46 protein-coding genes, 3 pseudogenes and 1 riboswitch (1 of these 50 running past the window's edge) are annotated in these 57671 nt (G+C 44.3%); of the genes and pseudogenes, 11 read left to right on the plus strand and 38 right to left on the minus strand.

Going from position 1 to position 57671, the window contains the following annotated elements; all coding sequences use genetic code 11:
- The 5 genes and pseudogenes from AC1DVJ_RS08655 to AC1DVJ_RS08675 form a co-directional block, all read right to left on the minus strand.
- Positions 1–644 (minus strand): annotated as a pseudogene (locus AC1DVJ_RS08655) (hypothetical protein); the annotation flags it as partial.
- 124 nt (positions 645–768) lie between these two features.
- Positions 769–1017 (minus strand): annotated as a pseudogene (locus tag AC1DVJ_RS08660) (GrpB family protein); the annotation flags it as partial.
- A gap of 600 nt (positions 1018–1617) precedes the next feature.
- Positions 1618–3159 (minus strand): AMP-binding protein, encoded by a 1542-nt coding sequence (locus AC1DVJ_RS08665; RefSeq protein WP_477589934.1) that lies wholly within the window; start codon positions 3157–3159, stop codon positions 1618–1620.
- A complete protein-coding gene (locus tag AC1DVJ_RS08670; RefSeq protein WP_477589935.1) occupies positions 3146–4009 on the minus strand; it encodes an SDR family NAD(P)-dependent oxidoreductase in 864 nt (287 codons plus the stop codon). Before AC1DVJ_RS08670 ends, AC1DVJ_RS08665 begins: the two co-directional genes overlap by 14 nt.
- Positions 4010–4021: 12 nt before the next feature.
- Positions 4022–4882 (minus strand): metallophosphoesterase, encoded by an 861-nt coding sequence (locus AC1DVJ_RS08675; protein ID WP_477589937.1) that lies wholly within the window; start codon positions 4880–4882, stop codon positions 4022–4024.
- A 175-nt stretch (positions 4883–5057) separates the two neighbouring features.
- On the opposite strand from AC1DVJ_RS08675, the gene AC1DVJ_RS08680 reads away from it, so the two are divergent.
- On the plus strand, positions 5058–7505 hold the full coding sequence (locus tag AC1DVJ_RS08680) for a beta-propeller domain-containing protein (protein WP_477589939.1): 2448 nt from the start codon (positions 5058–5060) through the stop codon (positions 7503–7505).
- 64 nt (positions 7506–7569) lie between these two features.
- Here AC1DVJ_RS08680 and AC1DVJ_RS08685 read toward each other — a convergent pair whose 3' ends face one another.
- From AC1DVJ_RS08685 to AC1DVJ_RS08695, 3 genes are all read right to left on the minus strand, one after another.
- Positions 7570–8226, minus strand: coding sequence for a hypothetical protein (locus AC1DVJ_RS08685; RefSeq protein ID WP_477589941.1), 657 nt, complete (start codon positions 8224–8226; stop codon positions 7570–7572).
- Positions 8226–9503 carry an FAD-binding protein gene (locus AC1DVJ_RS08690; RefSeq protein WP_477589942.1) on the minus strand — a complete coding sequence of 426 codons (1278 nt, stop codon included), beginning with the start codon at positions 9501–9503 and terminating at the stop codon, positions 8226–8228. The genes AC1DVJ_RS08685 and AC1DVJ_RS08690 overlap by 1 nt, the downstream gene beginning before the upstream one ends.
- A gap of 102 nt (positions 9504–9605) precedes the next feature.
- On the minus strand, positions 9606–10415 hold the full coding sequence (locus AC1DVJ_RS08695) for a substrate-binding periplasmic protein (RefSeq protein WP_477589944.1): 810 nt from the start codon (positions 10413–10415) through the stop codon (positions 9606–9608).
- Positions 10416–10582: 167 nt separating this feature from the next.
- Here AC1DVJ_RS08695 and AC1DVJ_RS08700 point away from each other — a divergent pair, with 167 nt between their 5' ends.
- The 5 genes and pseudogenes from AC1DVJ_RS08700 (at position 10583) to AC1DVJ_RS08720 (ending at position 14249) form a co-directional block, all read left to right on the plus strand.
- Positions 10583–10903, plus strand: a complete 321-nt coding sequence (locus AC1DVJ_RS08700; RefSeq protein ID WP_477589946.1) for an ArsR/SmtB family transcription factor — start codon at positions 10583–10585, stop codon at positions 10901–10903.
- A 12-nt stretch (positions 10904–10915) separates the two neighbouring features.
- Positions 10916–12208, plus strand: coding sequence for an arsenic transporter (locus tag AC1DVJ_RS08705; protein WP_477589948.1), 1293 nt, complete (start codon positions 10916–10918; stop codon positions 12206–12208).
- Positions 12209–12232: 24 nt separating this feature from the next.
- Positions 12233–12646, plus strand: a pseudogene (gene arsC / locus AC1DVJ_RS08710) (arsenate reductase (thioredoxin)); the annotation flags it as partial.
- Positions 12638–13105 carry a protein-tyrosine phosphatase family protein gene (locus AC1DVJ_RS08715; protein WP_477590106.1) on the plus strand — a complete coding sequence of 156 codons (468 nt, stop codon included), beginning with the start codon at positions 12638–12640 and terminating at the stop codon, positions 13103–13105. The pseudogene arsC and the gene AC1DVJ_RS08715, both read left to right, overlap by 9 nt.
- A gap of 283 nt (positions 13106–13388) precedes the next feature.
- Positions 13389–14249: an EcsC family protein gene (locus AC1DVJ_RS08720; protein WP_477589949.1), complete on the plus strand. Its 861-nt coding sequence runs from the start codon at positions 13389–13391 to the stop codon at positions 14247–14249.
- Between the two features lie 283 nt (positions 14250–14532).
- On the opposite strand, the gene AC1DVJ_RS08725 is transcribed toward AC1DVJ_RS08720, so the two are convergent.
- Together AC1DVJ_RS08725 and AC1DVJ_RS08730 are read right to left on the minus strand one after the other, a co-directional pair.
- Entirely contained in the window at positions 14533–15339 is an 807-nt protein-coding gene (locus tag AC1DVJ_RS08725; RefSeq protein ID WP_477589950.1) for a serine/threonine protein kinase, read from the minus strand.
- A 39-nt stretch (positions 15340–15378) separates the two neighbouring features.
- The gene (locus AC1DVJ_RS08730; RefSeq protein ID WP_477589952.1) at positions 15379–16632 is read right to left on the minus strand and encodes an MFS transporter; all 1254 of its coding nucleotides are present in this window, start codon (positions 16630–16632) and stop codon (positions 15379–15381) included.
- 220 nt (positions 16633–16852) lie between these two features.
- Between AC1DVJ_RS08730 and AC1DVJ_RS08735 the strand changes: the two genes are divergently transcribed.
- Positions 16853–17860 carry a right-handed parallel beta-helix repeat-containing protein gene (locus tag AC1DVJ_RS08735; RefSeq protein ID WP_477589954.1) on the plus strand — a complete coding sequence of 336 codons (1008 nt, stop codon included), beginning with the start codon at positions 16853–16855 and terminating at the stop codon, positions 17858–17860.
- Between the two features lie 155 nt (positions 17861–18015).
- Here the strand turns inward: AC1DVJ_RS08735 and AC1DVJ_RS08740 are convergent, their stop codons facing one another.
- Together AC1DVJ_RS08740 and AC1DVJ_RS08745 are read right to left on the minus strand one after the other, a co-directional pair.
- The gene (locus tag AC1DVJ_RS08740; RefSeq protein WP_477589956.1) at positions 18016–20565 is read right to left on the minus strand and encodes an ABC transporter substrate-binding protein; all 2550 of its coding nucleotides are present in this window, start codon (positions 20563–20565) and stop codon (positions 18016–18018) included.
- A 197-nt stretch (positions 20566–20762) separates the two neighbouring features.
- On the minus strand, positions 20763–21599 hold the full coding sequence (locus AC1DVJ_RS08745; RefSeq protein WP_477589957.1) for a helix-turn-helix domain-containing protein: 837 nt from the start codon (positions 21597–21599) through the stop codon (positions 20763–20765).
- A 148-nt stretch (positions 21600–21747) separates the two neighbouring features.
- On the opposite strand from AC1DVJ_RS08745, the gene AC1DVJ_RS08750 reads away from it, so the two are divergent.
- The gene (locus AC1DVJ_RS08750; protein WP_477589959.1) at positions 21748–22869 is read left to right on the plus strand and encodes a glycoside hydrolase family 88/105 protein; all 1122 of its coding nucleotides are present in this window, start codon (positions 21748–21750) and stop codon (positions 22867–22869) included.
- A 421-nt stretch (positions 22870–23290) separates the two neighbouring features.
- Here the strand turns inward: AC1DVJ_RS08750 and AC1DVJ_RS08755 are convergent, their stop codons facing one another.
- From AC1DVJ_RS08755 to AC1DVJ_RS08775, 5 genes are all read right to left on the minus strand, one after another.
- On the minus strand, positions 23291–23647 hold the full coding sequence (locus tag AC1DVJ_RS08755; RefSeq protein WP_477589961.1) for a VOC family protein: 357 nt from the start codon (positions 23645–23647) through the stop codon (positions 23291–23293).
- A 14-nt stretch (positions 23648–23661) separates the two neighbouring features.
- Positions 23662–24450 (minus strand): ABC transporter permease subunit, encoded by a 789-nt coding sequence (locus AC1DVJ_RS08760; RefSeq protein WP_477589963.1) that lies wholly within the window; start codon positions 24448–24450, stop codon positions 23662–23664.
- A gap of 25 nt (positions 24451–24475) precedes the next feature.
- Entirely contained in the window at positions 24476–25273 is a 798-nt protein-coding gene (locus AC1DVJ_RS08765) for an ABC transporter permease subunit (protein ID WP_477589965.1), read from the minus strand.
- A gap of 5 nt (positions 25274–25278) precedes the next feature.
- Entirely contained in the window at positions 25279–26163 is an 885-nt protein-coding gene (locus AC1DVJ_RS08770; protein ID WP_477589967.1) for an ABC transporter ATP-binding protein, read from the minus strand.
- Between the two features lie 115 nt (positions 26164–26278).
- Positions 26279–26443: riboswitch (cyclic di-AMP (ydaO/yuaA leader) on the minus strand.
- A gap of 145 nt (positions 26444–26588) precedes the next feature.
- On the minus strand, positions 26589–27434 hold the full coding sequence (locus AC1DVJ_RS08775; protein WP_477589968.1) for a helix-turn-helix domain-containing protein: 846 nt from the start codon (positions 27432–27434) through the stop codon (positions 26589–26591).
- A 141-nt stretch (positions 27435–27575) separates the two neighbouring features.
- On the opposite strand from AC1DVJ_RS08775, the gene AC1DVJ_RS08780 reads away from it, so the two are divergent.
- Both AC1DVJ_RS08780 and AC1DVJ_RS08785 read left to right on the plus strand, forming a co-directional pair.
- Positions 27576–29639 (plus strand): beta-galactosidase, encoded by a 2064-nt coding sequence (locus tag AC1DVJ_RS08780; RefSeq protein ID WP_477589970.1) that lies wholly within the window; start codon positions 27576–27578, stop codon positions 29637–29639.
- Between the two features lie 40 nt (positions 29640–29679).
- Positions 29680–29817, plus strand: a complete 138-nt coding sequence (locus AC1DVJ_RS08785; protein ID WP_477589971.1) for a hypothetical protein — start codon at positions 29680–29682, stop codon at positions 29815–29817.
- A 177-nt stretch (positions 29818–29994) separates the two neighbouring features.
- Here the strand turns inward: AC1DVJ_RS08785 and AC1DVJ_RS08790 are convergent, their stop codons facing one another.
- The 13 genes from AC1DVJ_RS08790 to AC1DVJ_RS08850 all read right to left on the minus strand — a co-directional run bounded on the left by AC1DVJ_RS08790 (position 29995) and on the right by AC1DVJ_RS08850 (position 50057).
- Positions 29995–31266 (minus strand): methyl-accepting chemotaxis protein, encoded by a 1272-nt coding sequence (locus AC1DVJ_RS08790; protein ID WP_477589972.1) that lies wholly within the window; start codon positions 31264–31266, stop codon positions 29995–29997.
- Positions 31263–31463 carry a hypothetical protein gene (locus AC1DVJ_RS08795; RefSeq protein ID WP_477589974.1) on the minus strand — a complete coding sequence of 67 codons (201 nt, stop codon included), beginning with the start codon at positions 31461–31463 and terminating at the stop codon, positions 31263–31265. The genes AC1DVJ_RS08790 and AC1DVJ_RS08795 overlap by 4 nt, the downstream gene beginning before the upstream one ends.
- Positions 31464–31740: 277 nt before the next feature.
- Entirely contained in the window at positions 31741–34107 is a 2367-nt protein-coding gene (gene galA, locus AC1DVJ_RS08800) for a beta-galactosidase GalA (protein WP_477589975.1), read from the minus strand.
- 11 nt (positions 34108–34118) lie between these two features.
- Complete coding sequence (locus tag AC1DVJ_RS08805) at positions 34119–35396, minus strand: Gfo/Idh/MocA family protein (protein WP_477589976.1); 1278 nt, start codon at positions 35394–35396, stop codon at positions 34119–34121.
- Positions 35397–35420: 24 nt separating this feature from the next.
- Positions 35421–37511, minus strand: a complete 2091-nt coding sequence (locus tag AC1DVJ_RS08810; protein ID WP_477589977.1) for a DUF5054 domain-containing protein — start codon at positions 37509–37511, stop codon at positions 35421–35423.
- Positions 37512–37600: 89 nt separating this feature from the next.
- Positions 37601–41464 carry a discoidin domain-containing protein gene (locus tag AC1DVJ_RS08815; protein WP_477589979.1) on the minus strand — a complete coding sequence of 1288 codons (3864 nt, stop codon included), beginning with the start codon at positions 41462–41464 and terminating at the stop codon, positions 37601–37603.
- Between the two features lie 116 nt (positions 41465–41580).
- Positions 41581–43122: an ABC transporter substrate-binding protein gene (locus AC1DVJ_RS08820; RefSeq protein ID WP_477589980.1), complete on the minus strand. Its 1542-nt coding sequence runs from the start codon at positions 43120–43122 to the stop codon at positions 41581–41583.
- Between the two features lie 66 nt (positions 43123–43188).
- Positions 43189–44064, minus strand: a complete 876-nt coding sequence (locus tag AC1DVJ_RS08825) for a carbohydrate ABC transporter permease (RefSeq protein ID WP_477589982.1) — start codon at positions 44062–44064, stop codon at positions 43189–43191.
- 14 nt (positions 44065–44078) lie between these two features.
- Positions 44079–44987 carry an ABC transporter permease gene (locus AC1DVJ_RS08830; RefSeq protein WP_477589983.1) on the minus strand — a complete coding sequence of 303 codons (909 nt, stop codon included), beginning with the start codon at positions 44985–44987 and terminating at the stop codon, positions 44079–44081.
- A 216-nt stretch (positions 44988–45203) separates the two neighbouring features.
- The gene (locus tag AC1DVJ_RS08835) at positions 45204–47546 is read right to left on the minus strand and encodes a helix-turn-helix domain-containing protein (protein WP_477590108.1); all 2343 of its coding nucleotides are present in this window, start codon (positions 47544–47546) and stop codon (positions 45204–45206) included.
- Between the two features lie 220 nt (positions 47547–47766).
- Positions 47767–48879: a PAS domain-containing sensor histidine kinase gene (locus tag AC1DVJ_RS08840; protein ID WP_477589984.1), complete on the minus strand. Its 1113-nt coding sequence runs from the start codon at positions 48877–48879 to the stop codon at positions 47767–47769.
- The gene (locus AC1DVJ_RS08845) at positions 48872–49525 is read right to left on the minus strand and encodes a response regulator (RefSeq protein WP_477589986.1); all 654 of its coding nucleotides are present in this window, start codon (positions 49523–49525) and stop codon (positions 48872–48874) included. The genes AC1DVJ_RS08840 and AC1DVJ_RS08845 overlap by 8 nt, the downstream gene beginning before the upstream one ends.
- Before the next feature lie 85 nt (positions 49526–49610).
- On the minus strand, positions 49611–50057 hold the full coding sequence (locus AC1DVJ_RS08850; RefSeq protein WP_477589987.1) for a GAF domain-containing protein: 447 nt from the start codon (positions 50055–50057) through the stop codon (positions 49611–49613).
- Between the two features lie 322 nt (positions 50058–50379).
- On the opposite strand from AC1DVJ_RS08850, the gene AC1DVJ_RS08855 reads away from it, so the two are divergent.
- Positions 50380–51102, plus strand: a complete 723-nt coding sequence (locus AC1DVJ_RS08855; protein WP_477590110.1) for a Crp/Fnr family transcriptional regulator — start codon at positions 50380–50382, stop codon at positions 51100–51102.
- Positions 51103–51116: 14 nt separating this feature from the next.
- Here the strand turns inward: AC1DVJ_RS08855 and AC1DVJ_RS08860 are convergent, their stop codons facing one another.
- The 8 genes in view from AC1DVJ_RS08860 to AC1DVJ_RS08895 are tightly spaced (at most 25 nt apart) and all read right to left on the minus strand, a layout consistent with a single transcriptional unit that may run on beyond the window.
- Positions 51117–51407 carry a hypothetical protein gene (locus AC1DVJ_RS08860; protein WP_477589988.1) on the minus strand — a complete coding sequence of 97 codons (291 nt, stop codon included), beginning with the start codon at positions 51405–51407 and terminating at the stop codon, positions 51117–51119.
- Positions 51404–51745, minus strand: coding sequence for a hypothetical protein (locus AC1DVJ_RS08865; RefSeq protein ID WP_477589990.1), 342 nt, complete (start codon positions 51743–51745; stop codon positions 51404–51406). Before AC1DVJ_RS08865 ends, AC1DVJ_RS08860 begins: the two co-directional genes overlap by 4 nt.
- A gap of 15 nt (positions 51746–51760) precedes the next feature.
- Positions 51761–53266, minus strand: a complete 1506-nt coding sequence (locus AC1DVJ_RS08870) for an MFS transporter (protein WP_477589991.1) — start codon at positions 53264–53266, stop codon at positions 51761–51763.
- Positions 53263–53451: a hypothetical protein gene (locus AC1DVJ_RS08875; protein WP_477589992.1), complete on the minus strand. Its 189-nt coding sequence runs from the start codon at positions 53449–53451 to the stop codon at positions 53263–53265. Before AC1DVJ_RS08875 ends, AC1DVJ_RS08870 begins: the two co-directional genes overlap by 4 nt.
- Complete coding sequence (locus AC1DVJ_RS08880; protein ID WP_477589994.1) at positions 53441–53965, minus strand: Rieske 2Fe-2S domain-containing protein; 525 nt, start codon at positions 53963–53965, stop codon at positions 53441–53443. Before AC1DVJ_RS08880 ends, AC1DVJ_RS08875 begins: the two co-directional genes overlap by 11 nt.
- Before the next feature lie 25 nt (positions 53966–53990).
- A complete protein-coding gene (locus tag AC1DVJ_RS08885; protein ID WP_477589996.1) occupies positions 53991–54554 on the minus strand; it encodes a 4Fe-4S dicluster domain-containing protein in 564 nt (187 codons plus the stop codon).
- Positions 54551–56722, minus strand: a complete 2172-nt coding sequence (locus AC1DVJ_RS08890) for a molybdopterin oxidoreductase family protein (RefSeq protein ID WP_477589998.1) — start codon at positions 56720–56722, stop codon at positions 54551–54553. Before AC1DVJ_RS08890 ends, AC1DVJ_RS08885 begins: the two co-directional genes overlap by 4 nt.
- A protein-coding gene (locus tag AC1DVJ_RS08895) for a hypothetical protein (protein WP_477589999.1) crosses the window boundary here: on the minus strand, positions 56709–57671 show its 3' portion. The gene runs 78 nt beyond the window's last position; only the last 963 of its 1041 coding nucleotides appear in the window; the start codon falls outside the window, past its right edge — the gene reads right to left on this strand; it ends in the stop codon at positions 56709–56711. The genes AC1DVJ_RS08890 and AC1DVJ_RS08895 overlap by 14 nt, the downstream gene beginning before the upstream one ends.

A 57671-nucleotide genomic window follows, 5' to 3' on the forward strand; every position in this document is an offset into this window, starting at 1 on the left:
TTGCCTGTATCTAATTCTTCTTGTAGTTCCGCAGCATCCATTTGCAACAATTCAAATAGTTTAGCGTTATTCAACATAGCAGAACCTGTTCCTTTGAGGATACCCTCCGCTTTCACATAGACCTTTTTTTCTTGGTTAGAAATTTCATTGACTTGTTCACTTTTTTGTACGCTTGGTGCAGTAACTTGTTGAACCTTTTTAGATATTTGCTYAGCTAGTTCATCTTTTGGAGGAGCTGTAATGCCTGGTTCCTTATTTTCYACTGCTCTTAGTTGTTTTTCAACTTCAGCTTGTAAAATTACAGCGTTCACTTCTTTTTCTGATACATTCTTCGAAGCTGCAACTTCAATAACTGTCTTGCCTGTATCTAATTCTTYTTGTAGTTCCGCWGCATCCATTTGCAACAATTCAAATAGTTTAGCGTTATTCAACATAGCAGAACCTGTTCCTTTGAGGATACCCTCCGCTTTCACATAGACCTTTTTTTCTTGGTTAGAAATTTCATTGACTTGTTCACTTTTTTGTACGCTTTGAATCGGTTTTACATTTTCTTTTTCAGCAGCTAGGGAGTATGAGCTACCTACTCCTAAAAGTACAGCGGCAGCAATTCCATATGTAGCTACTTTTGTTTTCAAATTCTCCATTTTTTTCACCAGTCCTTTAACTTTGAATGACTTGCAAGGTAAATGTACCAACGCCATATAAAGTTAAAATGAAGATGATATAAAGATGAAAAAAACATCCTAGAAGAATATCATTTTGTTGACCTCACAAATTATCTGACATGCCTGGTTTCCATCCTACTTCTTGCGACCATATATGGGCTTTCTGTATAATGTCCCAAACAATCGGTCCTTTTCCCTCAACATATTTAGGGCGTTCATCCTTAAAAAGTGCCATCAATCGGTGTTTTTCTTGAGCGTATCTCAAACAATCAGCAAGATGTACTCTTAAATAATCCCTGAAAAGTAAATTCATTTGCTCTGAAAAACTACCTGCTTGTCTAACATGAATATGAGTTCTTCTAGTCCCTGGTTTTAGCCAACAACACTAATAAATAGAATAGCTGCAAATAAAACAGATGTCGCGAATATGAGAACGTCACTTTTATCTTTATTAATAAAGGCTCGAATCGTACTTAAGAATAGCAACATAAAGAAAAAGGATAATAAAGCTAATGCCATTTCCACTTATTTCATGCCTCTTTTCTAAACATTATTTTTAGTTGATTATAGCACACACTTGTTCTATTGGACGGACATATACTAGATTAATAAAGCTAGAAAGGAGGTATCATTTTGATGCGATCAGATTCCTATTTGATTTGTAAAAAGTACCTCAATCGAGAAGTCATGATACAAACGACACATGGCACTTACAAAGGAACCATTGTGAAAGTGGACGGCAATAAGGTCTATTTAAAACAATCCCGAAATGGAAAGAAAGCGCATATCTCATTCCTGCCATTCATTCTCCCTTTAGTTCTGTTTGATCTATTAGCTATAGTTCTCCTGGATTCCAGACAATTCTCTCMTTTCAGATTCTTCTAATAAATCGTAGACTAAAAAAATGACCGCCACATTCCAAAAATGTGATGGTCATTTTCGATTCCAGCAGTTACAAGCCTTTAAGCAGTTTTTTATCCAATTTCCCTAAAGGGGTATAGGGCAACCGATCGACGAAGCCGATCTCTTTGGGCATCTGGAATCGTGCTAGTCTGGCGCGCAGCCATGCCATAAGTTCCTCTTGGGTAATTTCCGCTTGAGGAGCCAATAGAACAAAAGCTTTCAACCGTTGCCCAAAATACTCGTCGGAAATCCCGATGACGGCTGCGTCCTCTACTAGAGGATGTGTGAGCATGATTTGTTCCACTTCAAAAGGATAGACATTTTCCCCCGCCGAGACAATCATACTGTCCGCTCTCCCGCACAGAAAGTAATAACCTTGGTCATCTCGATAACCCAAATCACCGGTTTCGATCCATGCATCGGTCTTGTTTCTCATGGACCATCTGTTTTTCATACACAATTGACCTACGCTGCCGACTTCCACTTCTTTTTTATGATCATCCATGACTTTTAAAAGGACACCATCAATCTTTCTGCCGATCGTCTGTGCCGAGTACCTCAAATCCTGCGGATCTGCGATGATATTCAAGCCCGCTTCCGAAGTACCGTACAGATTGTATAACACATCGCCCAATTGACTCAAAGTCTCATTAACCAGTTTGGGATTGAGCTCGGCACCACCTGAAGCTATGCAGGAAAGAGATTTCAAATCGTTCGCATTGCTCTTTAACATTTTTTGCAACATTAAGGGGACAACGGTTACGATATCAACCTGATGCTCCCGGATCAATCGGCAGGCTTTCTCTGCATTGAATCCACGATGAATCACTACTTTTTTTCCCAAAGCGCAGAATAGGAGCAGCACGGCTACGCCATAACCGTGATAAATAGGCGTCGCAATATAGGCCGTATGCTTATCCAAAATTTCCAATCGCGTAAGGAATGCCGAAAATGGATCCAAATAATTGAATAGCGAGGGTTTATGCGCCGCTTCTTTGGCTTTCCCTGTGGTCCCGCCTGTTAGCAGCACTAGTTTTCCAGAGGAAGCTCGGTATAACTTTTGTTTTTCATACGTGGTTGTAACAGATAGATTATTTATCGCCACAAATGTATCATGATAACTCAACAATTTGGCATTCGTGTACGTAGTTTGTTCAAGTAAGGAGCTTAGTTCATCGTCATAGACCAGGAGGTGGAAATCTTGGCTCTCCAGAATGGCATTCAACTGCCCCTTACTCATTTCCGCATTCAGCAGATACATATCCGAACCCGTTAATGAAACCGCGAAAATGGCTTTCACCAAAGAAGCATGGTTCTTGCACATGAAGCCCACTTTCTTGCCGCCCGTAAGTTGGTATCCCATCTTCAATACGGCCGCAAGCTCTTCGGATTGGGCCAACAATTGGTTGTAGGTTAGGGTTTCCTGCTCATCTACGAAAGCGATTTTGTCCCCGTAGGTGCTAGCTGCAAATTTCAACAGAGCCATCAGATTGATGCCTGAGGTATAGATCGCACAAGCTAACCGAAACATCGCTGCCACAGAGAGCAGTCCACTTGTATATAAAACATAGATCAGTTTAAACATCCTCATGGCCGTTACCCTTTTTCCTTAGCATTCTTGGCAGGGCGACTTCCCAATATCTTCTGAAAATGACGGAAGCCAGCTGTCCGAAGATCAACCACCACGGTTTGAATGTTCGTCTTTGAGTATAGATTGCCTTACCGATCATCTTGGCAACCTGTTGCGGGGACATGGCGGGCAATTCACGATACACTGCGGTTGGCAGAATCATGGGTGTTCGAACTAGCGGAAGATAGATCGAGCTCGTGGCGATCCCCATCCTGTTCAGCTCGGGGGCCGCAGACCGAAACCAGGTATCAAAGGCAGTCTTCGATGCCTGATACGCTGCCCAATGAGGCAATGGAAGCAACATCGTATTAACCGTAGATACATTGATGATGTGCCCGCGCTTTTTTTCAAGTAATGGAAGGATGGACAGAAGCAGTTGAACTGGGGCGAAATAATTAATCGCCATCGTGCGAGTAAAATCGTGATAGCGGCTCAGAGACTGCCTAATTGAACGCTTGATCGAATGCCCTGCATTGCTGATGACGATATCGAGCCCATCTTGTAGCTGATGTAGATAGCTCAGGAGTCTCTCCATGTCCTCCGGATCTCGAAGATCCGCGGGGAACACACTTACTAGAGCTGCTGCTCTTGTTTCGATGTCACTTTTCATAGCTAATAGCTTATCCTCTCGTCTAGCCACCAAAATCATATGAACCTTCATATCAGACAGTAGATAAGCAAGCTGTTCGCCTATGCCGGAACTGGCACCCGTTATAAGAACCGTTTTTCCTGCTAGTTGGTTCTCCAGCTTCTGTCTATTCAAGGACGTCGGCGGAAATAAAAGGAATTCGAGAAGGCTATTCGTCTGCATGTGGACTCCTTTTTAAACCAATGTCATAACCGTTACTTCAGGTCGACACATAAACCGAATGGGACGTGACGACACACCGATACCTCGATTCGTATATAGTGTTAGCGACTTATTACTCCCTATATGATATAGTCCGGATGGGTATTTGACGTCATAGGGCACGGAACCCAGCGGTCCGATAAACGGAAGTCTCACTTGACCACCGTGGGAATGTCCTGAGAGTTGCAAATGGACGGCTTCTGCGGAAGCAACATCGGCAAAGTCTGGTGCATGGGATAACAGGAGCACCCACTCTTCTTTTTTCGCCGACCGCATGGCAGCTTTAAGATCAGGGACTCCCTCCCACATATCCTCGATACCCGCGATCCATATAGATTGGTTGCCTTTCTGGATCCGCATCCCCTTATTACGCAGGCAGTGAAAGCCGCCGCCCTCTAGAACATCCGCTACTTCATCCGCATCTCCGTAGTAATCGTGATTGCCGAGCACGGCATAACAGCCGTACGTCGCTTGGATCGAACGCAGAACATCTCGTATTGCTTGACCTGATGGACCAATCGCATAATCGACTAGATCGCCTGTAAAACATACGATATCCGGTTGTTGCGCCTGAATGACCTCAACCACTTTAGTCAACTGCTTGATATCCAAATGAAAACCAAAATGCAAATCACTGAATTGCACGATACGCAATCCCTTGAATGCCTCTGGTAGTGCAGGAAACGACAGCGATATACGTTCAACTTGTAACCAGCGGGGCTCTACCCAAGTGGCATACCCGTAACTTAATGGGGGGACTGATAGTAACCCTCCGCCTAACAGAAGACCCTTTTTCAAAAAGGAACGACGATTCATTTTCTCCATATTTTTCATACAACTATCATATAACAAGACGGGTACATCTTGCTATTTTCAACCTCTGACTTTCATAAACCGTTTCTAGGAAAAATATTTCCAACATGCTGAAACAAATCTACATTACCATGCGTTTAGAAGATACACATATAAATATGATAACCAACCATTAACTAAGCAAAGGATGAGATAGATGAAGAAAAAGGTTATGGCCGCCGGCCTCCTACTCACCGCGATACTCTTAACATCCGCTTTTACACCTGTGACCACGAATGCTGGCCAGGGAACCACGGTCAAGTTCGAGGGCCAACCGATCGCTTTCTCGATGCAGCCTCGCATGATGGATGGTATTCTGATGGCGTCTGTTCGCGATCTTGCAAACGCTTTAGCCATGGACGTCACTTGGCAAGAAGCTGAACGTACTGCAGTTATTACTGGCAATGGATACGAGCTTAAACTGCCAATGAATTCGGACTATGCGTACGTAAACGGAAAAGCAACCACCATGAACGGAGTCACGCAAATCGTCGATGACTCCCTCTACGTGCCGCTGCGTTTCTTTATGGAAAGCGCCAATCATGTTGTTCGCTGGGATTCAGCAACGAGCTCTGTAAACATTACGAAGCAGGCTGACAGCTTGCCGGTAGTGGGCACGTATGACCACTTGGTCACATTGTTGACTCAGAATGAAAGCAACGGGATGCGCGCAGTTAACCAAATGGCAAAAGATGCCAAGTCTGAGTCCTCAAGCACCGCTTCAGCGCCAACAGCTCCATCAGCGTCAGCTACCGCCGGCAGTGCTGGTGTCGCAGCCCAGGATTCAGCCAATTATGTGTCACCTGAGTACTCCGGAACAAACGTACAAGTGCAGGGTGTCGATGAATCGGACGTCGTCAAGACAGATGGAACGTACATTTATACCGTGAATAAGCAACGTATCGTCGTCACTGCAGCTTATCCCGCTGACCAGATGAAGGTAATGAGTATCCTTAATTTCCCTTCAACGCAAGATACGCAGTTCCAACCAAGTGAAATCTACGTGGACGAGGAGCATCTGGTCGTGATCGGGCAAGCCTATCAGAACTTTAAACCAGTGCCTTACAATGATTCACCAAGCAGCGGTATTGCGGAAAAGAAAATGATCATGCCTTTTAGATCGCAAGCAACTACGAAGGTCATGGTTTACGATCTCACGGATCGGAGTAACCTGAAGCTTGTTAAAGATGTTGAGCTTGAAGGAAACTACATTTCTTCCCGCAAAATCGGATCATCCCTTTATTTTATCGCCAATAAGTATGTCAATTACTATCAGTACCGAGAAATGGCGGATATGGAAGGCGCGAAAAATGAACTAGCCCCATCTTATCGGGATTCCTCGGCAGGTGATTCCTTCACTTCAATTCCGTTAGATCAGATCTACTATTTGCCCAAAGCGCTAGAGCCCAATTATATACTCATCGGAGGCGTGAACCTGAATGATTTGACGCAGACAATGAATGTCACGTCGTATCTCGGATCGGGGCAGAACGTGTACGCCTCTGAAGAAAACTTATATATAGCGGCTACGAAATATGAAGAAATGAGCTTTCAACCGATGCCGATGCCAATAGACTCTTCCTCTTCTGTGCAAGGTATCCGAGTCGGCGAGCCTAATGGAGCTAGTCCGCCTTTTGAAGCTCCAAAGCAAGAAACAATCGTTTATCAATTCGGGCTGAACACTGGAAAAGCCGTGTACAAGAATACCGGGAAGGTGCCTGGACACCTACTCAATCAATTCTCCATGGATGAGCACAATGGTCACCTGCGACTTGCTACGACAACAGGGGAAATCTGGCGGACAGATGAGGGGACGTCGAAGAACCATGTGTACATCCTTGACGCGAATCTGAAAGTAGAGGGCAAAATCGAGAACATTGCGCCAGGTGAGCGCATCTACTCCACCCGCTTCATGGGCGACCGTGCATATATGGTTACTTTTAAAAACACGGATCCGCTGTTTGTCATGGATTTAAAAGACCCTGCTGCACCTAAATTATTAGGGGCATTAAAGATTCCTGGCTACAGCAATTATCTGCATCCGTATGATGAAAATCATATTATCGGCTTCGGGAAAGATACGGTCGAGGTGGATAACAAGAACTCGCTAGGCACACAATCCATCGCCTATTACCAAGGCATGAAAGTCGCATTGTTCGATGTATCCGATGTGAATAATCCGAAGGAGAAATTTACTGAAATGATCGGGGATCGTGGAACGGATTCCGAGCTGCTGTACAATCATCGTGCGTTGCTCTTCTCCAAGGAGAAGAATCTGCTTTCCTTCCCCGTTAACGTGATGAAAATCGATCCGAATCAGGCGGCAAGCAATTCGAAGAATTCGGCTGCCGCTTACGGAAGCTTTGCTTTCCAGGGGGCATACGTCTACAACCTTGATTTGGAAAAAGGGTTCCAGTTCCGCGGAGGCATCACCCATCTCACGCAAGATGAGCTGCAAAAAGCCGGCCAACACTTCTATGCCGGTGACAAACAGGTGCAGCGCGTTCTCTATATCGGCGATACGCTGTATACTGTCTCAAACGGATTAATTAAAGCGAACGATCTCAGCACGCTGCAAGAAAAGAACGCGGTAGTCATTCCGTAAGTCCGATCCAAAAAAGCCTCGAATCCTATATGGATCGAGGCTTTTTCGTTTGGTTGGGGCCAGCTTACATGGCCAACACTGTTTTCAAATAATAAGCCAACGAGTCAAGTTGGCTCCCGACGGAACGATTGGTTTGCGTCGCGGCGGCCTGTGCAGCTGGCACCATCGAAAGCTGGGCAGCAACCACACGCTGCGTTGGGTTTTCCTCCAGCAGTTGGATCAGTCCCAGTGAGACAGCTTGGATGTATTCACTTTTTTTACCTTGCATGATGAGATCGAAGGTATTCTCCAGAAGGGCAGGCGCCACTTCAATCGCTTTCCCCTTCTTTTGGGCGTAGGCTGCTAATTGATTCATCGTTCCTTGAACCGTGTTCGGATTCGTAAAAGCAACGATCGTAGGCTGATTCATCTGACAGATAGCTGCGAACAGTGGATCATCAATTCGGATGATCGGGATCGGAAAGTGATGAACTTCTTCCTTGTATATGGCTGTAAAAAAAGTACAGGTAATCAATATCGCATCCACATGGCACTTCGCTATCCAATCCAGCGTTTCAAGCACTTTCTTTTCTACTATTTCAGTCGTGAAATCGGCATCCATCTTGATCCGATCCAGACCTGGATCTACAAAATGAATGAGTTCCACATCCAAACTACGCAGGGCATTGTCAATGAGTTCAATATTCGAATGATGGGCATGAAAGCATCCAATTCTTTTCATCATTTGTCTCCTAAAATATAAGTGCTCAAGAACGCGTTGCGGAACTTTCCTTGCGGGTCACATTGAAGGAGCAGTTGCTGAAAGTCGGGTAGCTTCTCGTAGAGAGATTGCACTCGGGCAGGCAGCATCGTAAACAGCTTGCCCCAGTGTGGGCGAGCCTGGAACGGCTCGAGTTGTTGTTCAATGATGGGCAGCACCTGCTTAACGGCCTCCCAATTCGGTTTCCATGTAAAATGGATAGCCACAGACTGCTGCTTATAGCAAGGACTCATCCATAAATTGTCTTCACCAATTGTACGTACCTCAGACACATAAAGCAGTGGGGATATGAGCTCCTTCATGCGGTCGAGTGCACATAATGCCTCATAGGCATGATGACGCGGCACGAAATACTCGCTCTGCAATTCCTCGCCAGCACTTGGGGTGAAATCCATCCGAAAGTGCGGCATCCGTTCATGCCATGGTCCTGGGATCCCCATCTGTTCACTGCAATTCTCGGCTGTGTAACCTGGCACCGGATGACGATGTATGTCAGCTAGACTTGCTCCGAAAAATGCAGACTCTACCTGCTCGTAGGTGGAGGTTGGATCCATGATTTCCCGCTTCAACCACATTTGGTTGAACGTCGATTCCTTCCAGTCCGTGAACAGGCTGACACTATAGCCGCTAGAGAAAATAGCATCGAAGTGCTCTTCAAGCTGCACCAATGGCAGGTTGTCGTATACGTACTGTCGCATCTGAAAGGTTGGGACGATATCCAAGGTAATTTTCGTGACTACACCTAGTCCGCCTAGTCCAACGGCTGCTCCAGCAAGGAGCCCGTCTTGATGCTCGCGGCGGGAGAACTCGATAATTTCCCCATCAGCTTTGACGACCTCCATCGCATAGACCGCTGTCGCAAGATTGCCATTCCGATCGCCAGAACCGTGAGTAGCGGTTGCGCATGCACCTGCAACCGTAATATGAGGCAACGATGCCAAATTGTGCAGCGCATAGCCATTCGCGTGAAGATATTGACCAAGCTCTCCATAGCGAATACCGCCTTCAACCGTTACTCTATTATGCGTTTGGTCGAGTTCGATCACGCGATTCAGGTTCTGAAGCGAGATCATGCTTTCCGTACAGTCGGCGATGCCGTTAAATGAATGGCGTGTGCCAAGGACCTTGATTTGACTACTGCGAGCTATCAAATTTTGTACTTCTTCCACGGTCGTGGGAACATGAAATTGCGAAGCGCTATATGTATAATTGCCAGCCCAGTTTCGATTATTTCTCATCGATATCACACATCCTTCGCCGATTAAATCCCTTCTTATTTTATCACACAAAGAAAATAGCCTGCCGATAAATCGGCAAGCTAGCCAAGCACAAGAATTCCCTTACGTTTCGTGTTGTAAGTCGTGTTCCAATTCTTTTTTCATTTTATTCGGCATCATTTCCGGTTTACTACTGAACCACTTGGTATACACGCTTTCATAGGTCCCGTCTTTGGATACATTTTGGAGCGCTTCGTTGATTCTTCCGAGGTACTTGTTTTTCTTTTTAGCTAGAACAGCAAGGCTCTCTTTGTTGAATGGCTCTCCTACTATTTTCACAGTTCCTTGCCCTGTAGTTTTGATAAAATCTTGCGCATTCCGTTCCTCGACGATAACGGCGTCCGCAGTATGCTTTTTAATTTCGTCGTAGGCATCGGAGATTTTGGAATAACTATGGATTTTCACCCCTGGAATTGCACTTGCGTAGTAAAACCCCGTAGATCCGTTTTCGGTGGCTACTACCTTTTGGGTCAAGTCATCCTTCCCTTTGATAGTTCCATTCTCTGAAGCGGTAAGAATCACCAAGTTCGTTTGAAAATAAGGATCGGAATATTCAAGATCATTACTGCGAGCATCCGAAATGGTCTTCCCCGAAATGGCCAAATCGATTTTGCCGGATTTTAAGCCTTTATTCAATTCACCCATTTCCATTGGAACCAATTCATAGTTAATTTTCGACTTTTTAGCGATCGCTTGCCATAAATCCACCTCAAAGCCCTTATTCTCTCCCCCTTCAACATAGGTATAGGGGCGGAAATTCTCCTCGATGCCGACTTTGACCGTTTTATTCTTTGCACATCCTGAAGCAATCAGGACTACCAACAGGGGGATTAACAGGACGATGCCACGTTTACTTCTAACTTTTTTATTCACTGTTTCTATGCCTCCTCACTAGGTAAACATAGGTATTATTGGTAAATGGTTAGTTGGTTATGCAGTTTCTTTGATCGGCCTTAAGCAGTTTTACAATTTCTTTACTTTTAAATATAAGCAAATGATTATATAATGATTTAAAAGTAATAAAGGAGAGTGTAATTGGGATGGAAATAGATAAGTTATCCGATGTCTTCAAGCTCCTAGGCGATAAAATGCGACTCACGATACTTTCTCTTCTCAATGAGCGTGAGCTCTGTGTATATGAGATTGTTGAGATCTTACAAACGAGCCAACCGAATGTGAGTCAACATATGCGAAAGCTCAAAGACGGCGGTTTAGTGAAAGAAACGAAAAAGGGACAATGGGTATTCTATTCATTAAACATCAGCGATAAACCCTTCTTACAAGATCTATTTCAACACTTGCCTTCCCAAAAAGAAAAAGTGAATGCGACTTCTTGTGAACAGCTGAATTGTTGCGACTAATTGGAGGAATCTATGGTATTTCTAGCAGTTTTTATTTTCTTACTTACATTAACATTTGTGATTTGGCAGCCTAAAGGGTTAAATATCGGCTGGTCCGCTTCGGCAGGTGCCCTGCTAGCACTTATATGCCAAGTCGTATCTCTTCATGATGTCGTGATTGTGACCGGCATTGTCTGGAATGCCACATTAGCATTTGTAGCCATCATCCTGATCTCACTGATCCTTGACCAAATCGGTTTTTTCGAATGGTGCGCACTGCACATGGCACGGATGGCAAAAGGCAACGGGAAAACCATGTTCATCTATGTCATCTTGCTCGGGGCGGCCGTTGCAGCTCTTTTTGCGAATGACGGGGCCGCACTGATTTTAACCCCAATCGTTCTGGCGATGGTTCGAGCGCTGAAATTCCCAGACAAAATGATCCTGCCCTTCATAATGGCAAGCGGTTTTATCGCGGATACAACCTCACTTCCTTTTGTCGTCAGTAATTTGGTAAACATCGTCTCTGCTGATTTCTTTGGTATTGATTTTGTTACGTATGCAAGTCGAATGTTCATCACGAGTCTAGTTTCATTAGGGGCAAGCTTGCTTGTTCTCCTGCTATTTTTCAGAAAAGACATCCCGCAAAATTACGATCTTACGCAACTGAGGCGTCCATCAGAGGCCATTAAGGATCTCCAGCTTTTCCGTCTATCGTGGGTAATACTCGGTGCTCTGCTACTCGCTTACTTAACTAGTGGATTTATTGAGATCCCCGTTTCTATCATTGCCGGTATCGCGGCGCTAGTGTTTATTCTTATTGCTCGCTCTAGCAAAGTTATCGAAACTAAACGAGTTATTCAAGATGCACCGTGGGCTGTTGTGATTTTTTCGATTGGTATGTATGTCGTCGTTTATGGGCTTAAAAATGTTGGTCTGACCGATACGCTAGGAAACCTGATCGAACAAATCTCTGATCATGGGTTGTTTGTATCCACCGTTGGAATGGGATTTCTAGCAGCTATTCTCTCCTCTGTCATGAATAACATGCCCACGGTTATGATCAATGCTCTTGCTATCCAAGGGACTGGGACAGATGGGATTATCCGTGAAGCTTTGATCTATGCCAATGTGATTGGATCCGATTTGGGGCCTAAAATCACGCCTATTGGCTCATTGGCCACTTTGTTATGGCTTCATGTTCTAGCTACCAAAGGTGTGAAAATAACCTGGGGTTACTATTTCAGAATAGGGATTATCCTAACCGTCCCAACTTTACTCCTCACACTTATAGGTTTGTACCTCTGGTTAAGTGTAATCACATAAATCAATCTTAAGGAGATGTTCCACATGGACAAAAAATTAGTTTATTTTCTTTGCACAGGTAATTCCTGCCGCAGCCAGATCGCAGATGGATTTTTGAAAGCTTTAGGCAGTGAGAAATATGAAGTGAAAAGCGCTGGTCTGGAAGCGCACGGTTTAAACCCAAGAGCCGTTGCAACGATGCAAGAAGCTGGCATCGATATCTCGAACAACACATCTGACGTGATCGATCCTGAGCTTTTAAGCCAAGCTGACTACATCATTACGCTGTGTGGCCATGCTAACGATAACTGCCCTGCCCCGCGTAACGACAAGGCTGAAAGATGGCATTGGGGCTTCGATGACCCTGCCAAAGCATCCGGAACGGAAGAAGAAATTACAGCTAAATTCCGTGAGGTAAGAGATGCTATTAAGCTGCGGATTACGCAATTTTTGAAGGATGACAACCATGATCTGGCGTCCAGTACACCTAAAAACTATCAAGCATTAGTCGAGGATCGCATTTATTTTGGCGGAGCTGCGGACGTCGAGGATATGGTTAAAAATGAAGGCATTGAAGTCATCGTGGATTTGCGTGGCGAAGCTACACAATGCGCGTATCCGGATGGCAAAGTCCAATGGATTCAAGTCGCTCTCGGAGACAATACCGCGGGACCGCAAGACCAACTGTTTCAACAAGCCATTAATCATGTGGTTGAAGCTTACCAAAGCGGTAAAAAAGTCGGGTTTCACTGTGCGGGTGGCGGAGGCCGAACAGGTGCTGTCGCAGTAGGCACCTTGATTACATTAGGCAAGAGTCAGACGATCCAAGAAGCTGAAGCGCTAGCAAAAAGCATTCGCGACAAGGTCAATATTAAACCAGCGCAACGCGAAGCCATTGAAAAATTGTTTAAGGCTTAGCATGGAAGAAACCAAAAACCAGCCAAACCCTTGAGTCGGGGTTAGCTGGTTTTTGCAGTTCAGAAGGGAGTTAGTCGATTATTTCGACTAACTCAGCCCGTGGCGCGCTATTTCCCTCGAGTTAGTCGATTATTTCGACTAACTCAGCCCGTGGAGCGTTATATCTCTCGAGTTAGTCGATTTTTTCGACTTCACAATATCTAAGAAATGTGCTGTAGATGTATTTACCTGCATCCAAATGCGAATACATACGTATACGATGTATAAAGGAGTTGTGCACAGCATGAATGATCTTGAACGCAATCACCATCCGGAAACGCAAAATGAGCTGCAGCAAGCCCTTCATGAAATAGAAGCTTGGGAAGCTGAACAGAAAGATCTGTGGTTTTGGGAAAAGCTTGGACGGCTTCCCTTTCAAGTGTTGGACCGATTAACGCCGAAGTTTTTGAACAAAAAAATAGGTGAGGCCTTGGACGAGCTCGGGAATTATTTGCAAGCAGGAGGGCGGTATTTAATTTCTGAAAAGGGAACTTTGCGGCATGTTGAAGAAGTGTTTGAACGCGCAAGGGGTGAAAAAGCAGATCTTACKGAGGGGCTTACGATTGAATCCGTGGGAACATTACCACTTCAAGTGCTGGATCAAACCGCCAATGAGATTGTGCTGAATCGTTCTAAAATCGCTACACTTCAAGGTGCAACGACCGGCATTGGGGGGATTCTGACGCTCGCCATCGATATTCCGGCCATCCTTGGCCTGTCTTTGAAAACCATTCAGGAAATTGCCATCTGCTATGGCTATGATCCCAAAGACAAGCAGGAGCGGATCTTCACGATCAAAGTCCTGCAATTCTCTTCCTCCGACATTGTCGGTAAAAAGGCGATTCTCGAAGAGCTATCGAACTACGCCTCTGCGGATAAGGAGAAGGTGCAGATGTTCTCTCAGCTTCAGGGCTGGCGCGAGGTATTCGCCACGTACCGCGATAATTGGGGGTGGAAGAAGCTGTTCCAGCTTATTCCGATCGCGGGTATTCTCTTTGGCGCTTGGATCAATCGCGGAACGCTGAAGGATGTTGGCGAAGCTGCAAAAATGCTGTACCGCAAGCGGCGCATTCTGGAACGCTTGAACGCCCAAGTGGATGGCTAGCTGAAACCAACGAGTACACTTGGCGTATTAAGGAGTAAACCGCGAAAGGAGGAATGTTAAGATGATCAAATATTTACTACGTAAACTATTTGGATCTCTTCTCCATTCCAAACGGGGCCGGCACTACGGACATAGCAGCTCTAATCACAGAGTACACGTGACTCGACACTACTCTTCGAGCCACCGTGGAGGATACGGACACAGTCATCAAGGACATGGTTATTATAAAAACAGAAGAGGAAGCTCCAGTTAATCCGAAGCCGCGAAAGTGGCTTTTTTCTTTTTACACGGTGAGTAATGCGTCTAGCTCCTCCATACATGCCTGTGCACTCTCGTATGGCGGATCTATTTGCAATAATTTCCGAATCATTTGTTTCGTTTGCGCGGATACGGACAGCTCCTGCTCCCATCCCAATGTGTCGTCCTCCTGATCATCCCTCGATTCAAAGGTCGAATACAGCATATACAGTAAAAAATGACCGATGGCATATAGATCTGAAGTGACTGCTACGGTTCTTCTTCGGATTAGCTCCTCATCGGAAGCAATCGTTAACCGCGCCGGTTCTCCTAAGCGAGCAGCTAAACCGAAATCAATCAGGCTCATACGCTCCTCCCCGTCTAAAATGACATTCGGAATGCGAATATCCAAATGCACGATCCCCTGATCGTGAATGAAGCGTACGATATCCAGCAATCGGCGTATAAGGCTTAAGGCGTCCTTTTCCCCAAACTGAGCTCCCCGTTCAAAAATTAAATCCTCCACAGTCCGACCTTGGATATACTCGGTTATCATATACAATCGTTTCGATTCTTCGAAAGATGTGTAGCATTTTGGAATAGCGGGATGCGCTAACTGACTCATGATCGCCATCTCGCGGCGCAATAGGTCTTGCCCCAGCTGCCCTTTACTCGGTTTAGCTTGCTTCGCGACGACTTTCTGACCAGACCTCTTATCCAGACATAAGTAGGTTACTCCATAGCTTCCCATCCCTAGGAAATGTTCAATTTGATATTGACCTCGAAGTACTTTGCCGCTTCTATGAGGATAGTCGATCCATGCTTCATATGCCTGTTTCAGATAGGTGATCACGATAAGGGCCCTCCTCCATTGACTGACGTTCGTTATCCGTCATGTTTGGCCTTGCAGTCTCCGATCCAGCTTCCCTTGCACGAACCAAGCATAAACGGCATACCCGGCTAGCAAGGCAACCGCGGTAAGGAGGAAGGGCAGCGAATAATGATTGCCAGCCAAGATGTAGCCCGCCCAATACGAGGCGATCGTATTGCCGATGCTGCGAGACACTGTCCGCATTCCTGCGAACAAGTTGCGGTCCTTTTCATCGACGGCTGACATGCATTGACTGTCCATCAAGTTGTTCAGCATCGTAAAGCCCGTTCCGCGAATGAGCAGCAGCATCGCAAATACGGCAGCTGGCATCGCGATCGCCATCAGCGCCACGACGATGATGTTATACAGAAACAGGAACACGAATGTCCTGCGGCCTCCCCATCTCTCTACGAAATACGGCATTACGATCGAACCGATGAAGAAGAAAAATCCAGACAGCGCGAGCAAACCAGAGATGGTCCCGTCCTCCATCTGAAATCGGAATTTCAGGATGACATTCAGGAATGGACTCAGCAGACCGAACGTAAAGCCAGAGTTGAAAATAAGCAGGGAAAGCAGCAGCAGAAAATACATCGCATGCCTGCTCTTTGGCTGATCGGAAGACTTCGTTGGTTGAACGCCGCTGACTTCATCTGCCGCACCCACTTGCGCCTTTGCATGTGAAGAAGGCAGCAGCAACCACCGTAATAGGCCAGAGAGCCCTAAACATCCACCGGCAACGAAGAAGGCATATTGATACGGTGTGGTGTGCCCGGGCAGCCATTCCGGCAAATAACCGCCAAGCCATGTACCAAGACCGGTAAACAACGTAAATATGGCGAACAGCAACGAATACGCACTTGTTTCTTCTTTCTTACTGCTGCAATATTGGAAGATCAATTGAATTTCGGAGTTAACAATCGCTGTAACGCCAAGCGAATAAATAAGCTGCGCCGCTGTAACCGCGCCGATACTGGTCCCGATCCCGAAGATCGTGAGTGATAGGAATGTCAGCAGCATGCCAGTGACGAGCATCGCTTTGCGTCCGATAAGCTTCACGATGAAGCCTGCCGGCAAGCTGGACAAGCCAATGGTCAGCGCCCCAAGGGACGTAATTTTGCCAATGTCACCTTTGGAAAAACCAAGATCTAATAAATGCAAATTAAGGATTAGGCTAGAAATCCCTACTCCGATGCCAAACAAGCTTTCTGTTGCGATGAACCGCTTTACGTTAGGCGATAAATCACGAAATAACTGTACGATATACGTCCACATAGATGTGCCTTTCCTCTTGCTAGTATGTGCTCTATCTTACATGGCAACGGCATCTAGTTCAAACGTATTTTCAGGAACGATGTTTTCGTTGCGTATCTAATAAAAAACACACAATAAATAGAAAAAACACAAGTTGTAGGAGATTTTCTTTGTTACACTCATAATGAAAGCGCTGTCATAATTGTTTACAGCGACTTATTTTTATAAGGAGGTTTAAATAATGTTACAAGATCGTGGTATCTCAAGTGGCTTCGCAAGAAAATGGGTCTCTGTGTTCGTTTCACTTCCCTTAGTTATGGTATCCATGGGAATCGCTCCACAAAGCTCCAACGCTGCAACTACAACATGCAGCACAGTGTCCTGCGTAACAACCGCCGTAGCTAATGCAGCACCTGGTGATACCATTATTCTAGCAGCAGGAGTAACCTTCAACGGTAAGTTTACATTAGCAGCAAACGGTACGGCAGCTAACCCTATCACTTTCAAAAGCGCAGACGCCACAAACCGTGCCATTGTTAACGCGGGTACGACATCTACCGGATATGGCTTGACCATGACGGGTGACTATTGGATCGTCAAAGATGTTAAAGTAACGAATGGCAAAAAGGGCATCATGCTGGACAACGCGAACAACACGTTAATTGATAATGTGGAGGTCTACAATATCGGAGAAGAAGGCGTGCATTATCGCGATGGCAGCTCCTATAACACAATCCAAAACTCCAATATTCATGATTGTGGTGTACTCACACCGGATTATGGTGAAGGCGTTTATGTCGGATCTGATGTAGGCAAATGGGGTACTTACAATGCAGCCACGAACTACAACACGATTAAAAACAATATGATCGGTCCCAATGTAAAGGCTGAAAGCATCGATATTAAAGAAGGCTCTACAGGCACAATTGTCGAGTATAATACGTTCAACGGTACGGGTATTAGTGGCGCGAACTCTGCGGACAGCTTTATGGATGTAAAAGGAAATAATGATATCATTCGATTCAACACGGGGTATCGCAATAACAACAGCATTATTGTTAATGCTTTTGAAGTTCATCAACGCTCTGCAGGTTGGGGATTGAACGCAGACTTTCACGACAATACGGTTTACCTCGATAACGCGACTCCAAACGTCGTGTATACAGACAGTAATGCCACAGCTAAAGCACATAATAATACGCGTAGTCCAGCAGGAAATATGTATGCCGGAAACGTAACGACCTATTAAGTAAAAGCTATAGCAGAATGTATCTATCCAACAGTACTAAATATTAATTTCATACACATGCAAAAAGCCAGCAAACTCAAGGGTTTGCTGGCTTTTCCATTCCACTGATGAAAGGTTTGCGACAACCTTATTTTTTACAAGCGGCACAATCCGTTTTACTTTACGCTAGCCCATTTCAGCTCCCACTCTACACCAAACGATGGGAAAAATATGCCTTCAACGTTCGGTTTCCTTACGAAAACACGGCTGCGGAAATACAGAGGTGCAATTGGCATTTCCTGCATCAAAATCTTTTCAGCATTAACCAGCATCTTCGATCGTTTTTCTGGATCTGTTTCAAAGCGAGCGGAATTTAATAATTGATCATATTGCGCGTTTGACCAATCGACTTCGTTGAATTCGCCCTGTGTTTCCCACATGTCTAAGAACGTCATCGGATCGTTGTAGTCAGCGCCCCATAAAGCAAGACCGACATCGTAATCGTGTTTACTTTGCTTGTCAACACGGATCGCATGCGGTATTGGCTCTGAAGTCATATCAATACCCAGATTGGTTTTCCATTGTTCTTGAATGAAGTCAATTGTTTTCATTCCTGTTATCGTGTCATCCGCTATCAGCTTAAATGTTGGCAGCGATGTCATACCTAGTTCATGTAGACCTTCAGCAAGCAACTGCTTTGCTTTCGCGGAGTCAAACTTCGGTTCAACGTCATCCCCTGCTACTTTACGAAAGCTTTGATTATTCCCGTCTAGCGTTCCGTTAGGTACAAAACCTGTCGATGGCATGGAACCATTGTTGATAACCTGTCTGATATACACATCTCTATCAATAGCTAATGTAAGAGCTTGCCGTATTTTCGCGTTTGCGAAAGCGGGGAATTTCTTCTCCTGGAACATGAGATACGATGTGGTCAGCTCTGGCTTAAATACAAGATCGGTCGCCCCTTGATACAAATATAATAAACTGCCACTAATCTCTGAAACATCAGCCTGGTTAGATTCATATAAATTGAGGCCGGTTGCTGAGTCTTTTATGATATTTACGGCAAACTTGTTCAACTTCACATTCGCTGCGTCCCAATAGTTCTCGTTCTTTACAAATTCGAGTCTTTGACCATGCTCCCATCTGACTAGTCTGAACGGACCTGCACCAATGACTTTATCCGCGTCAGCACCATATCTGTCTCCTTGTGCTGCAACGAAATCTGCTTTTTGCGGAAAGAAAATCGGGAAAGCAAGCAGACTCGGAAAGTACGCAATTGGCCGTTCCAAATGGATTTCAAGCGTTTTATCATCCAATGCTTTCAAGCCAAGTGCGTCTTTAGCTTTTTTCACTTCGTTCGGCGTTTTAGCATTCTTCACAGCTTGTCCGCCCTTGATCCCCTCTAAAATAAAACTGTATTGCGCTCTGGTCGCAGGATCCAGGGTGCGTTTCCAAGCGTCTACGAAGTCGTTAGCATTAACTGGCGTACCATCGCTCCACTTGGCGTCTCGCAAAGTGATTGTGTAGGTAAGACCGTTATTCGTTATTTGTGGCATGTCTTTCGCTAGCCCAAGCTGTACTTTACCCTCTTTATCAAGACGGTACAAACCTTCGTTGAAAGCATTGATCATGGTGAAAGCAGCATTCGCCGTAGCTTTCGAGCTATCCAATACTGGCGGTTCAGCCGAGGAATTAATGGCGATCTCCTGAGTTGCAGCTTTATCAATCGTTTGAATTCCATTTTTAAACAATCCTTTAAAGTCTATACTGCCATCCTTATTGTACAGAGTACCTTGTCCATTCGCCGCATTATCGTGGAACTCACCTTCAAAACGGACTTTCCCGTCGGTAAAGTAGATTTTTCCATGACCTTCAAATATGAAATTTTCTACTTCTCCTTCGAAATAAAGGACTCCGTTTGGATCGTAATATTTCCCAGTGCCATTGGCTGATCCGTCAACCAATTCGCCTTTATAAACCCATCCATTACCGTCATAGTACGTCCCATTTCCGCCTATGATATTGTCGGCCATTGTTATATCCTCATACTGAAGAGTACCATCTTCATTATAGAGCTTTCCTATTCCATTCATGAGGCCATTGGACCATTGACCTTCATAACGCTTTTGCCCACCCTGCCAATAGAGCGTACCTGTTCCACTTATTTGAGAATCTTTAAATCCTCCTTCAAAAACGAGCTTTCCGGCCGAATAGATGGCAGCGTGGCCATCTTTTTGATCCCCAACATAAGTCAACTTCTTGCTATCATTGTAGAGCGTATTCTCTACATAATCAGATAGTTCATCACGGATTAGAACAGTATGCTTTCTATCGTCCCAGAGCACCCTTTTCCCACTAGATTCGCCGATAAACCGAAGGGGAACGAACGTGTTCCCATCTTTGATTCTCGGTGCAATCGTTAACGCTTGTGGCAGCTCATTTACAATAGCAATCGCACTGCCAATTTGGAGTGTAATTGTTAAATCACTAGAATAACCAGTAACCGTTTTCGAGTCTCCATCCCAGCTCACGGCTAAACCAAGCTTCTCGAATATGGAGCGGAACGGTACCATTGTAGTGCCATCTTCAATAAACGGTTGTACTTCAAACGAAATCGCCTCCCCATTCAAAAGTACGGGAATGGCATCATCAGCCATCGATAGGCTGGGAGTGCTCACTAACAAAGCTAATGCTACTAGAAATGCTACTAGTTTCTTTCTCATGAATATTACCCTCTCTCCAATTGTTCATAACGAAAAACCATACATGACTTGAGGTTCAAAGTGAAGAACCAATCCTGTATGGTTTTTCTGTCACTAGATTATCTTTATGAAAAGTATATTGCCGCATCCTTAAAAATACAAGATTTTCACACAGACACTTAATTAGGAAATTTCACCCAATATCCCTCTACTAATAACTACTTGCCCTTCCTGTAATAGAGAGGAGTATGTCCCGTAACCGACTTAAATACGCGGCCAAAATGCGTAACACTCCCGAAGCCGACCTTCTTGGCAACCAGAGAGGCTTTCATGGAGGTTTGCTCCAGAAGCTTTTTCGCTTCTTTGATCCTGACGCTGTTCAAATACTCCACGAACGTAAACCCTGTAGCTTCCTTAAAAAACCGGCTTAAATAATACGGGCTGATGTAAAATTTCTCCGCCACTAGATGCAACGGCAGCTCCTGCATGTAATGGCTGTTCATATAGCGAACAACCTCCGAGATTCTTTCGTGCATAGGGCTTGGAGATTCTAGCGACTCCATACTGTGTTGCTTGACATGCCGGCAGCATATCATGAGCAATTGCAGCACCAACGTCTGCGCGTACATCTCGAAGCCAGGCTTCTTCTCCTGCATCTCTTGCATAATGCTCTGTGCAATGGCCTCGATGGCGAGCCGCTCATGCAAGGGACATTTTATAATGATGTACGCGTTCTCGAGCAGTGGTTGCAAAATATCCCGATAGGAACCATTCACCATGGCCATATAGTTCTCATGAATGTTAACAATGAGCCGCTCATGCTTAGGCATTTCTGTATTGGTCGTCCGATGGAGAATATTCGGAGAAATGATGATCACATCCCCCTCGTTGATGATCATCGTCCTGTCCTTTATGAAAAATGTCCGTTTGCCAGACATCAAATAGAAAATTTCGTACGTACTATGAAAATGGCTCACCGGCATATTGTGGCTTAGCGCCTTTCGATAGGATACCGAGAAGGTCCCTTCACGGTTATCGAATTGAAAATCTCCCATCTATGCTCCGCCTCTCACTTGAGATGCCATTTATTATACGCCTATCCTCAATTCCTGCAAGATATAAGAAGAAAATCGGAATTAACGCAAAAAATGTACATTTTCCTCTGCTAAAATAGGCTTATATCAAGAAGGAGGAATTAACACGATGCAATCTTCAGAATCTAAGGAAAAACAACTAGAAGCCCTAACCCCCATTCAATGGGCGGAGAAGGCCTGTGAAGCTTTAATGTTCAAATTCGAGCCGGAATCGCTTCCGCCGGACCGGTTCCACTATCATCAGGGCGTTTTTCTGTCGGGCATGGAGAAATGCTGGCGAGAAACGAAGAACGATAAATACTATACGTATATCAAACGGTGGGTGGACAGCCTGATCCTTGCGGATGGCAGTATTAAGAAATATAACCCGGATGAATTCGATGATATTCAGCCTGGCGTACTGCTCTTTAATCTATTCGAGCAAACAGGCGACGAGCGGTATAAAAAGGCTTTGTACACGCTTGTCTCCCATTTTAAGACATGGCCAACCAATCCATCCGGCGGTTTCTGGCATAAGGGGAAATACCCCAATCAAATGTGGTTGGATGAGCTATATATGGCTGGACCGATCGCCGTCCAATTCGGCCAAACATTCGGCGAAGCCGACTATTTTGACATGATGACCTACCAAGCGATCTTGATGGAGAAGCATACCAAGGATCCTAAAACCGGCTTACTGTATCACGGGTGGGATGAAACCAAAGCTGCTGCTTGGGCTGATCCTGAAACAGGCTTGGCACCGGAATTCTGGGGCCGCGCCATTGGCTGGTTCCCCGTCGCTTTGCTGGAAATGTTCGAATACCTTCCTGCGGACCACAAAGATAAAGCACAACTGACGAGCATTCTTCAAGATCTGCTCATCGCCTTAACACACTATCAAGATACCGCCACAGGCTTATGGTATCAGGTTGTGGACAAAGGAGACATGGCGGATAATTGGTTAGAAAACTCATGTACATCCTTGTATGTGCATGCCATTGCCAAAGCCGTGCGATTTGGCTATTTGGATGCCAAGTATTTGTCGTATGCGTGGAAAGGATATCAAGGCGTCATTGATACGCTAAAGCTTGATGAGAACGGCCATGTGATCATCGGCCAAATCTGCATCGGCACAGGAATCGGAGACTACGCCCACTATATTGCCCGTCCAACGAGCGAAAATGATTTGCACGGCGCTGGCGCTTTTATTCTCATGTGTGTGGAAATGAGTTTAGCTCAAAAAGCGATATAACATTAAGAAGCTGAAAGCTAAGAAAAACGACTCCGCCATCCTCTTAGGACGTATCACAGTGTTTAAGGAGAAATATAGCCGACTTATTATTATAAATTTTATATTTTGATTGAGAAAAAGCACCCATTAGGGTGCTTTTTCTCTTTCTTTTATAAGTTTCTAGTACCATAAGCCACCACGCGTTTAGCTGATCTGACACGCTGTAGCTGGATTTTCCAGCTTCAATGCCACGTGACTAGCTGATCTTACACGCTGTAGCTGGATTTTCCAGCTTCAATGCCACGTGACTAGCTGATCTGACACGCTGTAGCTGGATTTTCCAGCTTCAATGCCTCGTGACTAGCTGATCTTACACGCTGCAGCTGGATTTTCCAGCTTCAATGCCTCGTGACTAGCTGATCTGACACGCTGTAGCTGGATTTTAACACTTACAAATCATCAACATATTTCCATCTGGATCTTTAAAATTGAACCAATGGCCATGCTCTATTTCGGTAACGAGCTCAACATTACGGTCTTTCATGAATTGGTAAGCTTGATGGATATCGTCCGTGTTAAAATGGAAGGCAGGCTTTCTAAAATAGGAATCACTATCGTAAATCTTACTGTCTAAAATGAGATTTAATCCATTATTATCTAATGGTAGACAACAAAGATGGCCAGCAATAATCTCATACGTAGGTTCCAGCCCAAGAATGGAGCAATACCATTGCCTTGCTTCTCTAATATCACTTACAGGAATAAAAATGCCGCCTACTTTACTTAATATCACACTCACTTTTTGACACTCCTTCACAAATCTCGTTTTTGAAAGGAAACATACGTGACAACTGTTAGGCCTACAATTACGACAGCCGAAATGAGGACATACACGGTATCAAATCCGCCGCCATACATGATATTTTTCGCTTCATAATATTTAAACGGGGTCACATATTTCAAGAATTCCAGCTTATCATTAAAGTCGATGGCAATCGATAAAATGAACGTGAAGAGCATGATGCCGGTTGCAAGCGAGGCTGCCTTTTTGGCATTTTTATAAACGGCTGCAATGGATGTTCCAATGACCAGAAAGAGCAGCTGTAGAATAAACATACCCAGCATGACGATTGTGATATCCCCATTCACGGCCTCACCTTTGCTGTAAGCCCCAACAATGAACATACTCGAAATCCATGACACGAGGTTAAAAATAAGAATGTTCACTAAAGCGCTTAGCAGCTTCCATGTGATGATTTGATGCCTAGACAAAGGCTTCACAAATAAAAATTCAGACGTCTTGTCCCGCTCTTCCTTCGCGATGATCGTAGCACCGAGCATAGCTGCATGGATCGTTGCCATTAAAAAGAAGTATAGGACTAGGATACCGAAATAGCCGCTAGCCTTCGATAAATCCAACGCGCCTGCCCCCATAATCACTTGAAGTGACTTCGGCATTTCCGCCATAAGATCATTAATCTGTCCGTTCGCTGCCGTTGCTTGATACTTGTTCATGCCGCTTGCTACTAGAAAAATGAGCCCTAAGCTCCAAAAAATCATCGATTTCCGAAATGTTTTCATTTCTCTCCAAAAAATATTCAATGGCTGTTCCTCCTCTCACCCGAGTTTATACGGCATGAACATCCTTTTTTGTGTAAATGACGTAGCTGGCCGCAATAGAAACGACGATAATCGCGATAGCTGCAATGACATAAGATACCTCATAGCTGGCATGCTCAATCATGTATTTCCCGTTAAAGTATTTGAATGGCGAGAAATAACGCTTAGCTCCCTCCCCATCTACGGCAACGACCATTCCGATAACGAAAAAGGCAAACACCGTACCAAGACTGACTGATAAGACGGCTTTTATTTTAGAAAACACGACTGAAATGATGAACCCTATGGCTAGAAACATGAGCTGGATAAACAGTAATGTGAGTGAAATTAATAGAAATATGTTCACATCGAAATCAACCGTTTTCACTTGAAGCGCCATCATATAGGCTGCAGCGATATAGATCACACACGTGATTAAAAGGGAAACAACGGCCGCTAATAGCTTGGAAGTCAATATTTTAGTACGCGTTACGGGCTTCGTAAGAAGAAAGTCTGCTGTTTTCTCACGAACTTCCTTGGAGAGTATAGACGTTCCCAAAACCATTGCTTGAATGGCTCCGCAAAGCGTAATGTACATAAAGATATACATATAGAACCCAAGCAGGGTACCAAAGGTCTCGATTTCAATACCAAGCGCTTTCCTGACCCCTTCCGGATACCCTTCTAATATAGAAGAAAATTCAGCAAAATCCTTAGAGACAGAAGGAAAAAGAGATAGGAATAAGACGATGACAGCAATTAAGGAGCACGTCCACGTGATCGTGGATTTCCGATAAGCTCTCAATTCATGAAGGAAAATATTCATCCCTTTTAAGCCTCCTTCTCGTAGTAGTGCATAAAGATCTCCTCTAAATCAGGCTCTTCGATCCACAGATTCTCAATGTCAATTTCAGCAACTTTCCTCATCACTTGATTGATATTCCCTTTAAATAAGAAGCTGGTTGTACGGCCTTGGACATCAATGTCATTGACCCCGGTCATCTTGAAAAAAGTAGGGTCGAGTGCTTGTGCAGTATCGATTTTAAATCTTTTGAAATTGTTTTCTTTCAACGTGCTGATCTTCTCAACCGTCATAATCTTACCTTCCTTAATAATCGCAACGCGATCACACAGTCTCTGCACTTCACTCAATATATGAGAGGAAAAAAGAATCGTAGCTCCCCTTTTATTCTGTTGTTCGAGTAATTCGAAAAACTTCTGCTGCATGAGCGGATCTAGTCCACTTGTCGGTTCATCCAGGATAATGAGCTTAGGATCATGTAACAGGCCTTGAACGATGCCCACTTTCTTTTTATTTCCTAAAGATAAATCATCAATTTTTTTCGTAACATCCAGATCCATTATTTCTGCCAGTTCTTTTATTCTTTTGGTACAATCCTTCTTGTAAAAGCTTGCTGAATACTTGAGTAGGTCAATGACCTTCATGTTGTCATAATAAAAGACCTCGGAAGGTAAATAGCCGATGTCTTTCTTAATTTCAGGCGCAAATTGGATGCAGTCTTTCCCGAAAATTTTGGCACTGCCGCTTGTTGGAAAAATCAGTGACAGCAGCGTTCGAATCGTGGTTGATTTCCCTGCGCCATTCGGTCCAATAAAACCAAAAATCTCTCCTTCTTCGATCGAAAAACTAACATCTGTAATGCCTCGTGAATTCCCATAGGTTTTGGTCAAATTATTAATTTCAATGGCATGCATGGTATAGCCTCCTTATGAATTTCCTGTGATTTATTGGGTTTAAAGCATGCAAAAAGAAGCCCTAAGCATAGAGAATCTCTACGCTCGGGCTTCTTCACAGAAGAAGGCGAGTGTGCGGTTCTCTCTCAATGCACTACGAGGTTAGCTGTCGGATTCGGACTTGAGAGCGTCCTACCTAATGCTTGCGAGCATCAGGATTCACCCCATGAAGCCATGTGTTGCTTGTGCGGCTTCGATTGGTTCCCCCGTTTCCCTACTGGGAATTAAGTGGTATATTTTAGAAAAAAACAACTTGTCGTAATGAATCTTACGCCGATCTTGGTAGAATGTAAAACTTAGATTCGCCTTTAATTATTGCTTATTTGACTTTGGCAACTCATGAAAGCGTATTCATTCAGAGGTGGCGTTGATTATCCCCTACTTTGCTACATTTTAGTGCTCATTGCATTATACAACCGCCGGTATTCCTGCGGAGTCTGTCCGGTGTGCTCCCGAAAGCGCGCGATGAAGTAACTACTCTGCGAAAATCCTGTATTCTCTGCCACTTGCTTGATCGTACATTCTGTCGACATGAGCAGTTGCTTCGCTACGACAAGACGACATTCAAACAGCCATTCCATCGGCGGCCGCCCCATCACTTCGTGGAACATTCGACTAAAATAATACGTGCTGAAGCCTGCCTGCTCGGCCATCTGCAGTAGCGTCAGTGACTCCGTACAATGAGCCCGGATATATTCCGCAACCTCTCTCATCCGCGCACGCTTATCCAGCATGGTCGCTGTTCCAAGTGTCTCCGCACTCACGGCAAGATCAGCAAGCAGTTCATAGAGCTTTACGGCCAATTGCACCTCGTTCTGATCATAAGGAGAAGCCAGTTCCAGTAAGCCTCCGGACAGTTGTTTGAGCTTGGGCACATCGCTGTAGGTAAACAACCATACGGATGAAGTTCCTTGACCGTTCAATAACCTGCTTAGCCCCTCGCCCGCAAGATGGACCCAGAATACCTCCCATGGCTCCTTCGGATCTGTTCGATATTCCTGCTCGAGACCAGGTCCGTAATAAAAGCCCTGTCCTGCTTCCAAGCAGATTTCCCTTCCGTTCGCTTTCACATAGCCTTTTCCACTTAAAACGATATGCAAATTGGCTTGCTGCAGCTGTCCCTTAGAACGCCACTCCTGATGATCGGGAAAATCGGCATATTGGCCAATCATATCTGGAAAAACTGTGTAGTACTTGTACATCGGTTCAGGTAACACATAATGAATTCTCATGGACCCTCCAAAACGCAAAAATCTGATATATCGAACAAAATGATGTTATATACATAATATTATAAAGAAATATAATGAGTACATAAAGAACTTTTCATAGCAATAAATTACTATATAACAAGAAATGAGGATGTTTCTATCGTGGATAAAACCATTCCAGGCGAACAATTTGATCTAGGTGTGTGCTACTACCCCGAGCAGTGGCCGGAGCACATGTGGGACGATGATTACAGACGAATGCGAGAACTGGGCTTTACCATTGTGCGGGTGGGTGAGTTTGCATGGAACTTTTTTGAACCAGAAGAAGGCGTATATGCGTTTGATCTGTTCGACCGCGCCATTGACCTTGCTCACGAGCATGGACTAAAGGTCATTCTCGGCACTCCGACGGCGACGCCGCCCGCTTGGATGACGCAGCGATATCCCGAAATTCTGAATGCCACTTTCGAGGGTGTGCAGTATCAGCATGGGCTTAGAAGGCACTACAATTACAGCAGCCCTGTGTACCGAGACTATTGCGCGAAAATTACGGAGGCTATGGCTGTTCATTATGCGAATCACCCCGGCATCGTAGGCTGGCAGATTGACAATGAGCTCAACTGCGAGGTAAATGTCTTCTACGCTGAGGCAGACCATGCAGCGTTTCGGACTTGGGTACGTGAGAAATACGATACCTTAGATGCACTCAATCAGGCGTGGGGGACTGTCTTCTGGAACCAGAGCTACTCGGATTGGGAGCAGGTTCATTTACCCCGCCCTGCACCTTCCAAATCTGCCAACCCACATCAAGCTCTGGACGAAAAGCGGTTTATTTCAGCTAACACCATTTCCTTTGCCCGCGTGCAGGCTGACATCTTACGAAAGCTTGCTCCCAAGCAGTGGATCACAACCAACGGCCTGTTTGGCCATCTGGATAGCCATGCTATGACCGATGAGCTTCTGGATTTCTTTTCATTCGACTCGTACCCGAACTTCTCCACCATCTGGAATGATGCCGATCGCGAGGATCCGCTCATGGATCGCAGCTATTCCAACCAGCTCTCCAAAGTTCGTTCGATCTCCCCTACCTTCTGCATCATGGAGCAGCAATCGGGCCCTGGCGGTTGGGTGAATGTGATGGCACAATCTGCACCAAAACCAGGGCAAATGAGATTGTGGACGTATCAATCGGTTGCTCACGGAGCGGATATGGTCTTGTTCTTCCGATGGCGGACGGCAACATTTGGCACCGAGATTTATTGGCATGGGATCAACGATTATCACAACCGACCTAACCGTAGGGTAGCTGAAGCAGCGCAAATTAGCATTGAATTGGGGAAAATCGGAGAAGTCATTGCCGGATCTCGGTTCACTGCGGAAGTCGCTATTCTGCACGATTATGACAACGAGTGGGATGGAGAATTCGACGTATGGCACGGTCCACTAACGAGAGAGAGTGAATACAGCTGGGGGAAAGCCCTGCAATTCAGCCATATTCCTTACGATTATCTGTATGTGCAGAACAAGACTACCCTGGAAGACCTCACTCGTTACAAAGTGCTGATCTACCCTCATCCGGCTATTATGTCGGAGGAAACGGCAGAGCTGCTTAAGCAATATGTCGCAGGTGGAGGCAAGCTTCTTTTCGGAGCTCGCTCCGGCTATAAAGATCTACGTGGCCATTGCCGAATGACGCCTTTCCCTGGACTAGTCGCGGAACTGTGCGGCGTGACGGTGGAAGACTTTACCCTTGTCCTGAAAGAGGCAACCACACCGAACATGCGCTGGATCGATGGCGGCGACGAAGCTAGTACGCCAGCACGTCTGTTCAACGACATCCTCCTGCCAGAGAGCGGCAGTGTACAGACGCTGGCCCTGTTCGACGGAGACTATTATACGGGGAAACCAGCGCTAACCAAGAATACCTATGGCAGCGGTGAAGCCTATTATTACGGAGCCGCTTACAGCCGCGAAGTAGCGGATGCCTTGATCCGCCGCCTTGGACTTAAGCCTGCTACAACTGGTTGGGCAGAGCTGCCACCTGAGGTAGAGGTTGCTATCCGTGTGAAACAGGATCGGCGCTTTGCTTTTCTCCTGAACTACTCCGGCAAACCGGTCAGAGCCAATCTGCTGCAGGAGTTGGAAGACATGCTGGAAGGTGAACGGCTTGGCGCAGGAGAGCTGGAGATTGCTCCTTATGGTGTGAAGGTTTTGGCTTTGGATTGATAAAAGGCTAATCGAATACCCTAGCTTCCTTGCAGCATAATTGCATAAATCTACAGAAATCGTTGGGAACAGCGCAGGCATTGATGCAAAAATGCAGGATATATCTCGTGTTTACGATGGATTGGCAGTGAATGATGCGAAACTGCATCAATGCCAGATGATTTCCACGATTCCGTAGGAAAAACAAGGGAAATGATGCATAATCGCATCAATCGCCTCGTATGACGCTGGATTCCAGTAGAATGATGCATAATCGCATCATTCTGCTGGAATCGTCCCTAAGTCGGAGCATAACTGAAAGAAGCCAGCAAACTCAAGGGTTTTCTGGCTTCTTATGTGAATTAAATAAATAAAGTTATATTTGAAAAACATTAATCTTGGATTTCAGTAGATCAGCCTGACTTCGCAACATTTCCGAGGATGAAGATAGTTCTTCCATAACAGCCATTTGTTCTTGCACGGAAGACGATACTTGTTTCGTCTCCTTCGAAATCTGAGTGGCAATCTCTGCTACTTCGTTCGTTTTGATTAAGGCACTCTCAATTTTCTGGATTTGATCCGTCACACAGCCTACGATATTTTCAACCGTTTGTGCTGTTTCCAAGACGGCTCTGTTGATCTGATTCAGTGCCTTCTTTCCTTCCTCACCCTTGCCCACTTCGCGGCTTGCCAGTTGTTCTTGATCGGTTATTTTCTCTACAACTCCCGCTACATCCAATTCAATCTGTGTGGTCAACTGGCTGATATCCTTCACCGCCTTGGCGCTTTGTTCAGCCAATTTCCGTATCTCCCCAGCTACGACCATGAAACCTGCACCATGCTCCCCTGCTCTTGCTGCTTCAATGGAAGCATTTAAGGCAAGCAAATGAGTTTGCTCTGCAATATCACCGACAACTCGCGTTATATGTCCGATTTCCTTCGCATTATCGTGTAACTGCCTGACGACGCCAATGGATTCCAGATTGGAGTTCGCTAGGTTCAGCAGACCTTGTACAAGTGAACGCACGATAACTTCGCTCTCCTTGATGGTTCTCAATGTTTCTTGAGAAATAGTCTGAGAATCTCCTGCTTTGGCCCCAATTTCATCCGCAGCTTGTTTAATCTGCACGACCGCAGTTAATGTTCCTTGCGTAGATGCTGCTTGCTCCAATGCACCGTTCGATATCATTTCAACTGCGCCGGCAGTGCGTTCGATCTGTTTGGCAGCCTGTACCATACCACCGCTTAATACGCCTGCATGGCTGTCCGTAAACGAAACGCTAGCAGATATGTCCGTGATGATTTGCCGCAAACTTCCAATCATTGTCTCAAAAGATAGACTAAGCAATCGAATTTCGTCATTCGAACGATACACTGGTATTTCCACTTGTAAGTTACCGGTTGCGGCTTCGTTTGCAGCATTGGTCAATCTGAGAAGTGGTTTTGTAAACCAGGTAGCGCCAAACCATCCCAATAAACCTGTCCAAAAAATGCCGAGCAGCATAATGATGGAGAGATATAGCCAATCTGCCATATTGGGAGCGATGATGTCTTTCAAATAGAAAATAAATAATGCGCTGCTGCCATAAGTGACGATGGATACAATAACAATACCGATTACAATTTTTTTGACTAAACTCAAATTCATGAAGGAGCACCTTTCTCTTCGGACAATGATTCGCTTTCGATTGCATAGCCTTCTACTTTCTCTCTAACCATCGTAACTTTACCGGCTTTGTTCACTAGGGTCGTTTTGACATTTCCTATTTTGCAATCCCCGCATATCCAACTGTTGCCTAGCTTCCTTGACCCATTTGTCTTACTGCATTGTTCGCAAGTGATCATTACTCTTCAACCCCTTATCATTTACTTCAAATGTACTCCTTTTGCCAATGGTTCTCTGTGATATATGTCACATCTAAGTTAAAAAAGGAAAGTAGTGATAACAATCGACCGATACCACTAGCTGCTCCAGGGACGTTCTCACTTTACGGGCCTACGAAGTGACGAAATAGCCTCACCTTCCTTGTGACAGGAATGGTGAGGCTATTGTCTTTGGCAAGAGTATCCCAGGATCATTAAATTCAGAAATAATGCTTAGCGCCGCTAAATAACAATGTGCTTAAATAGCTTCAATAACAATCGCGGCAAACTCAAGAGAGGTCGAAGATGCTCTTAACATAATCTCTCCTTGCCCTTTAGTCACTTGAATAATAGCCAAACAATGTCCGTTAAACGCTCGTCTGCGAGTCGCTTTATCGGGCTCATGACTGCTCGGGTTTCCATTACCAACGCCAAGAATCTTACCCGGACCTTCGATCGTAAATAAGATTTCATTGTCCGCTGTTGGTACGATTACACCCGCGTGATCAAGAATTGATACTTTAATCATCGCAACATCCGTGTCATTGGCATTTAGTGTTATTTTATCCGATTCCATTGTAATTTTTGATGGATTACCTGCCGTAGCCATGACCTTTCTTACGATCTCCCTACCAGCAAATTTCCCTATAGCTACAAGTTCTCCAGGGACATAGTTAATTTTCCACTCCAAACGCGAGTTCCGATCAACAACCTTTTCACCTAGACTATGACCATTTAGAACCAACTCCATCGTCTCGCAGTTACTATACGTCCATACATCGATCTCCTGCCCTATTTTATCCGGCCAATTCCAGTGGGGCATCACATGCACCATCGGCTCATCCGTCCAGGCCGCTTTATAGTAGAAGTAGGCATCCTTGGGGAAACCACAGCTATCCATAATGCCAAAATGAGAACCTATACTTGGCCATTGATGAGGTGTCGGTTCGCCTCTATAATCAAAACCCGTCCATACGAAAATACCGGTCAAATGAGAATGATTTACGATATCTTGCCATGATTTTTCATGCGAACAGGACCACTCTGGAATCTGATCTCCATAGGATGAACAATACCCCATCACTGTATCATTTTCATAAATTCCGCGCGTGGTTGTACAACTGGTGCTCTCACTTCCAATCATGATTCGATCGGGAAATTGCTCGTGATCGTGAATATATTGGTCGTCTCTTTGCCCATAGTTATATCCGGTAATATCGACGGAATTGCTGTAACCGCCGTCATTCCAGCCGTGATTCATGCAAGATATGGTTGGGCGAGTAGGATCGATGCCATGCGTAATTCGTGACAACGTATCCAACATGCGCGAGCCCATGATGGTACCTTCCAGTATCTCCTCGTTTTCCATGCTCCACATAATGACGGAAGGATGATTTCGATCTCGATAGAGCATCTCTTTAAGGTTTGCAATTCCATCTGGCGATATGTCTAGTTTCCTGTTCTCGTCCATAACGAGCATCCCCAGTCTATCGCAAAGATCCAGAAGCTCTGGTGACGGAGCATGGTGAGCACATCTGTAGGCATTACATCCCATTTCTTTGAGAAGTTGGATTTTATATTCCGTCACTTGATCGGGAAGAGCGACGCCAACTCCCGCAAAATCCTGATGATTGCATGTTCCTTTTATCAAATACGGCTTGCCGTTCAGAAAGAAGCCCTTGTCTGCAGTAAATTGTAATGTTCGTACACCCAATGGTGTCTTATATATATCTAGCATTTGATTTTCGTCAGCATCATAGATTTCTGTAATCACTTCATAGAGATAAGGCTGTTCTGGCGACCAAAGATTAGGTGCCATCAATGCCAATACCGTTTCAACTTCGGTGTGGCTGTCTCCTTCGATGTTGATCTTATTTGAAAAAGAAGCAACAACTTCCTTTGTACTGTCCATAATTATAGTTTTAATTATACCACTCATCGAATGAGCGTTTTCGTTTAATAACGTAGCTCGGATGTTGATCTGGGCTTCATCTTCATTTACAACCGGTGTGGTCACATACGTTCCGTGCCTGCCAACATGAAGTCGATCCGTCGTGACTAGCCATACATGGCGATAGATACCACATCCTTCATACCACCAACCTTCATAATCACTGGCATCCACTTTGATGAAAATGACATTTTGTCCCTCTTCTCCATAGCGCGCAATATCAGTAATGTCAAAACAGAAGCCTGTATAACCGCTTTGGTGAGTCCCCATTAAGTGTCCATTTACCCAAACTGTACTGTTACGCATAATACCATCGAATTCAATTAATATCTTTTTCCCTAAATCTTCCGCAGGGATCTCAAACACTTTGCGGTAACAGCCAATTCCGACGGGGAGATATCCGTGACTTTTATGGTGCTTAACCATATCTCCGTCATTCACATAATTTCCTTCCACACACCAATCATGGGGAAGATTGACCTTCTTCCATTCCCGCTCATCTAATGCTGCCTGCCCTCTTTCATCAAAATAGGCAATCTTCAGCCATTCCCCTTCAGCAATCTGCTCGCAGTCGGTTAATCCCCCTGTCATACCTCCTTTAACAGCATGCATGATAGGTAGATCGCCTAAATGAAAGAGCCAATCGGAGTCAAAGCTTTGTATCGTTCTTGGCATTGTCTTCATCGTTATCCCTCGCTTCGCAAGTCATTGATATAGTCTGTCATCTTTATTGTTCTGCCTTCCAATCTGGATTTCTCAGAGGCAAAAGCCATCAAATGGCTTTGAACGGAAACGTGGGCACCAGAAAGTCCTGCCACTTCTCCATCACTTTGCACGAGCCTAACAAAATCACGCATAATGCCATGATCCCCCCCACCGTGCCCTTCCGACGGAGCTTCCAGATGGATTGTCTCTGTCTCACCTGTAATAAAACTTGTCACTTCGATTACGTTTCTCTCCATATGTGCTCTAATCTGCCCATGTGTGCCCATCAGCTTAAGCGTCCTACCGTTTTCTTGGGTAAATGCACACATCGTAAAAGCAACCGTCACTGCGTTCTCAAACTCCAAATTTACGACCTGATGATCGACCACATTGTTATCGCAATGGTACACACATCTACCATAAGGACCCTCCTTCAAAGCGATCAGAATACCCTCTTCCGTTGTATCGCTGCTTACAGCGGAACGGAATACGGCTCCAGCCCAATCATCCCTCTCCAAATATGCTTTTGGAGCATAGTAAGGACATGTGTCTTGTACAGGACAGCCGTCTAAGCACTGTTGCGGCGCACCTTCAGGGGCATTTTCCTTACGGAAATGCGTAAGTGAGCCAAAGGAGGATACCTTGTTGCAGTCGGAGTCTACAAGCCATGTCAAAATGTCCATGTCATGACAGCTTTTTGCCAAAATCATCGGGCTAGAAACCTTCGAATCCCGCCAATTCCCCCTTAYAAAACTATGCGCATAGTGCCGATACTCCACATTTTCCGTATGCTGAATGGACACTAGTCTTCCAATCGCCCCATCGATCAATCTTTGTTTGATAATTGTAAAGAAATCCGTATACCGCAGTACATGACAAATTGAAAAAACTCGCTTGTATGTTTCTGCATATTCCCCCATCTTGATGCATTCAAGCGGACTAGGGGACATGGGCTTTTCTAGCAAAACGTGATAACCCTTCTCTAGTGCTCTAATTGCTGGCTCGAAATGCATGTGATCCTGCGTGCAAATCAGTACAGCATCTGCTAATTTCGGTGCAGCGAATAATTCCTCCCAACTTGAGAAACAATAATCATCCAGAATACCATGACCTCGTTTAAATCGGTCTCTTCGTATTGGGTCAGGTTCTGCAACAGCAACAAACTGAATGCTTTCGGGATGTTCAAGGGCATAGGATGCATAAGCATCCATGCCTCTTTGTCCAGCTCCTACGAGAACTGCTGTTATTTTTTTATCCATGTTAAAACATACACCTCCGTACAATCATTGAAGATTGATCGCAAATCTAAACTTCATATTATCCTCAAACCACATGGGAAAATTCGTACCCCATACGTTGTTATGAAGGTTAAAATGCATGCCGCCAGTTAACGGGGCAAAGTTCTGATCGAAACGCAGCATTCGTTTCTCACCAGGTGAAAGTACGGGGGCATCCAATGTTTCTAAATGCACTTGGCCATCACTGCCATTGTAATAAACACCGGTATTCACCGCATGTAAACTCCTGTTTCCGTTTTTCACGACATTTAGAGGAGATACCTTATCTCCCAATTTGTCCATCATCCATAAATTAGGGTTATCCACCTTTAAAACAAATGAGAACCAGCTTGCTTCAGGCAAACGATAAGCTTGTTTATCGAACCAGTTCAGTTCGACCTCAATCTTTTTGGTTTCCTTATAAAATTTATAATGAACATGTATTTCCCTCGGTGCCCCATGTATTTGAACGCATTCCGGACTCATTTGTAATTGCAGCTGTACATGGTCAAATTCATTTGTAGAAAATGTTAGAATACGATTTAAGCGTGGTGAAAATCGAATTTCCTCTGGTCGAGGCTCGACGAACTCCATTCCCGGCTTGCCGAAGTCGGCATCCGCCCAGTAATGATTTTCTTTCCAGTTTTCGACATAGGTGAGAAACCATTGGTTGTAGCGATCGACACCGATCGTTTCATATTCATAAGTGCCCAAACGATGTTGTTGATCGGCCCACACTTTACCGTCATTGTCTATTAGTTTGCAAAGTGATCCATCTGGTCCAAACTCCACTTGGAAACACCCTAGTTCGTAGGTCCGTAACAATTCCAGCTCAAGACCATCTTGAAGCATGGATTCATCAGGCATTAAATTTGCAAGCGTAGCCCACGCTTCTGTCTGTTTATCTTCCGATAAGGAGAGAATGGCTTTGTTAATATACGCTCGTTGTTCTTCCCAAGATTTTTCAAACAGTTGATAACTTTTTACACCTGATGTATCAAACAACTCACCAGACTGGCTGTTCTCTAATGCAAAATACCCGAGATAACGATATTTACCTGGGATAGCTTCTGTTGTCACAATATCTGCTTTTCTTGCAGCTTGAAAATCAGCAACCGAATAGTTCTTAAAGTCGGTTAAATGTTTCTTTTCATCCATACCCCAAGTATGTTCGGGAATTAATATAAGCTGATCACAGAAAGCAGCATATTCTTTGCTGTTTGGATCCAATCTTCCTTCATCCGTCCATTTATCGCGCAAACGCATTAACTCTCGGTATTGTGATACTTTTAATGGGTCAGATGCAGCACCGTGAATCCATGAGTCTCCGATTTCTTCTGTTAGAACTGGAAATTGATCTTTCAGCACCAGCAGCTTTTCGGCAAAAGCATCCATCGTAGAGGCTTCAATAATTGCGCCAGGAAATTGTTTGGACAGCTTCTCGAACTGGAGCTTTATATCTGTGGCAGAAGGAGGCCCCGCATTGTCTCCCGTATGAGCAAAATACAACGCTTCATCGAATCCGTCGATAACGGTCATATTTCCATAGCTCCCTGCATAATTTACAACGATTTCGGAGCCGTCTTTTCCTTTCCAAACAAAAATATCTGGTACGGCTGGCGCTTTGGATGCTGGGTTGACTCCCAAGTGTAAATACTGAATTCCAAGCTTGGCCATGAAGGGAACCATCCCGATCGTATGTCCCGGTACATCCGTCATTTTTGCGGCAATTGTATGTTTCCCATATCTGGCATCCAAATTTTTCGCAATAGACAAACCATATTCAAATAACTTTGCATCCATGAGCTCGGTATGCGTTGTAAAGGGCAGGCCATGCCATACGATGCTTCCGGCAGCAATGGCATCCTCCATATCCTGCTTTTGTTCCACGGTGGCTTGTTTGAGATATTCATGAATAATCCAAGCACCGGTCGTCCAAATGAACTGTTCTTTTCCCAGTTCTTGTCTTAATTTTTTTGCTAATTGAATTGCTTCAGGTATAAAGGATTGAAAGTATTTATCCATTACCCTTTGAGTTGAATCCGTAAATCCGATATCTAAATGTGTTTTGAAGACGACGTGGATTTTTTTAATCATGCAGTTTTTCTCTCCTTGTATGCTTACGAAAAGTCCCGGTATCTCTACCGAGACAATTTCGTAATTTCTATTTATCGCCAGTTTACTTTCTATTTACCATACACTTGAAGCTCGAATATTCTAGCGGCTCTATACGTTGTTTCCGTTTGAGGATTGGTAATATACAATCTTATATACCTTCCATTTGCAGAGATATTATGATCTGTAACATTAGATGTATTTCCCGTCACAGTATCTACATCCGACCAGTTCGTTCCATCACTGCTTACCTGAAACTTAAAGTCTCTCGTATTTAGCGACTGCGTCCCCCACGTTTCATAAGCTCCTGCATGTTTTACAACATATCTTAACAGATTGTACGATTGTCCAAGATCTACCTGCAACCAGTGGGTTTCTCCATACTGAGAGGACCATTTTGTCGTAGTTGACCCATCAACTGCAAGTGTAGGTAAACTGCCTGAATTATAACTCGAACTCGCAGTTGCTGTACCGGCCAATGGAGGTATGTTGTCCACATTAATTTCATTAATGACATAATGTGCCCACTGCAGGTTGGCGCTATTGATCTTAAGACGCACGCCCTTCTTGTTCGTCACTTGCGCGAAGTTAACCGTTTTTGTTTCATATCCGGAGCCCGTGTACGTTAACGTGCCGGATGAAGCAACAGTCGTCCAATTCGTGGAACCATCATCCGATACTTGCACGTCAAAATTCGTAACCCCTTGCCCCGTACATGAACCGCATGTGATGCTGACGGTATTAAACGTTTGCTCTGTCTGCCAATTCAAGTTAAAGTATTGGGGTAATCCTGGTGACTCGGTACTCACATACGCTGTAACTGGATTACCATCGATCGCTGCGGACGGTTGGAAGTTGGACTCGCTTCTAACGACGGATGCGCTCGGCGTGGCTAGTTTAGCTAACGACAGATTGTTCTCCACATTGATTTCGTTCAGAACGTAGTGTGCCCACGTCAAGTTAGCGCTATTGATCTTAATACGCATGCCCTTCTTATTCATTACTTGCGGGAAGTTGACCATTTTTGTTTCATACTGGGCCCCCGTGTACGTTAATGAGCCAGAAGCAGCGACCGTTGTCCAATTCGTGGAACCGTCATCCGATACTTGCACATCAAAGTTCGTAATTCCTTGCCCCGTACATGAACCGCACGTGATGCTGACCGTATTAAACGTTTGTCCTGTCTGCCAATTCAAAGTGAAGTATTGGGGTAACCCTGGTGATTCGGTACTCATATACGCTGTAGCTTGATTACCGTCGATTGCTTTGTTCGGCATGAAGCCCGGCTCACTTCTGACGACGGATGCGCTAGCTGTTGCCAAGGCAGCCGTTCTGCTTACGCCGATTTCGTTAATTGCAAAATATCCCGACTGCAGATTGGCATTGTTAATTTTCATCCGTACACCCTTTTTATTATCCACGATCGGGAACGTAATGGTTTTCGTCTCCAATGTACTGTTATTGTACGAATAAGTGACATTGCCAGATGAAGCAACAGTCGTCCAATTGGTGGAACCATCATCCGAAACCTCAACGTCGAAATTCGTAATACCTTGATTTTGACAATAACGGCATTGGATACTCAACTGACTGAATGATTGCCCGGCTAACCACTTCATGGTGAGGTATTGCGGAAATCCAGGGGTATTTGTACTGTTGTAACTTGTCGTCGAGTCACCGTCAATTGCCATGACCGGTTGAAGATTGACATCGCTGCTAACGCTCGTTGCGCTCACTGCGGCAAATGCTGCCACTCCGTTTTGAGCCAAATTCGAATCCGAGAATGTAAGACCAAAATCACCTGCATATACAATGCCGGAGCCGGTAGAGTTTTTCCAAGCATAGAAGGTTACGCTTGTGTTAGTCGCTCCCGTCGTAAACGTGAAGACCTTTTGCGTCCAACCTGCATTGGCAACAGTCTGATGAACGTCGCTACCACCGTAATCTTTAATGCCTAACCATATTTCTTCTCCAGAAGCTGCACGTGACCAACCAGAAAATTCATAGGTTGTGTTAGGCTTTAAGTCCGTTACGGTTTGCTCGATTCCGTTTTGCCCAGTACCGAAGATCGCATAATTGTGGTCAAATCCATTGCGGCCTTGCGTTCCGGTTGTCGTATTCGTGACATTTTGGTTCCCGGTTTTCGTGTACGAATCGAACCCGTTTTGCAGTTCGAAATTAGTAACACGGTTTCTAAAGTCCGGCGTAGAATTGGAATGCTGAAATACCGGATTTGGCGGAGTTGTAAAGTTATGCCCAGCTGCCGGATAGACATTCGGATTGAAGCTACCTGTCGAATTATTATAAACAATTGCAGTCTCTGGATTGCCGACGATACCTCCGGGCGCAACATTGTTATATACTCTCGTACCGTATTTCAATTCGTTATAACTAATACTAATGGAACGATCAACCATGTTATCATAGGCCAACATAAAGTTAGCCATTCCGCCAATATAATAGCTAGACCATTGCGGAGTATTCCATATCGTATTGTGATGAAGTTGAAAATTGCTGGAATAGTTATCGAAATACACGCCGGTTCCAAGATGTACATTGACATCATGGATCTTATTGTATCGAATCTCTGTGTTGCCGCCATCTTCGCCGACGGCATAAACGATCCCAAGATCAAAGCTAAGCTTGCCTGCATAGGACATATCGTTATACTCGATAATACTGTCATCTACACGTTGAATATCCAGAATACTTCTGCCCGTATTGTAAGCGGTATTATAAGAAACTAAAATTTGTTCCCCTCCATCTATGGCTAGACTGGAGTTATAGGTACCTAAGTAGTCTGTTTCATGGATCAAATTATTTATGACATTGTTATGATCGCCTCTGATGACGATGCCATTCCCCGAACTATATGCGATCTGGCTATCCCTAATTGTATTGTAGCTTCCTTCTAATACAACCCCTGTGTTATCGTGAGCGTATCCGGATTGAAGGCCAATTGTATGGGAAATATATTTCATATCTAAGCCTTGAAGGTTACAGTTGGTTGCATTTACGGTCGTAATCGTGGCTCCTATAATATTGAAGCCGGAGATGTTAATATAGGACCGTCCCGTAAGGTCAACCGCATAAGTTCTTGCCTTCGCTTCTACCGTTAACGTACCCGGATTTACTCCACCTGCTGCCCAAAGATACAGTTGCGAAGTATTACTATCGTAATACCACTCCCCTTCTCTATTGAGTTCTCCCTTTAATCCAGCAATCATGTATTTATTAACACCAGAATTACCAGGATTCGTGTAACCATCATTGACAGCAAGTGGCGTAAAGTTGATCGTTGATCCACTAGAGCTAGTAATAGTTGCAGCTTGCGTAGTCCACCATCCTTGCACGATAACAGTCGCCCCAACCCAGTAATTATCGGGCTTGTTTAGATTTGTATCGGTAATCGACGTTGCTGTTCCGCTTTGTTTCGTTGCCCAACCAACATTGAATAGGTCTGCATCATTAGGAGCAGATGGCCCGGTCGACCAGTTCGGAAACTGTGCCAAACGATTCATGGAACCGTTCACAAAAATTTGGTTACCAGCCCCAAGGTTCCAGTTCATAGGAGCTTTGTATATGTTCCCTGAATCCAATGTCCAGCCTGTTACCAAATCCGCACCGCTAATGGTTACTGTCTCTCCTGGGTAAGCCTGATAAGTGATAGGAGCACCAGATGTTCCACTATTTGTAGGTGTTACTGTTTCATGATACGTGCCGCCGCGAATGTAAGCGGTATCCCCTGCTGCCATAACACTGGATGCTTTCTGTATCGTGAGGAATGGGCTATTTATTGTCCCGTTATTTGAGTCACTGCCTGTTGTAGAAACATAGTAGATCGTGCCTGCAGCCTTTACTGAAGGTGTCGCTCCAACAAACCCGCTAAAACATAGAATAAAGGTCAAAAATATGATTGTTCTTTTAAATATCATAATTGCCTCCTCTAAATCATTTTTCAGCGATGTCTCTCTCTCCTACATCTCTATTATTTTAAGAAGAACCGCCTTTCTCCATCAATTGGATTGAGACGGTTCTACCCAAAGCTTAATTACTTGCCGTTTGTTGCCTTCCATGTATTGATTTGTTTCTGCGCATCCTCAGTTAACTTATCTAATCCAGCTTTCTTCAAGCGGTCAACATATTTAGGAATACTCGTTTCAGGATCTACAGTTCCTGACATGACCGCAGGAATCATTTCTCCCATAATGGCATTTACCTGTGCATACTCTTGCTTTAAAGAATCCGGATTGTACAAGAACCCTAGTAATGGAGAAGTAGCTGATGTTTCGTTCAGCTGTTTAAGTTGATCCTGTGTAACCGGAGACCCTTTGGCAGTGAAATCGTTAAAAATGTTTCCAAATTCCCAATTCACGCCTGGAGCATAAGCGCTGTCTTTAATAGCATCCATTGTATTGTCATTGACTTTCGTATAGTGCTTGCCTTCGATCCCATTGGACAACAAACGGTACAATTGGTTGTCGCTATAAAGCAAATCAAGCAACATCATAGCTCTATCTGGGTTTTTACTTGTTTTAGAAATGGCCGTCATCGTTGCAATGACTCCGCCGGTATTCACATATGCTGGAACATTTGGGACGACCTCAACAGGATAACCTTGTTCATTTGTTGCTCCAATGCTCGCACCAGGGCCAGCACCGTGAGTCCATACAGCATATTTACCGGATTTCACTTCTGCACTACCGTCTTTTATAGAAACTGCATCTTTACGAATATAACCCTTCTGATACCAGTCCCTATATACTTTCATCAAATCCATGAACTCTTTGCTTTCCACTCCGTCATACACTTTCATGTCCTTGTCTTTCACATTGATCAATAACGGAAATAGGCTATTTCCTTGCACAGCATCGGTCGTAAAGCCAGTTTCCATATTGAACAATTCTGGGAAACCGCCCAATGCAGGAATATAACCATACATCCCTGGTTCGCCGCTTTTCACTTTCTCTAAAAATGGTGTTATATCGCTTGGTTTTTTGACGCTCGCTACATCAAATTTGTATTTATCTACAAGTCCTTTGTTAAAAGCTAATCCACGAGCGATGAAATACATTTGATAGTTCAGAGAACCATATACTTTGCCATTTACCTTCGTTGCATCCCAATATTTGGCCGGAACTTGCTTCAAAATATTTTGGCCGTATTTCGCTAATAAATCATCCATTGGCACATAGGCACCTGCCAAAACATTAGCTGCGTAGTTGTTTGCCCACGAAGATGTAAATGCCAAATCGTAATTTTCATTGGTAGCGGTGATGACTTTCATTTTTTCATCATAAGCTCCCCAATCGATCACATTCAGTTTCAATGTTGCATTAATTTTTTCTTTCAATATTTTGTTTACTTCTTCCATTACTGCAGGCTGATCTTTTTGCGCAGTTCCGACGGTGTACCACGTCAACTCAACTGGTTTTAGTGCAGCTGGTGAAGGGGACGCCGCAATTACTGATGACGCCGATGGTGATGCACTTGCCGTTTCTGTGGGAGCCTTTGAATTGGATCCACATGCGCTGAGAAGCAATGATACTGCAGAAATCAGGGTGATACTGAGTGTAAGTCTCTTTTTTACCATTCTTTAACCCTCCAATAGTTATATTTATATTGAAACTGCTTTCGCAGAAACAAACAAGTTACATTATTATCCTTTTATCGAACCAACAGTTATACCTTTCTCAAAGTACTTCTGGAAGAACGGGAAAACAAATAGCATCGGACCTGCAGCTAATACAGCAAGTGCCATTCTTACCGACAACTCTGGCAATGACACTTTGTTAATCATCCACGGTGGAACAAAAGCACTCTTCAGAAAATCCATGTTAGACTGAATTTTAAACAGCATATACTGTAAAGAAATGATTTCCGTATTGTTCTGAATAAACATCAAGCTTAAGTAGTAATCATTCCAGTACTGTAGCAGGTAGAACAATCCCACTGTAGCAAGACCCGGCTTGGATATCGGTAGAACAATTCTCAGAAATATTCCCAATTCGCTTGATCCATCTATTTTCGCAGATTCAATAATTGCAGATGAGATGTTCGTGAAGAACCCTTTCATAAGCATGACAAACCATGCACTTACCAAATACGGAACAATTAAGGCGAATATGGTATCCTTCATGTGCAATTGATTGACCACTAAGATGTACCACGGAATCAACCCGCCGCTAATCAGCATTGTGAAAAATACATAAAATGATGTTTTATTCGCATATGCATAGTCTTTCCTCGACATGGCGAAAGCCAACATTGAAGTAATTAACAGTCCAACTACCGTACCCATAATCGAAACGAATATTGTAACCAGATATGATGTGAATAGTTGACCTGGGTTCTGCAATATAAAGCGATATGCTGCCAAATCAATATGCTGTGGAATAAACGTATATCCGTTTTTTAGAATATCCATATCATTCGATATCGATATTGAAAATACAAGGATGATCGGAGCTATACATACAATGCATACAACCGCCATCACAATGTGAATCATCGTATTGAAGAGACTAAACCGCACCCGTTCTCCCCCCTTTAAAATAATGCATTTTCTCTGTCATATTTTTTAACAACCCAGTTAGCAACAATAACAAGGATAAACCCGACGAAAGACTGGTAAGCGCTCGCTGCAGAAGACATCCCAAAATCACCAACACCTTTTAAGGAGCGATAGACGTAAGTATCAATAACGTCAGTTGTTGAATACAGCAAGGATGAATCACGAGTCAAGTTGTAGAAAAGATCAAAGTTTCCATAAAATATTTTTCCGATTTGGAGTAACAACAGCATCGTAATCAGCGGCTTTAACATCGGAATGGATATATGCTTGATCTTTTGTAGCTTGCTTGCTCCATCAATGTCAGCTGCATCGAATAGTTCGCTATCGATTCCTAATAAACCCGTGTAATAAATAATCGTGAAATAACCTAAGTTCTTCCATGTATTAGCACTTACAAGCAATGACGGCCAATAGGAAGGTTCGTTATACCATAAGACCGGATCAATATGCATTTTTTGGAGCATCCCATTGATAAATCCATGATTCATATCCAGAAAAGCAAGAAACACATAACTAACGACCACCCATGATAAAAAGAAAGGAAAAAACATGATCGTCTGATACAACTTCACAAACTTACGTGACACTTCATACAACATCAAGGCAAACAAGACAGAGAACACGAGTAACACAACAATGAATAGTGCATTGAGAAGTACCGTATTTCGTGTAATCCGCAGTGCATCTTCGCTTGAAAAAAGAAAATGGAAGTTTTTGAATCCTACCCATGGGCTCTTCCAGAAGCCTAAATCGAAATTGTAATCTTTAAATGGAAGCACCAGACCATATAAAGGGATGTAACAGAAAATGAATAAAAATATCATGCCGGGTAACGTCAATAGTAACAATTCGTAGTTTTTGCGGAATGTACGCAATGCCTTCATTTTATCCTCCTACCTTCTATTTTGTGTGATGGTTCCTTCATTGCTGATGCCATTACTATATCCTGATCGCTCTCCACGAATAAACTGGCAAAAGTGTAGATTTCCCTGCAATTTAGCGAATCAAGGGGCTATCAATTTTACGATTTCCTAACAAATTGCAAAAAAATACGGATAACCGATGCATTACGCACCCGATTATCCGTATTTTCCCATTAACTAATTCTCTTTTATCGCCTTCATCAGTACATATTCTTTTGGGGTACTTCCATATTTCTTTTTGAAAAGTCGATAGAAACTCGTTTCATTTGGAATCCCGACCTTCTCCATGACCTGTGACACCGTCAATTGGGATGTCTCTAACAATTCTTTAGCGCATTGGATTCGTACATCGTTAATATAGGATGCTACCGACATGCCCATTTGGCCCTTAAATATTTGCCCTACATAGGCTGGTGACATTTTGTAAATCGCACCTAATTTTTGAAGCGAAAGATCAGGAGCAGAATAATTCTTTTCAATCGTATCCTTGATGGCTTCTACAATAGCCATATGTTTCTGGTGACTTTGATATTTCTCGGTGCTTAAAAACCGACGTAGCAAGTCCTTCAATTCATCGAATATTTCATCTATGGTTTCTAGCGTCATGACGCTGCCGTAAATCTCATTAAAATCGATGACAGGTTGGTTGCTGTTGCTGTTGGTGTCGTTAATTTCAAATACGGTCGCCATGATTGTTCTTATTAATTGCATAATCGAGAAAGGAATGTGACTGCCAGCTTGTTGGGATATTTCTTTTAGAATAGCAAATATCGTATCCTCGGCTGCATTTACGTTTAGAGACTTCATTTCGTCAACTAGCTTTTTTTCCAGATTAACTGAGTAATGAAGTTCCTTAACTCGATTTTGTTCTTCGATCATATCCAATGTGATAATTGCACTTTTACCGAATACATACCGATAGTTGGCATTATTCAGAGCAACATTATAGCTTTGTGATAAATGATTAACTTTGTCCACAGCAATACCTATAGATACAGTTAACGACAAACCTAAATATGTAGAGATATTATTCTGTAATTCTGACAAGCAATCATAGAGCTTCTGGTAAATTCCTTCATTATCTTGAATTTCTGATTGAATGATTATCGCGAAATGATCCCGTTTCATATCCAATGATTCATTGATAAATGTTTTCGATACGGTTTCGGACGCTATATTGGCAATGGAGTATTTATAAAGCTCGACATCTTTAGCCGTACTATTTTCTTTAAAAAATTGATAATTATCAATTTTCATAACACAAACGATAAACATTCCATCTGTACTTAACAGTAGCTGACTAAGTTCATTTAAACTAAGTAACTCGTTTTCTTGCATAGCCACGCTGTCTATTAACAGATTTCTTAGATAATAATTTTTCAAATGATTGACATTCTCATTTTCTTTGCTTTGGGCTGTTTGAACGAGTTCAACGATATTTGTATACGTTTGGTTTAGGAAGCCAATCTCATCATGATGAATGGTAGAATCATGTTCATTTGAACCAAATCTTCCAGCACTCATCCTCTGCACTAAATTGCCAATTGGCTTATAGATCCGTCTCGATAACGCAAACGATATAAGTATACTTAGTGCTAGGAAAATGATAGTCATAATCAGAATACTTAATTGGATCTTATCCATATATCTTAATACGTCTGTGAGTGGTTGCGTTTTTATCAAAACCCAATCCGCGCCTTCAATGTACATATAGGTGATAAAATAATTTTCTCCAAGAATCTTGTCAATCATATACCCATATTGTTGGCCCTGTTTAATATTTTCATCGATTTTGGTCGCAAATAGTTGTTTCACAGGCYCCTGCATACGATTTGTACTCAAACCACTGTTCATAATCTGTCGTTTGTCGCTTAGTAAAAATAAGTCCCCTTTCGTATCCGTGGCATTAATGGTTTTGATATTGTTAATAACCAAATCCGCATTTACATTTACAAACACAGCCCCGTCATATACCCCGTTCACGCTGGGAGTCTTATACATGGCATAAGTAAATACCTCATCTGTTTTATCATACATTTGCATTTTCCTCGAAATAGGTTGCAAAATAGGAAACTGCTTATAGGAATTGATTGTTTCCTTCAGTTCTTCATCTTGGTAAAAAATGCTTTTGTAGGTCGATAAAAAAGTTTTAGCCTGATTGTTGTATATATAGATGGAATGAATAAGTGGATTGTTGTTAATAACGGATGAAGTCATTTTATTTAAGGTAAGATTCAAATCAAAAATATTGCTGTCTGCCTCTTTCACATGCAACAAATAATCCGCATCTGCACTAAAATAAATCGAGGAAATCAAATGTCTGACAGTCTCATTCATATAGGTAATATTGTATTTCATTTGATAAAGCGTTTGCTTATTCAATTCGTAGTTATTTTCAACAACATTTTTTTTAACATTATAATAAATAGTTGCCGAGAAACCGATTACAAGAAAACATATGGCTGCAGTAATCCATAAGTAAATGCCGTTAAAAAACTTCTTCTTTTGAAATGATTTCATTTTCACAAGATTACCCACCCTAAGTTGTAATTTTCATTTATTATAATGCTAGTCTGACGATATCCACAAGGAATAAGATGATAATATTATAACGATTAAACAACATTTATACTCGAAGCGCCAGATGTGAATGTTTCCCCTGAGATGGAAATTCAAAAAGGACATGCCCCCCTTACATACAAGGGGACACATCCTTTTATTTCACTGAACCAATATACGATTATTTCACAGGAACCATCAACGTCACCGCGGTCCCTTCTCCCACGACGGAGTCAATCGTAACTTTTCCGCCAATACTCTTCGCTCTTTCTTCCATGCTAAAAAGACCTACTCCTTTAGCACTGCTGTTTCTGGCAAAGCCTTTTCCTCTATCCGCTATTCGGACTTCGACAAACCCGTCCACCTCTTTAACGATAACACTTGCCTCGGATACACCCGCATACTTAGCAATATTCGTAAGAGCTTCTTGTATCACACGGTATATGGTTGTTTCTTCAAGTGCTCCAAGCCGTCTGCGCAACTGGCTATTCAGCTCTACTCGTATGCCGTGGTGATCCGTAAAATTCTCAATATACGTACGAATAGCAGGTATGACGCCTAGATCATCCAAAACGGAAGGACGGATTTGCCAAGCGAGACTTCGCACTTCTTCGATAATTCCGGTTACATTGTGCCGAAGTCGCGTCAGTTCCGACTGATCCGTCTCCCCTTCCCCAATCAATCGATCCATCTGGATCAATAAAGAAAATAAGCTTTGCCCGATCCCATCATGCAGCTCGCGGGAAAACTTTCTACGTTCTTCCTCTTGAATTTGCATCACCTGCGACATCATCAGCTGGAGTTCTTCCTCCACCCGCTTTAGCTCCGTTACTTCATTTCGAATCGCCAGATACTGATGAGTTTGTCCCTGCTCATCCACGAATGGCACGATGGTTGTGTCTACCCAGTAGAAGCTGCCGTCTTTGGCTTTATTTTTAATCTCGCCACGCCACACTTGCCCTGAGGAAATCGTTCGCCATAAGTCGGACATAAAGTCTTTCCCATGATAACCGGAATTAATAATCCTATGGTCTAGACCGAGAAGTTCATTTCGAGGGTACTTGGAAATTTCACAAAATTTATCATTCACATACTGAATTTTCCCTTTATGGTCCGTAACCGCTACAATCGATGATTCATCAAGGGCAAATTTAACATTGGATAATTGTTTAAGCGACTGTCTCAAATCCTGTTGAAACATCGAGTCAGAGATATGCTCATCAAGACGACTTAATAATTCCGCTACATTTTCGCCGATGACTTCCGGATATTCCCGGTTCAAATCCTTACTCAAAGTTCAACAGTCCTTTCTTCACCGCATATTTCACTAATTCCGGCCTTGTCTTCAGACCTAGTTTCTCCATGACGTTGCTTTTATGTGACTCCACGGTTTTGACGCTGATAATCAATTGTTCCGCGATTTCTTTATTGGAGAATCCTTTGGCGATTAAGCCCAGAACTTCCCGTTCACGCTCCGAAAGGGATTCGAAAGTGTCGACATTTTCGCCTTGCTTCAACCGTTCTATATATTCATTCATGAGCCGCTTCGTGGCCGTTGGATATAGATAGGCATTCCCCGCTGCAACGGAGCGGATCGCCGTCAATAACTCCTCGTGCGGTGCACTTTTTAAAATGTATCCAGAAGCGCCAACGTGAATGGCTCTAAATAAGTATTCATCATCGTCATGCATCGTTAATATTAGAATGGCTAAGTCAGGCATTAAACGCCGCAGTTCCGTCGTCGCAGTAAGGCCATCCATGCCAGCAGGCATGTTCAGGTCCATCAAGACCACGTCCGGCTTCAGTAATTGGGCCGCTTGTATCCCCTCTTCGCCGTCAGCAGCTTCCCCGATGACCTCCATATTATGCTTGCCATGGAGCAGCATCATTAACCCCGATCGCACTACGGCGTGATCATCCACTACTAGAATCTTCAGCATTCCCATCCCCTTTTCACCACTAATGCAGCCTTACTCTATCCTATTCTCATGATACCACAAAATAAATGAATCCCAGTAAAGGAACTCATTTAGCGGTGAAGAGATACGACGCCAATGTGTCGATGTTATATTGGACCGCTAGCAATTCGTCGTGTTCAAATCTGGTTTGTTCGCGTTTACCGATGAAAAGCAACCCCTTGATCAGTGAGCTAGCGTTAGGCACGAGCGGAAATACAGCGGCCGTCTGCAATTGCTCGGCAAGCATGAGCGGACAATTGAGTCTTTCTTGATGACGCTTAGGATGGGTGTCATCGAGCTTAACCCATCTGCCTAAACGAAGAACAGAGCCAGCTAATCCCTGACCTTTTTTGATCACCATTTGTTGATAACGATCATTACTATTGCCTATGACATATTTCCAACGGTTACGCCCGGCATGCTCGTGAAGAGGTGCCAATGCCATGAAATCGCATGACGTCAAGCTTCGCAATTGTTCTAGTTTTTCTAACATGGTTGCATCGTCTATCGCCATTTCGGCCACCTCCGTTTCGACGCAGCAGTGCATAATCATCTTACTTATCATTGTAGATGTTTCTAAGCTTCTTGTAAGTCAGGGAAAACCCTGATTTACCTATCAGGAAATTATGCGATTTCACCGCTCTTTTACCTTAGTAAATCATCAGAGGAGTAAGGAATCGTACTGTGATTTTTCTCACAGAAGATGGGGAGTTTTTCCTTCAAAGATCAGCAGAACCCCCGATAACCAAAATCAACCAAAGACGTTATGATGAAGATAATAAAGAACCGTTGAGGAGCTGGTCCCCATGGCCATAAACCATAAAGTGAAAGAAGAAATGAAAGCTTGCCATCGAACAGGAACGAAAGCACCAATAGGTATTATGAATTTCTTTTCAGAAGATAATTTCGAAAGACTGCAAAGCATCATGTATCGGAAGCAAGCTGCAAAAGGGGATTTCTTGTTCAGGGAAGGCGATCTCGCCGATCGATTGTATTACGTCATCCATGGCGGTGTACGGATCACCAAATTATCTGAATCGGGTAAAAGCTTCATTCTGTATCTGCATCAGACAGGTGATTTATTCGGTCAAATGGACCCCTTTCAGAACTCTTTGCAGAGCTTCAGCGCCGAAGTGACAGAGGATTGTGAAATTGGTGTGATTCAGCGTAAAGACCTCGAGGTCCTGCTATGGCAGCACGGGGACCTCGCCATTGAATTTATGAAATGGATGGGGCTTATGCACCGCATGACAGAAACCAAATTTCGCGATTTAATGATGTATGGTAAGCCAGGGGCGCTCTGTTCATTATTAATCAGATTAAGTAATTCATATGGCGTACCCAACGGTGAACATATCCACATTAACTACAAGATTAACAATTCCGAAATGGCCGATATGATAGGGGCAACAAGGGAAAGCGTCAACCGCATGTTAAGCGATATGAAGAAGGAAGACGCTGTTGAGTTTGATCATGGGCAAATTATTATTAAAAATGTGACGTACCTCCGCGATATCTGCCACTGCGAGAACTGCCCCGTAGAAATATGCCGCATGTAAGTACAGTCGGCGTTCTATGAACCGAAATGGACTTTGTACACCAATTGCGCCGCAATGTCAGATGATCGGAGAACCGTACCCTGCGCTGTACTCTCTAAACTCATATGCTCCACTCCCCTTAGGGGGATCGCCAGAAACTGATGTTCACTCATATACAATTGCATGTAATCCTGCTCTTCGGAAATGCGTATCTTCTCAAGCTTCATTTTCTTGGGCGGGGCTACAGGGTCGAGTCCTGCCTGATCCTCGATATGGACTTCAATCTGAGTGCCAAGCCACTGTGATAATGTTTCTTCCCATTTCATACATGTGCCTCCCTTTTTAAAGCGCAGCAGCCCGCATCTGCTTTGGGCGATACCTTCACCTGATACCCTTGGAGATGATTCCAGCAGTTGTGTTCTTCAGGCAAAGCGCTCGCCGCGTACGCTTCTATATAACTCAGAACTTCCTCTTCGCTTTCCCAAATCGCCAATCCCTTGACTTCGGCAACAGCAATATCAAGCCCCTCTTGCTCGCGCAGATCCACATACCAAGTACCTTTTCCTGCAAAAAGCTCATTCAATTGCTGCTCGATGATCGTGTGGAAGGGAGACTGCGCATGTTCACGAATAAAGCATAGATCCAAAGCAAATTCACTCGGCATATCACATCATCCCTCCTACTTCGCACTTTTTAATTTAGTGATATCGCTAAACATCCCCGAATAATAGACAATATCTCCGGCATCATTCTTAACTGCGCTAATTGTTAGCCATTCTAAATACACATCGCCATTCTTTTTACGATTCCATATCTCACCCTGCCAGAAACCGTGACCACGAATTTGTTCCCACATTGTATCGTAGAAAGCGCGATCCTGTTTACCTGATTTCAAAATGCTAGGCGTCAGCCCCATGACTTCTTTGGCCTCATAACCAGTCAGCCCCGTAAAGGCCGCATTCACCGAATGAATCTTCCCAGTCGTATCCGTCACCATGATACCTTCAACTGTATTTTCAATAATTCGAGCGGATAACCCTAATTTCTCATTATAAAACATCCAAAAGATAAGAATTAAGCTGGCCAAGGCCACCTGAGATAAGGCCATGAATCCTATCGCGTAATGACCTGTCAGCTTGAAGAGGAAGGTAAGCAGCAGCGGCGGGAAAAATCCACCCAAACCACCCATAGCGGAAATGATCCCATTCGCAATCCCTGCTTGCTTGATGAAATACATCGGAACTAATTTGAAAATGGTACCATTACCCGTTCCAGCACAAGCGGCAATCGTTAAACAACCGACCGTGTACCACGTCATCGACGGAGCAAAGGATAGTAAAATACCAGAAACCGTTAACCCAGCAAACACAACCATGAGAATTTTGAAAGGGTTAAACTTATCCCCAAGGTAGCCCCCGATCGGCCTCATCGCTGTAGCCAGGATAATAAATCCGCCCGTGCGCATACCGGCATCTACTTTCGATAGATGAAAGCTGCTGACCATGAAATTCGGTAAATACACCGTAAATGCCACAAAAGAACCGAAAGTAAGAAAGTAGAACAAGCACAATAACCATAGCTTGGAATTTCCGGCAACGCCTTTTATTTGCTCAATCAGGGAGGTCCGTACAGAAGGCTCTTTGCGATCCCCGGCAATGAAGTTCAATCCTGCCATAACGATTAGTAAAATGCTGTAGAGCATGACCGTTTTGGACCAACCGATTTGATTTGCTATGACAGGTGCGCCAAAGGTGGAAAGTGCTGTTCCGAGATTCCCGATCCCATAGATACCGTTCACGAAGCCATGACGTTCTTTAGGATAATATTTAGGCAAGGAGGTCACTCCCACTGAGAATACAGCTCCGCCAATACCCAAGAAGAATCCGCCAATGATCAAATCTCCGAAGGAATTTGCTTGGCTGACCCAATACACAGGCGCAAGCAGTAAAATGAAAGATATAGCAAACAGCTTTCTTGCCCCGTAACGATTCGTCCAGAACCCCACAGGCACCCGCATGATGGAGCCGAATAGGATCGGAATAGCCGTTACCATCGTTAGCTGTGAAGGAGTTAGCTTGATCGTCTCTTTAATAAACGGCATTAACGAAGAGAGGATAACCCATACACTGAAACCTAGAACGAGACTGATGGTTTGAAGCGGCAGTTGTATTTTTTTGATAGTCATTCGACATCACGCTCCCGACGATAGATCATAATGGCAGTAGGGAATAACAATATATTCAACACGGCATAGATAACAACCGAACGATAATGGTCGAAGTAGTACGCATTCACGGCCTTTTGAGTAAACACGATACAGAGAAACAAGATGATACATAATAAAATAATGCCGACATAGCTACGCTTCATATCGCTTCACTCCTGTCGCATAAATCGCACCTTGCTCCTGCCTCAGAAGAACTTCTGGCAGTGGTCGCTTCGGTGGTCCAGCTGTTGGTGACCCGGTTCTGGCATCGAATATGCCATGGTGGCAAGGACAGATCATTTCATCCTTCTCTTTACTCCAAAATACGGGACATTTGAGGTGCGTACACGCATTTTGATAAGCTTTGTACTCGTTCTCTCCAAGGCGAATCAGAAGCGCAGAATCGTGCTCGCCTGGATAAGCGAACTCTACGGCATCTCCGACCTTCAGCGAGCTGATGTCTGTAATTTTGAGCTGTGGATAGGACTTTTTCGATAGTCCCGTCAGTTCCTTGGCCGCGAGTGCTCCCCACGGCAGCGTGGATACAGCAAACACGCCTGCTGCACCGACCAGCGTCTTCATGAAGCCTCGCCGATCCAATTTTCTCTCATCATTTTTTCTTATATTGTGCGTATAGTTATCTTCCTTAAAAGGACTATGGTTATTGTCCTGCTTCATAAAGCCCCACCCCATCACAAGCAGATTAGAACAACTTTTGTTTGCCCTGCAGAATACCTGGGAGAGAGATCTTCACATTCGTCTCTCCTTCTAATGGATCCCATGGCTCATGACTTGCCGTCCATTTCCCCAGCTTATGCTGGGCTTTCTTCTCAGCTAACTCATTCTCAGTCAACCATTGTAACGTATTCGTAGGACAAACCGATGCACACATCGGAGGGATGCCTTCTTTGGTCCGATCGTAGCAAAGATCACACTTGTACATCAGATTCTGCTCTTCATCAAATTTAGGGATGCCGTATGGACAGGCAATGGTACAATTCTGACAGCCAATACATTTTTCAACCAATGCCGAAAGCACTGCACCTTCTTCTGTGATCTGGATGGCCTGAGCTGGACAGCTTCTGGCGCAAGCTGGATTCACACAGTGCAGACACATCAAGGGAATCGTTTGGCGGGAAACCAATGGATTAACGTCGTACACATAATTGCGATTTCGTTCATCGTGACCCCCGCATTGTGTACATGCAGCCAAACAGCTTCGGCAGCCGATGCAATTATCCATTTCAATATATAAATGATGCTTCATCGGATACTCATCCCCTCTGGCTGCTTGGCGACCTGCGCTGCGCAAACCTTAAACTCCGGCATGCGTGACATCGGGTCAAGTGCCGCTATAGTAAGCAGATTAATCGACTGCTCATGCCCGAAATGATAAGGAACGAATACCGTATCCTTACGAATCGCTTCGATGATTTTCACTTTATACATGGCTTCCCCGCGACGTGTAAACAATCGGATGACTTCGTCATGTGCGATGTTGTAGCGCTCCGCTGTTTCCGGATGGATTTCAACGTAAGGCTCCGGACACATGTCTCGCAGGAAAGGAATTCTTCTCGTTTGATTCCCCGATAAGTAATGATAGACAACCCGGCCTGTCGTAAGACGAAGCGGATATTGTTCGCACGGTTCTTCAGCAGGCGGTCTATAGGGCAGCGCGCATAACTTCGCTCTTCCGTCCGCATGGTAGAACTTGTGATCCAGGAACATATGCGGTGTACCTGGGTCAGCTTCATCACGGCAAGGCCAGAACACGCCGTCCTGCTTATCAATCTTTTCCCACGTAGCTCCGTAGTAGTCCGCATAGCCGCCTTTGGAGGCTAGACGGAATTCGTCCGCGACATCTCTAGCTGTCTTTAGATGCCCGAAATACTGACCTCTGCCAAGTCGCTCCGCAAGCTCTACTTCGATCAGCCAATCCGGCTTCGATTCGCCAATCGGCTCTTGCGCTTTATTAATCTTGATGATGCGCCCTTCCAGATTCGTCACCGTGCCTTCATCTTCTGCCCAAGTGACCGATGGCAGGACGACATCGGCGAATTCGGCCGATTCTGACAAATAAATGTCGGCACAGACCATGAAATCAAGACCCTTGAGGGCGGCGCGGACGAAGTTAAGATTAGGTGCGGATACAGCTGGATTGGAGCAAAGTAAATATAAACCGCGAATTGTTTTATCTTGCATAAGCTCAAACATTTCATATGCCGAGACACCTGGCTGCGGCATCTCTTCCGGCTTGATTCCCCACACCTTGCACACTTCTTCGACATGCTTCGGATTCGTAATTTTGCGGTAGCCTGGAAGCGCATCAGCTTTCTGTCCGTGCTCTCTTCCGCCTTGACCATTGCCTTGTCCGGTAAAGGTGGCTACGCCCGACTTGGGACGGCCGATCTTCCCCGTCACCAAGCACATATTCGTGTAGGCTGATACGTTATCAGACCCTTTAATTTGTTGTTCAATACCGCGAGCGAACATCACGATGGCATTCGGTGCTTTGCCGTAAATTTCAGCGGCTCGGATCAATTTCTCAGGAGCAACGCCAGTTATTTCACTCGTGTACTCAGGTGTGAATTCCTTCACTACCTCTTTCATTTCTTCGAAGCCGTTGGTGTGATTCGCTATAAATTCGGCATCGATGTGTCCATTTTGAATGAGAAGGTTAATCATGCAATTGGCAAGCGCCAAGTCCGTTCCAGGACGTAGATCCAGATGGATATCCGCCCGCCTAGCGATAGGCGTTTCCCGGGGATCGGCTACGATCAAATAGCCTCCGCGATTCTGTACTTCCCAGATACGGAACATCGAAGTTGGGTGGCACTCGGCTGTATTGCTGCCGGCTATGAATAAGCAATCCGTCTCATGCAGATCGGTCCAAGGTAACGTAGAGCCCCGATCTACGCCAAAGCTGCGAAGGAAACCCGCGGCGGCGCTTGACATACAGAATCGTCCATTGTAATCAATATAACGTGTTTGCAGGGCGACTCTGGCGAATTTCCCTGTCAGATAGCATTTCTCATTCGTCATCGACACACCGCTGAATACAGAAAGCGAATCTTTACCGAAATCCCCCTGCAGCTCTTGGAATCGTTTCACGATCAAGGCGTAAGCCTCTTCCCAGCTGGCTTCGCGGAAGCCTTCCTTCGTTCCTTTGAGCGATGCATCATCACGGATTAAGGGGCGCAGCAGACGATCATTGTGATTGGTTTGCTGATAGGCTGTTACCCCTTTGGGGCACATCTTCCCTAGCGTAACAGGCCAATCATAGCGAGGCTCGACGCCGATAATCGTATTGGAAGAAGTATCCACCCGCAAATTCATCCCGCATTGCATGCCGCAGTAAGAACAATGGGTTTTCACCAGTTTTTCATTCGGGTGTGTTTTGTTGGCGATAACTTTAAAGAATTTATCCTTTGGCATTCTGGTTGGCCTCCTTCACACGAATCTGGTGAGTTGGTATCCCTGTAAATCGGGACATTCTGTATTTCCGACGGCATGGCAGGCAAAGCTCTGCGAGGTGGAAGCCTTCCTCTGTCTTGAATTCAATTTCGTTCGTTTTCAGCACAGCAATGACATCATTGGACTGCTCGACAGACACGAAGCCTGTTCCGCAAACCTTACAGCTCTTGGTCGCTTGCTCTGCGTAATGTTCTCTATAATTCCGAGCCAGCACGCTCATTGGACGAAATGGAATGTGAGCAAGTTTACCGAAAGGGATATAAATCAGCGTCACGATAACGGACCATTGGTGGACTAAGGTAACAACCGGATGTCCATAACCGTGAAGGACTATATTACAGAACGTGAGCAGTAATCCAGTCAAGCTTACGAATAGCAGCATATATAACGGAAGAAAATCATAGACAAAGGTTTGTTCGGCACGGGCCTGCATATTCTTAAGCCTGCGATATAAGGCCATGCACACACCGCCGATGACCATGAAGGCTGTTATATTCAGCGCATTGTAGAACAGGAATCCGAGAAGGCCGTCTGCTTTAATCTTCATCAGATCGATCCCGAAGCCAACTACCGTATAGAATCCGTTCTCGGCCATCGTAAAGTACATCCAACCGAACACGAGCGGGAACGTAACGAAGGCGGATAAAATGCAGCCCCAACCAAGGAGAACGTGCTGTGTCCAACGATACCATCCACGGTTCCAGATAAAACGGTACGTAAGTAGATGTTCGGTTGTTGTCTTTGGCGTACTCTTTCGAAATAGCAGCTTTAACCCTTTTTTCAAAATAATCTTCGTAGGCGGACGCTCACCCCAGGCAATAAAGCGATAGAAGAACCCGCAAATGAAAACTACCGTACCTACCATATAGCCATATAAAGCTAAATCAATATGTGTAAACATCCTCGAACC

The organism is Paenibacillus sp. P4_A9, assembly GCF_056402415.1.

Excerpts from the sequence above, each read along its gene's own strand:
- AC1DVJ_RS08880 (WP_477589994.1), bottom strand. The coding sequence starts at position 53,965 with ATGAAGCAGGACAATAACCATAGTCCTTTTAAGGAAGATAACTATACG.
- AC1DVJ_RS08830 (WP_477589983.1), bottom strand. The coding sequence starts at position 44,987 with ATGAAGGCATTGCGTACATTCCGCAAAAACTACGAATTGTTACTATTG.
- AC1DVJ_RS08740 (WP_477589956.1), bottom strand. The coding sequence starts at position 20,565 with ATGAGAAAGAAACTAGTAGCATTTCTAGTAGCATTAGCTTTGTTAGTG.
- AC1DVJ_RS08670 (WP_477589935.1), bottom strand. The coding sequence starts at position 4,009 with ATGCAGACGAATAGCCTTCTCGAATTCCTTTTATTTCCGCCGACGTCC.
- AC1DVJ_RS08815 (WP_477589979.1), bottom strand. The coding sequence starts at position 41,464 with ATGATATTTAAAAGAACAATCATATTTTTGACCTTTATTCTATGTTTT.
- AC1DVJ_RS08735 (WP_477589954.1), top strand. The coding sequence starts at position 16,853 with ATGTTACAAGATCGTGGTATCTCAAGTGGCTTCGCAAGAAAATGGGTC.
- AC1DVJ_RS08765 (WP_477589965.1), bottom strand. The coding sequence starts at position 25,273 with ATGAATATTTTCCTTCATGAATTGAGAGCTTATCGGAAATCCACGATC.
- AC1DVJ_RS08770 (WP_477589967.1), bottom strand. The coding sequence starts at position 26,163 with ATGCATGCCATTGAAATTAATAATTTGACCAAAACCTATGGGAATTCA.
- AC1DVJ_RS08810 (WP_477589977.1), bottom strand. The coding sequence starts at position 37,511 with ATGATTAAAAAAATCCACGTCGTCTTCAAAACACATTTAGATATCGGA.
- AC1DVJ_RS08860 (WP_477589988.1), bottom strand. The coding sequence starts at position 51,407 with ATGAAATGGGAAGAAACATTATCACAGTGGCTTGGCACTCAGATTGAA.
- AC1DVJ_RS08685 (WP_477589941.1), bottom strand. The coding sequence starts at position 8,226 with ATGAAAAGAATTGGATGCTTTCATGCCCATCATTCGAATATTGAACTC.
- AC1DVJ_RS08845 (WP_477589986.1), bottom strand. The coding sequence starts at position 49,525 with ATGCTGAAGATTCTAGTAGTGGATGATCACGCCGTAGTGCGATCGGGG.
- AC1DVJ_RS08700 (WP_477589946.1), top strand. The coding sequence starts at position 10,583 with ATGGAAATAGATAAGTTATCCGATGTCTTCAAGCTCCTAGGCGATAAA.
- AC1DVJ_RS08790 (WP_477589972.1), bottom strand. The coding sequence starts at position 31,266 with ATGAATTTGAGTTTAGTCAAAAAAATTGTAATCGGTATTGTTATTGTA.
- AC1DVJ_RS08885 (WP_477589996.1), bottom strand. The coding sequence starts at position 54,554 with ATGAAGCATCATTTATATATTGAAATGGATAATTGCATCGGCTGCCGA.
- AC1DVJ_RS08665 (WP_477589934.1), bottom strand. The coding sequence starts at position 3,159 with ATGAGGATGTTTAAACTGATCTATGTTTTATATACAAGTGGACTGCTC.
- AC1DVJ_RS08820 (WP_477589980.1), bottom strand. The coding sequence starts at position 43,122 with ATGGTAAAAAAGAGACTTACACTCAGTATCACCCTGATTTCTGCAGTA.
- AC1DVJ_RS08865 (WP_477589990.1), bottom strand. The coding sequence starts at position 51,745 with ATGCCGAGTGAATTTGCTTTGGATCTATGCTTTATTCGTGAACATGCG.
- AC1DVJ_RS08750 (WP_477589959.1), top strand. The coding sequence starts at position 21,748 with ATGCAATCTTCAGAATCTAAGGAAAAACAACTAGAAGCCCTAACCCCC.
- AC1DVJ_RS08890 (WP_477589998.1), bottom strand. The coding sequence starts at position 56,722 with ATGCCAAAGGATAAATTCTTTAAAGTTATCGCCAACAAAACACACCCG.
- AC1DVJ_RS08730 (WP_477589952.1), bottom strand. The coding sequence starts at position 16,632 with ATGTGGACGTATATCGTACAGTTATTTCGTGATTTATCGCCTAACGTA.
- AC1DVJ_RS08745 (WP_477589957.1), bottom strand. The coding sequence starts at position 21,599 with ATGGGAGATTTTCAATTCGATAACCGTGAAGGGACCTTCTCGGTATCC.
- AC1DVJ_RS08775 (WP_477589968.1), bottom strand. The coding sequence starts at position 27,434 with ATGAGAATTCATTATGTGTTACCTGAACCGATGTACAAGTACTACACA.
- AC1DVJ_RS08795 (WP_477589974.1), bottom strand. The coding sequence starts at position 31,463 with ATGATCACTTGCGAACAATGCAGTAAGACAAATGGGTCAAGGAAGCTA.
- AC1DVJ_RS08675 (WP_477589937.1), bottom strand. The coding sequence starts at position 4,882 with ATGAAAAATATGGAGAAAATGAATCGTCGTTCCTTTTTGAAAAAGGGT.
- galA (WP_477589975.1), bottom strand. The coding sequence starts at position 34,107 with ATGCCAAGAACGATACAAAGCTTTGACTCCGATTGGCTCTTTCATTTA.
- AC1DVJ_RS08875 (WP_477589992.1), bottom strand. The coding sequence starts at position 53,451 with ATGAAGCGTAGCTATGTCGGCATTATTTTATTATGTATCATCTTGTTT.
- AC1DVJ_RS08690 (WP_477589942.1), bottom strand. The coding sequence starts at position 9,503 with ATGAGAAATAATCGAAACTGGGCTGGCAATTATACATATAGCGCTTCG.
- AC1DVJ_RS08870 (WP_477589991.1), bottom strand. The coding sequence starts at position 53,266 with ATGACTATCAAAAAAATACAACTGCCGCTTCAAACCATCAGTCTCGTT.
- AC1DVJ_RS08850 (WP_477589987.1), bottom strand. The coding sequence starts at position 50,057 with ATGGCGATAGACGATGCAACCATGTTAGAAAAACTAGAACAATTGCGA.
- AC1DVJ_RS08855 (WP_477590110.1), top strand. The coding sequence starts at position 50,380 with ATGAAAGCTTGCCATCGAACAGGAACGAAAGCACCAATAGGTATTATG.
- AC1DVJ_RS08705 (WP_477589948.1), top strand. The coding sequence starts at position 10,916 with ATGGTATTTCTAGCAGTTTTTATTTTCTTACTTACATTAACATTTGTG.
- AC1DVJ_RS08680 (WP_477589939.1), top strand. The coding sequence starts at position 5,058 with ATGAAGAAAAAGGTTATGGCCGCCGGCCTCCTACTCACCGCGATACTC.